This is a genomic window from Chryseobacterium sp. CBTAP 102, from assembly GCF_003201365.1.
Classification (GTDB): domain Bacteria; phylum Bacteroidota; class Bacteroidia; order Flavobacteriales; family Weeksellaceae; genus Chryseobacterium; species Chryseobacterium candidae.
Window position 1 is genome coordinate 1 of sequence record NZ_QICX01000002.1, and the last position, 57,671, is coordinate 57,671.

General features: G+C 36.8%; 53 protein-coding genes and 1 riboswitch. Of the genes, 15 read left to right on the forward strand and 38 right to left on the reverse strand.

The window, feature by feature from the left end; translation table 11 throughout:
* Nucleotides 1-1,256 precede the first annotated feature (1,256 nt).
* The 3 genes from cysS to folE all read right to left on the reverse strand — a co-directional run bounded on the left by cysS (nucleotide 1,257) and on the right by folE (nucleotide 3,952).
* The gene (gene cysS, locus C8D70_RS03290) at nucleotides 1,257-2,723 is read right to left on the reverse strand and encodes a cysteine--tRNA ligase (protein WP_076596941.1); all 1,467 of its coding nucleotides are present in this window, start codon (nucleotides 2,721-2,723) and stop codon (nucleotides 1,257-1,259) included.
* A 125-nt stretch (nucleotides 2,724-2,848) separates the two neighbouring features.
* The gene (locus C8D70_RS03295) at nucleotides 2,849-3,280 is read right to left on the reverse strand and encodes a DinB family protein (RefSeq protein WP_110366387.1); all 432 of its coding nucleotides are present in this window, start codon (nucleotides 3,278-3,280) and stop codon (nucleotides 2,849-2,851) included.
* Between the two features lie 3 nt (nucleotides 3,281-3,283).
* Entirely contained in the window at nucleotides 3,284-3,952 is a 669-nt protein-coding gene (gene folE, locus C8D70_RS03300) for a GTP cyclohydrolase I FolE (RefSeq protein ID WP_047376638.1), read from the reverse strand.
* Nucleotides 3,953-4,053: 101 nt separating this feature from the next.
* On the opposite strand from folE, the gene C8D70_RS03305 reads away from it, so the two are divergent.
* Together C8D70_RS03305 and C8D70_RS03310 are read left to right on the forward strand one after the other, a co-directional pair.
* Complete coding sequence (locus C8D70_RS03305) at nucleotides 4,054-5,205, forward strand: hypothetical protein (protein WP_110366388.1); 1,152 nt, start codon at nucleotides 4,054-4,056, stop codon at nucleotides 5,203-5,205.
* Between the two features lie 89 nt (nucleotides 5,206-5,294).
* Complete coding sequence (locus C8D70_RS03310) at nucleotides 5,295-6,002, forward strand: hypothetical protein (protein ID WP_076596944.1); 708 nt, start codon at nucleotides 5,295-5,297, stop codon at nucleotides 6,000-6,002.
* Between the two features lie 52 nt (nucleotides 6,003-6,054).
* On the opposite strand, the gene metF is transcribed toward C8D70_RS03310, so the two are convergent.
* The 7 genes from metF to C8D70_RS21300 form a co-directional block, all read right to left on the reverse strand.
* Nucleotides 6,055-7,014 carry a methylenetetrahydrofolate reductase [NAD(P)H] gene (gene metF / locus C8D70_RS03315; protein ID WP_110366389.1) on the reverse strand — a complete coding sequence of 320 codons (960 nt, stop codon included), beginning with the start codon at nucleotides 7,012-7,014 and terminating at the stop codon, nucleotides 6,055-6,057.
* 7 nt (nucleotides 7,015-7,021) lie between these two features.
* Nucleotides 7,022-9,682, reverse strand: coding sequence for a methionine synthase (metH, locus tag C8D70_RS03320; RefSeq protein WP_110366390.1), 2,661 nt, complete (start codon nucleotides 9,680-9,682; stop codon nucleotides 7,022-7,024).
* A 97-nt stretch (nucleotides 9,683-9,779) separates the two neighbouring features.
* A complete protein-coding gene (locus C8D70_RS03330) occupies nucleotides 9,780-10,802 on the reverse strand; it encodes a homocysteine S-methyltransferase family protein (protein ID WP_110366391.1) in 1,023 nt (340 codons plus the stop codon).
* Nucleotides 10,777-11,163, reverse strand: a complete 387-nt coding sequence (locus C8D70_RS03335) for a four helix bundle protein (protein ID WP_110366392.1) — start codon at nucleotides 11,161-11,163, stop codon at nucleotides 10,777-10,779. Before C8D70_RS03335 ends, C8D70_RS03330 begins: the two co-directional genes overlap by 26 nt.
* 28 nt (nucleotides 11,164-11,191) lie before the next feature.
* A complete protein-coding gene (locus C8D70_RS03340) occupies nucleotides 11,192-12,352 on the reverse strand; it encodes an O-succinylhomoserine sulfhydrylase (protein WP_076596949.1) in 1,161 nt (386 codons plus the stop codon).
* Nucleotides 12,353-12,476: 124 nt separating this feature from the next.
* Nucleotides 12,477-14,015 carry an ACT domain-containing protein gene (locus C8D70_RS21295; RefSeq protein WP_110366393.1) on the reverse strand — a complete coding sequence of 513 codons (1,539 nt, stop codon included), beginning with the start codon at nucleotides 14,013-14,015 and terminating at the stop codon, nucleotides 12,477-12,479.
* Complete coding sequence (locus tag C8D70_RS21300) at nucleotides 14,015-14,959, reverse strand: alpha/beta fold hydrolase (RefSeq protein WP_110366394.1); 945 nt, start codon at nucleotides 14,957-14,959, stop codon at nucleotides 14,015-14,017. Before C8D70_RS21300 ends, C8D70_RS21295 begins: the two co-directional genes overlap by 1 nt.
* Nucleotides 14,960-15,019: 60 nt before the next feature.
* A riboswitch (SAM riboswitch) is annotated at nucleotides 15,020-15,126 on the reverse strand.
* 188 nt (nucleotides 15,127-15,314) lie between these two features.
* Here C8D70_RS21300 and C8D70_RS03355 point away from each other — a divergent pair.
* A complete protein-coding gene (locus tag C8D70_RS03355; protein WP_110366395.1) occupies nucleotides 15,315-17,930 on the forward strand; it encodes an MGH1-like glycoside hydrolase domain-containing protein in 2,616 nt (871 codons plus the stop codon).
* Nucleotides 17,931-18,117: 187 nt separating this feature from the next.
* On the opposite strand, the gene C8D70_RS03360 is transcribed toward C8D70_RS03355, so the two are convergent.
* The 7 genes from C8D70_RS03360 to C8D70_RS03390 form a co-directional block, all read right to left on the reverse strand.
* Nucleotides 18,118-18,537, reverse strand: a complete 420-nt coding sequence (locus tag C8D70_RS03360) for an OsmC family protein (RefSeq protein ID WP_110366396.1) — start codon at nucleotides 18,535-18,537, stop codon at nucleotides 18,118-18,120.
* A 27-nt stretch (nucleotides 18,538-18,564) separates the two neighbouring features.
* On the reverse strand, nucleotides 18,565-19,887 hold the full coding sequence (locus C8D70_RS03365; RefSeq protein WP_110366397.1) for a DUF58 domain-containing protein: 1,323 nt from the start codon (nucleotides 19,885-19,887) through the stop codon (nucleotides 18,565-18,567).
* Nucleotides 19,888-19,954: 67 nt separating this feature from the next.
* Entirely contained in the window at nucleotides 19,955-20,986 is a 1,032-nt protein-coding gene (locus tag C8D70_RS03370) for an AAA family ATPase (RefSeq protein WP_181416089.1), read from the reverse strand.
* A gap of 112 nt (nucleotides 20,987-21,098) precedes the next feature.
* Nucleotides 21,099-22,256 (reverse strand): hypothetical protein, encoded by a 1,158-nt coding sequence (locus C8D70_RS03375; protein WP_110366398.1) that lies wholly within the window; start codon nucleotides 22,254-22,256, stop codon nucleotides 21,099-21,101.
* Between the two features lie 11 nt (nucleotides 22,257-22,267).
* On the reverse strand, nucleotides 22,268-23,059 hold the full coding sequence (locus C8D70_RS03380) for a DUF4129 domain-containing protein (protein ID WP_110366399.1): 792 nt from the start codon (nucleotides 23,057-23,059) through the stop codon (nucleotides 22,268-22,270).
* A complete protein-coding gene (locus tag C8D70_RS03385; protein ID WP_110366400.1) occupies nucleotides 23,052-24,014 on the reverse strand; it encodes a DUF4013 domain-containing protein in 963 nt (320 codons plus the stop codon). The genes C8D70_RS03380 and C8D70_RS03385 overlap by 8 nt, the downstream gene beginning before the upstream one ends.
* Complete coding sequence (locus tag C8D70_RS03390; RefSeq protein ID WP_110366401.1) at nucleotides 23,998-24,981, reverse strand: stage II sporulation protein M; 984 nt, start codon at nucleotides 24,979-24,981, stop codon at nucleotides 23,998-24,000. The genes C8D70_RS03385 and C8D70_RS03390 overlap by 17 nt, the downstream gene beginning before the upstream one ends.
* 28 nt (nucleotides 24,982-25,009) lie before the next feature.
* Between C8D70_RS03390 and C8D70_RS03395 the strand changes: the two genes are divergently transcribed.
* On the forward strand, nucleotides 25,010-25,759 hold the full coding sequence (locus C8D70_RS03395) for an RDD family protein (RefSeq protein WP_076596960.1): 750 nt from the start codon (nucleotides 25,010-25,012) through the stop codon (nucleotides 25,757-25,759).
* A gap of 159 nt (nucleotides 25,760-25,918) precedes the next feature.
* Nucleotides 25,919-26,209: a GNAT family N-acetyltransferase gene (locus C8D70_RS03400; protein WP_062673684.1), complete on the forward strand. Its 291-nt coding sequence runs from the start codon at nucleotides 25,919-25,921 to the stop codon at nucleotides 26,207-26,209.
* Here C8D70_RS03400 and C8D70_RS03405 read toward each other — a convergent pair.
* The 5 genes from C8D70_RS03405 to smpB all read right to left on the reverse strand — a co-directional run bounded on the left by C8D70_RS03405 (nucleotide 26,198) and on the right by smpB (nucleotide 30,923).
* Nucleotides 26,198-27,169 carry a glycosyltransferase family protein gene (locus tag C8D70_RS03405; protein WP_110366402.1) on the reverse strand — a complete coding sequence of 324 codons (972 nt, stop codon included), beginning with the start codon at nucleotides 27,167-27,169 and terminating at the stop codon, nucleotides 26,198-26,200. The two genes, C8D70_RS03400 and C8D70_RS03405, sit on opposite strands and share 12 nt — an antisense overlap.
* A complete protein-coding gene (locus tag C8D70_RS03410) occupies nucleotides 27,170-27,994 on the reverse strand; it encodes a UDP-2,3-diacylglucosamine diphosphatase (protein ID WP_110366403.1) in 825 nt (274 codons plus the stop codon).
* 57 nt (nucleotides 27,995-28,051) lie between these two features.
* Nucleotides 28,052-28,792 carry a YebC/PmpR family DNA-binding transcriptional regulator gene (locus C8D70_RS03415; protein ID WP_110366404.1) on the reverse strand — a complete coding sequence of 247 codons (741 nt, stop codon included), beginning with the start codon at nucleotides 28,790-28,792 and terminating at the stop codon, nucleotides 28,052-28,054.
* 95 nt (nucleotides 28,793-28,887) lie between these two features.
* Nucleotides 28,888-30,387: an OmpA family protein gene (locus C8D70_RS03420; RefSeq protein WP_110366405.1), complete on the reverse strand. Its 1,500-nt coding sequence runs from the start codon at nucleotides 30,385-30,387 to the stop codon at nucleotides 28,888-28,890.
* A 77-nt stretch (nucleotides 30,388-30,464) separates the two neighbouring features.
* Nucleotides 30,465-30,923: an SsrA-binding protein SmpB gene (gene smpB / locus C8D70_RS03425; RefSeq protein ID WP_076597029.1), complete on the reverse strand. Its 459-nt coding sequence runs from the start codon at nucleotides 30,921-30,923 to the stop codon at nucleotides 30,465-30,467.
* 121 nt (nucleotides 30,924-31,044) lie between these two features.
* On the opposite strand from smpB, the gene C8D70_RS03430 reads away from it, so the two are divergent.
* Nucleotides 31,045-32,667 carry an ABC-F family ATP-binding cassette domain-containing protein gene (locus C8D70_RS03430; RefSeq protein ID WP_076596965.1) on the forward strand — a complete coding sequence of 541 codons (1,623 nt, stop codon included), beginning with the start codon at nucleotides 31,045-31,047 and terminating at the stop codon, nucleotides 32,665-32,667.
* Between the two features lie 117 nt (nucleotides 32,668-32,784).
* Here the strand turns inward: C8D70_RS03430 and C8D70_RS21160 are convergent, their stop codons facing one another.
* Both C8D70_RS21160 and C8D70_RS03435 read right to left on the reverse strand, forming a co-directional pair.
* Nucleotides 32,785-32,901, reverse strand: a complete 117-nt coding sequence (locus C8D70_RS21160; RefSeq protein WP_317043158.1) for a M48 family metalloprotease — start codon at nucleotides 32,899-32,901, stop codon at nucleotides 32,785-32,787.
* On the reverse strand, nucleotides 32,902-33,159 hold the full coding sequence (locus tag C8D70_RS03435; RefSeq protein ID WP_228407969.1) for a hypothetical protein: 258 nt from the start codon (nucleotides 33,157-33,159) through the stop codon (nucleotides 32,902-32,904).
* A gap of 114 nt (nucleotides 33,160-33,273) precedes the next feature.
* On the opposite strand from C8D70_RS03435, the gene recJ reads away from it, so the two are divergent.
* The 6 genes from recJ (at nucleotide 33,274) to C8D70_RS03465 (ending at nucleotide 42,108) form a co-directional block, all read left to right on the forward strand.
* Nucleotides 33,274-34,986, forward strand: a complete 1,713-nt coding sequence (gene recJ / locus C8D70_RS03440; RefSeq protein ID WP_076596967.1) for a single-stranded-DNA-specific exonuclease RecJ — start codon at nucleotides 33,274-33,276, stop codon at nucleotides 34,984-34,986.
* A 120-nt stretch (nucleotides 34,987-35,106) separates the two neighbouring features.
* A complete protein-coding gene (gene nadD / locus C8D70_RS03445) occupies nucleotides 35,107-35,691 on the forward strand; it encodes a nicotinate (nicotinamide) nucleotide adenylyltransferase (RefSeq protein ID WP_076596968.1) in 585 nt (194 codons plus the stop codon).
* Between the two features lie 84 nt (nucleotides 35,692-35,775).
* The gene (locus C8D70_RS03450; RefSeq protein WP_110366406.1) at nucleotides 35,776-36,114 is read left to right on the forward strand and encodes a DUF3817 domain-containing protein; all 339 of its coding nucleotides are present in this window, start codon (nucleotides 35,776-35,778) and stop codon (nucleotides 36,112-36,114) included.
* Nucleotides 36,115-36,602: 488 nt separating this feature from the next.
* On the forward strand, nucleotides 36,603-38,864 hold the full coding sequence (locus C8D70_RS03455) for an outer membrane beta-barrel family protein (protein WP_110366407.1): 2,262 nt from the start codon (nucleotides 36,603-36,605) through the stop codon (nucleotides 38,862-38,864).
* A 44-nt stretch (nucleotides 38,865-38,908) separates the two neighbouring features.
* The gene (locus C8D70_RS03460) at nucleotides 38,909-41,167 is read left to right on the forward strand and encodes a TonB-dependent receptor domain-containing protein (RefSeq protein ID WP_110366408.1); all 2,259 of its coding nucleotides are present in this window, start codon (nucleotides 38,909-38,911) and stop codon (nucleotides 41,165-41,167) included.
* Nucleotides 41,168-41,247: 80 nt separating this feature from the next.
* Complete coding sequence (locus C8D70_RS03465) at nucleotides 41,248-42,108, forward strand: alpha/beta hydrolase (RefSeq protein ID WP_110366409.1); 861 nt, start codon at nucleotides 41,248-41,250, stop codon at nucleotides 42,106-42,108.
* A gap of 50 nt (nucleotides 42,109-42,158) precedes the next feature.
* Here the strand turns inward: C8D70_RS03465 and C8D70_RS03470 are convergent, their stop codons facing one another.
* From C8D70_RS03470 to C8D70_RS03520, 11 genes are all read right to left on the reverse strand, one after another.
* Nucleotides 42,159-43,913 carry a discoidin domain-containing protein gene (locus tag C8D70_RS03470; protein ID WP_110366410.1) on the reverse strand — a complete coding sequence of 585 codons (1,755 nt, stop codon included), beginning with the start codon at nucleotides 43,911-43,913 and terminating at the stop codon, nucleotides 42,159-42,161.
* A 27-nt stretch (nucleotides 43,914-43,940) separates the two neighbouring features.
* Nucleotides 43,941-44,966: a hypothetical protein gene (locus C8D70_RS03475; protein WP_110366411.1), complete on the reverse strand. Its 1,026-nt coding sequence runs from the start codon at nucleotides 44,964-44,966 to the stop codon at nucleotides 43,941-43,943.
* 4 nt (nucleotides 44,967-44,970) lie between these two features.
* Entirely contained in the window at nucleotides 44,971-46,500 is a 1,530-nt protein-coding gene (locus tag C8D70_RS03480) for an NAD(P)-binding protein (RefSeq protein ID WP_228407970.1), read from the reverse strand.
* 37 nt (nucleotides 46,501-46,537) lie between these two features.
* Nucleotides 46,538-48,052, reverse strand: a complete 1,515-nt coding sequence (locus C8D70_RS03485; RefSeq protein WP_110366413.1) for a polyamine aminopropyltransferase — start codon at nucleotides 48,050-48,052, stop codon at nucleotides 46,538-46,540.
* Entirely contained in the window at nucleotides 48,045-48,260 is a 216-nt protein-coding gene (locus tag C8D70_RS03490) for a DUF350 domain-containing protein (protein WP_076596977.1), read from the reverse strand. The genes C8D70_RS03485 and C8D70_RS03490 overlap by 8 nt, the downstream gene beginning before the upstream one ends.
* A 13-nt stretch (nucleotides 48,261-48,273) precedes the next feature.
* Nucleotides 48,274-48,468, reverse strand: coding sequence for a hypothetical protein (locus C8D70_RS03495; RefSeq protein ID WP_076596978.1), 195 nt, complete (start codon nucleotides 48,466-48,468; stop codon nucleotides 48,274-48,276).
* The gene (locus C8D70_RS03500) at nucleotides 48,465-49,925 is read right to left on the reverse strand and encodes a DUF4178 domain-containing protein (protein ID WP_110366414.1); all 1,461 of its coding nucleotides are present in this window, start codon (nucleotides 49,923-49,925) and stop codon (nucleotides 48,465-48,467) included. The genes C8D70_RS03495 and C8D70_RS03500 overlap by 4 nt, the downstream gene beginning before the upstream one ends.
* Before the next feature lie 2 nt (nucleotides 49,926-49,927).
* Nucleotides 49,928-50,287, reverse strand: coding sequence for an S-adenosylmethionine decarboxylase family protein (locus C8D70_RS03505; protein ID WP_110366415.1), 360 nt, complete (start codon nucleotides 50,285-50,287; stop codon nucleotides 49,928-49,930).
* A gap of 20 nt (nucleotides 50,288-50,307) precedes the next feature.
* A complete protein-coding gene (ctlX, locus tag C8D70_RS03510; protein ID WP_076596981.1) occupies nucleotides 50,308-51,231 on the reverse strand; it encodes a citrulline utilization hydrolase CtlX in 924 nt (307 codons plus the stop codon).
* Between the two features lie 183 nt (nucleotides 51,232-51,414).
* Nucleotides 51,415-51,693, reverse strand: a complete 279-nt coding sequence (locus C8D70_RS03515; RefSeq protein ID WP_317047789.1) for a four helix bundle protein — start codon at nucleotides 51,691-51,693, stop codon at nucleotides 51,415-51,417.
* A 108-nt stretch (nucleotides 51,694-51,801) separates the two neighbouring features.
* The gene (locus C8D70_RS03520) at nucleotides 51,802-52,716 is read right to left on the reverse strand and encodes a dimethylarginine dimethylaminohydrolase family protein (protein WP_076596983.1); all 915 of its coding nucleotides are present in this window, start codon (nucleotides 52,714-52,716) and stop codon (nucleotides 51,802-51,804) included.
* 290 nt (nucleotides 52,717-53,006) lie between these two features.
* Between C8D70_RS03520 and C8D70_RS20710 the strand changes: the two genes are divergently transcribed.
* Nucleotides 53,007-53,171, forward strand: a complete 165-nt coding sequence (locus C8D70_RS20710; protein ID WP_168801913.1) for a hypothetical protein — start codon at nucleotides 53,007-53,009, stop codon at nucleotides 53,169-53,171.
* Between the two features lie 88 nt (nucleotides 53,172-53,259).
* Here the strand turns inward: C8D70_RS20710 and C8D70_RS03525 are convergent, their stop codons facing one another.
* The gene (locus C8D70_RS03525; RefSeq protein ID WP_110366416.1) at nucleotides 53,260-53,646 is read right to left on the reverse strand and encodes a winged helix-turn-helix transcriptional regulator; all 387 of its coding nucleotides are present in this window, start codon (nucleotides 53,644-53,646) and stop codon (nucleotides 53,260-53,262) included.
* 121 nt (nucleotides 53,647-53,767) lie between these two features.
* On the opposite strand from C8D70_RS03525, the gene C8D70_RS03530 reads away from it, so the two are divergent.
* Nucleotides 53,768-54,562 carry an SDR family oxidoreductase gene (locus tag C8D70_RS03530; RefSeq protein WP_110366417.1) on the forward strand — a complete coding sequence of 265 codons (795 nt, stop codon included), beginning with the start codon at nucleotides 53,768-53,770 and terminating at the stop codon, nucleotides 54,560-54,562.
* Nucleotides 54,563-54,580: 18 nt separating this feature from the next.
* Nucleotides 54,581-54,904 (forward strand): nuclear transport factor 2 family protein, encoded by a 324-nt coding sequence (locus tag C8D70_RS03535; RefSeq protein ID WP_110366418.1) that lies wholly within the window; start codon nucleotides 54,581-54,583, stop codon nucleotides 54,902-54,904.
* Nucleotides 54,905-54,964: 60 nt separating this feature from the next.
* On the opposite strand, the gene C8D70_RS03540 is transcribed toward C8D70_RS03535, so the two are convergent.
* Both C8D70_RS03540 and eno read right to left on the reverse strand, forming a co-directional pair.
* The gene (locus C8D70_RS03540; RefSeq protein ID WP_110366419.1) at nucleotides 54,965-56,251 is read right to left on the reverse strand and encodes a citrate synthase; all 1,287 of its coding nucleotides are present in this window, start codon (nucleotides 56,249-56,251) and stop codon (nucleotides 54,965-54,967) included.
* A gap of 84 nt (nucleotides 56,252-56,335) precedes the next feature.
* Nucleotides 56,336-57,628 (reverse strand): phosphopyruvate hydratase, encoded by a 1,293-nt coding sequence (eno, locus tag C8D70_RS03545; RefSeq protein ID WP_076596988.1) that lies wholly within the window; start codon nucleotides 57,626-57,628, stop codon nucleotides 56,336-56,338.
* Nucleotides 57,629-57,671 lie beyond the last annotated feature (43 nt).

Consider the following 57,671-nt stretch of genomic DNA (forward strand, 5'->3'; position numbering starts at 1 on the left):
GTCGCTCCGTATTTGCGAGTGCAAAAGTAAAACTTTATTTTTTAATGACCAAATGTTTCTGAAGAAAATTTTAAAGTTTTTTAAGTAACCTTAACTCTTCTCAAACCCTCAATCTCTATACTCCTGCGCTCCCTATAATTGGGACTGCAAAGATACTAACTATTTTTAAACTGACAACTTTTTTCTCAAAAAATTGTAAAGTTTTTTTTCGCCCGTCTCTTTTGGAAGTAATATCGTTTCTGCCCACCTAAAGGCTCTTCTGCGCTACTGATTATCTCTCGTTTTCAGTGGGGCAAAGATAATAACTTATTACAAAGCAAAACAAGTTTAGTTAACATAAATTTTACCGTTTATTAATATTTAAACCTAAACATCTGGATAGCAGGGTGAAAAATTTTAAACATTTGTTTGGAAGATCAGGTGGGTGGGTTGGAGGGTGGGAGCGTTGGAGAGGGTGAGAGGGGATGATTCCGGATGCAAGATGCGGGGTTTTGGGGCCGAATGATCAAAATATGGTCTGTAGAATTATGAGAATAGCTTTTTTAAATTAATAACCTATATATAGGTTTTGGCTAAACCTGAATTAAGGGGTTCTTTTTTGCTAAACGGGATTCCTTCGACGAAGCTCAGGATTTTAGCCCACTCCTATTGAATAGGTATAAGGAACCACAGATGACACAGATGGACACAGATAAGATGTTTGCTTTTATATTATATATAGAGTAATAGGATTTAGCTCCTATACCCATAATTAATTAAAATGCTTAGCCTCAGCTCTGCAGGACACGGCTAATACTAACTGCTAAAAAAGTCTTAGATATTATCCTGACCACTTACTTCCTTTAAGGGCTCTCGTAAAGATGTTGGGATTCATGCAAAAATGACACAATGGGAATAGGGATTCTTACTCATTACTCCGAAACCCACAACATTCATCATCCATCATTTATAACTCCTCCCCTAGCCCTGATAGAAATGGTTACCCCGCAGCTTGCGTGCGAGAGTCGGTGGGTTTGGGCGTGGGAAAGCCATGGCGCGAGGAGTAGAAATGGATAGCAGGATGAAGCTCCCAAAAAAAAGTTGGAGAGTAAGAGAGTGAAAGGGTTGAAGATAAAAGAGGGTAAGACGCCTGGTGATGGAAGAATAAAAAAAGAAATAGGAAATAGTGAGAGTGTTTCTGGGAGTAAAAAAACATTCCGTAAGAGTCCTGTATATAAGGGACTCCTACGGAATGGGATAAAACAAAGTTATATTTTTTAGTTCAGAACGTATGATGTTCCGTCTCTTCCGTCTTTTAATTCGATACCTTCTGCAAGCAATTTGTCTCTGATCTGATCTGAAAGCTCAAAGTTTTTGGATTTTCTTGCCTGATTTCTCAGTTCGATCAAAACTTTTAGGGTCTGATCAAGCTTTTCATTGTTATTCTCTTCCACGGTTTGTAATCCCAGAACGTCAAAGATAAATGCATTGAGTGTAGTTTTCAAATCTTCAAGATCTGCAGTTGAGATTGTTTCTTTACCATCATTTAAAGCAAAGATGTATTTCACTGCTTCAAACAGGTGGGCAATCAGTATTGGTGAATTGAAATCGTCTGTTAAAGCTTCATAGGCTTTATTTTTCCACTCTTTCAGGCTGAAACCGGATTGTTTTGAATCATCTGGAGTAATAGAATTCAATACTTTCACTGCTTCCATTAATCTGATGAATCCTTTTTCACTGGCCATCATGGCATCGTTTGAAATATCCAGAACGCTTCTGTAGTGCGCCTGCAGGAAGCAGAAACGTACAATTGAAGGGTGGAAAGGTTTTTCAAAGAAGTCATTATCTCCGGTAACCAACTGCATTGGAAGGATATAGTTCCCTGTAGATTTGCTCATACGCTGAGAATTCATCGTCAGCATATTGGCGTGCATCCAGTAATTTACCGGTGCGGCATCGTTGCAAGCTTTCCCTTGTGCAATTTCACATTCGTGGTGAGGGAATTTAAGGTCCATTCCTCCTCCATGGATATCGAATGTTTCACCCAAATATTTTGTACTCATTGCAGTACATTCCAGATGCCATCCCGGGAAACCTTCTCCCCAAGGGGAATTCCATCTCATGATGTGAGCAGGGGATGCTTTTTTCCATAATGCAAAATCCTGTGGGTTTTTCTTTTCACCCTGTCCGTCAAGGTCTCTGGTATTGGCGAAAAGCTCTTCTATATTACGTTTTGAAAGTTCACCATAGTTCAGTCCTCTTTTGTTGTATTCTAATACATCAAAGTATACTGAGCCGTTGCTTTCGTAAGCAAAGCCTCTTTCAATCAGTTTTTGCGTTAATTCTATCTGCTCTACAATATGTCCTGTTGCTGTAGGTTCGATGTTGGGTGGCAGCAGATTGAACATATCCAGTACTTTGTGGAAGTCTACAGTGTACTTCTGTACAATTTCCATAGGTTCCAGCTTTTCAAGTCTGGTCTGCTTTACGAATCTGTCGTTATCTACATTTCCATCATCGGTAAGGTGTCCAGCATCGGTAATATTTCTTACATATCTTACTTTATACCCCAAATGAGTCAGGGTACGGTAGATAAAATCGAAGGAAAGGAAGGTTCTTACATTTCCTAAATGCACATTGCTGTACACGGTAGGTCCGCAGACATACATCCCGATATTTCCTTCTAAGATGGGTTTAAATATTTCTTTTTCCGCTGTAAGGGAGTTATATATTTTTAATTGCATTTATTTTTAAGTTAAAAGATTTAATAGTTTTAAAGATTCAAAAAGTAGTTAAAAAATAATTCTGTCACAACAAATAATTGTTGCAATGAAGATTTTATCGGAAACTTTTTTAAATTTTATCATAATTAAATCGCTTTTAAATGATGCTGTAAATGGTCTACATAATCATTAATAATAAATTCCAACGTATACACCCTGGGTTCTGTTTTGGTAGTATCACAGGTTCTCTGTAATGCTTCATCCGGAATATTTTCCACGATGTGAACAATCTGATAGTTCAAAGACTTCCACAGGTCAATAAGATCTGAAACAGGAACATTCTGATAGTTCTGAGCTTTTACCCAAAAATTCTGGTCGTATACAATATTTTCGTTCTCTTTATATTGTGTCACAACAAATCTACGGATATTTGTAAAAGCGCTGTCACAAAGATGACCAATAATTTCTTTTTTGGACCATTTTTGCTGAGAATCTTTATATGACCACTCTTCTTCCGAGATGTTTTGAAATCTCTGAAGCTCGGCATCGATAATATTTCTAAGAATCCGGTAGTTCATGATTTAATAATCAAGCTTTGCGTGGCTTCCTACGTAATGTAAGAATTCCTGTCTTGTAATAGGGTTGGTTCTGAAAATACCACTTAGTTCCGCAGTAATTGTAGAACTTGCTGTATCTTTTATTCCTCTACAGTTGACGCAAAGGTGTTTGGCATCAATGATACAGGCTACATCTTTTGTTCCCAAAGCTTCTTTCAAGGCATCAACAATCTGCATGGTCAATCTTTCCTGAACCTGTGGTCTTTTTGCATAATAATCCACAATTCTGTTAATTTTTGAAAGACCTATTACTTCTCCATTGGAAATATAAGCAACATGCGCTCTTCCTATGATAGGTAAAAAGTGGTGTTCGCAGAAAGAGTATACCGTGATATCTTTTTCCACCAACATCTGGCGGTACTTGTATTTATTTGAGAAAGTGGAAATTCCTGGCTTATTTTCCGGAAGAAGTCCTCCGAAAATCTCATTCACATACATCTTGGCAACACGTCTTGGAGAGTCTTTCAGAGAATCATCTGTCATATCCATGCCCAGCGTTTCCATGATCTCGCCGAAAAGCTCAGTAATTTTTTCAATTTTTTCCTGTGGCGATTTATCAAAAGCATCTTTTCTTATAGGCGTATGTTCTTTTCCCGTGAAAATATCATCGTCGTTATCAGTAAAATCAACCATTTTTATTTAATTTGCAGCAAAAATACGGATAATATCTTTTTCTCTATTTCAAATGAGATGAAAAACATTATCCTTTATAGCCATTTCTGATTAAAAAGTCTATGATTATTGTCGAACAAGTACAAAACCAACTCCAAAAAAGGGAATTTCTGGAATTCCCTGCCCGCCTCTATCAACACGACAAAAATTATATACGTCCTTTGAATAAAAATATTGAAGAGATTTTTGACCCTGAAAAAAACAAATTCTTTAAAAACGGAGAATGTGAGAGATTTTTGTTTAAAAAAAATAACAAAACAGTTGGGAAAGTTGCTGTTTTTGTGAATGGATGTTATGAGCAAAAGCAGCCTACGGGAGGAATTGGTTTTTTTGACTGTATTAATGATCAGGAAACAGCCAATTTTATTTTTGACTATTGTAAAAACCGGCTTCAGGAAAAAGGAATGGAGGCAATGGACGGCCCTATCAATTTTGGGGAACGGGATAAATTCTGGGGACTTTTAACTGAAGGTTTTATAGAGCCTTTGTTTGGAATGAATTACAACTTCCCTTATTACAAGGATCTTTTTGAAAATTATGGATTTCAGATTTATTTTGAGCAGCTTTGTTTTACCAGACCTGTTTTTGCAGAAGTTTCAAGGATCTTTACCATTGCGCATGAAAAGAACAGAAGAAATCCTGCCATTTCTGCTCAGCCTATAAAAAAGAATAATCTGCCGAAATTTGCAAAGGACTTTACAGAAGTTTATAATAAAGCGTGGGCTTCCCATGGGGAAGGGAAGCATTTGGAAGAGGCAAAAGTTCTGAAAATGTTCAAGACGATGAAACCTATCATCAATGAACATATTTCATGGTTTGTTTATGAAAATGAGAAACCGATTGCAATGTGGATCAATATCCCTGACGTTAACCAATGGTCTAAATATCTGAATGGAAAGTTAGGAATTTTTGAAAAGCTCAAATTTTTGTTTCTAAAGCGTTTTAAAAAGAATGAAAAAATGGTGGGTCTCGTTTTCGGTGTGGTCCCTGAATGGCAGAAGAAAGGGATTGACGGGTATATGATCTGGGAAGGAACACAGCATTTAAGAAAGCATACGGATTTTACGATTACGGAGCTGCAGTGGATTGGCGACTTTAATCCAAAAATGATTAAAATTGCAGAGGCTCTTGATACTACTGTTACCCGAAAACTGGCTACTTACCGGTATTTGTTTGACAGGAATAAGGAATTTGAGAGACATGAAATATTATAATTAAATACTTTAATGAAATTTAATTATTTTAAGAATAATAGTCGTATTTTTGAAAATAACTTTTGAAAACTTTAAACAAAACTAACAAAATGAGAAAAGTAATTATAAGCACCTTACTGGTTGCTTCATGCATTGTATATGCACAAGACTTTACACCTAACAACTACTCGTCCAACTACTCAAGTACAATATCTGTAAATAGCCTTGGAGGGGATCACGCAGTATTCGGAGTACGATCAGAAAACTTTGGGAGAGCATTAAAGTATGATGAAATAGCAGGTTCTCCTTATTACAATGCAGAATTCCATCTTGCTAAAGTAGCTGAAAACTTTGAAAAGGTATCTGTAAGATACAATAGCTATAAGGATGAAGTAGAATTTCAGAAAGAAGGCAAACCATTAGTACTGCCTAAAGAAGAGCAGTTTTCGAGAATTGAAATTTTATCGCCCAAAAGCACGATGGTATTATTAAAAACTAATGACGACCTGAGTGGATATTTTTTCGAATTAGTTAATGGTAAAATCCCGCTTTATAAAAAAGTAAAGGTTAAATTTCAAGATGCTATTCCTGCAGCCAATTCATATGCAACTGATAAAGCAGCTTTTTTTAAAACATTAGATCCTGTTTATTATATCAAAACAGAGTCAGGGTATATTAAAAAACCAAAAAAAGTAAAAGATATCGCAGAGGCCTTTCCAGCAAAAAAGGATGCAATTGAAAATTTTGTAAAATCTAATGATATTAAAATCAATAAAGAAGAAGACCTCATCAAACTGGTTAAGTTCTTAAATCAATAAAAAAATAAACCCCTGTGAAATTCACAGGGGTTCCTTCATTTTGGTACTTTTATTAGAATAGCTCACCGGCTACTTTTTTAATATTATCACTTTTCCCCATTGAATAGAAGTGCAGAACAGGAACTCCAAAATCCAGCAATTCTTTGCATTGAGCAATGGCCCACTCTACTCCGATCTGCTTTACAGCTTCATTATTCTTCGCATTTTCTACCTCATTGATCAGTTCTTCGGGAAGATCTATTTTGAATACCTGAGGTAAGATTTTCAGGTGTTTCTTGGTCGCAATAGGTTTGATTCCCGGAATAATCGGAACTGTAATCCCTATTTCTCTTGCTTTCTGAACGAATTCAATATACTTTTTATTGTCAAAAAACATTTGGGTTACGATATAATCTGCTCCGGCATCTACTTTTTGTTTGAGCCACTTCAGGTCGTAATTCATGGAAGGGGCTTCCATATGCTTTTCGGGATATCCGGCAACCCCGATGCAGAATTTGTTCAATTCATCACATACCTGTTCTTCGTTATGAAGGTATTTCCCTCTTCCGAGATCATTAATCTGCTCCACAAGATCCATCGCACTGGCATGACCTCCCTGAGTCGGTTCGAAATACTGATGTCCTTTCATGGCATCTCCCCTTAAAGCCATTACATTGTCTATCCCAAGGTACATACAATCTACCAGCAGATATTCTGTTTCTTCTTTTGTAAAACCTCCGCAAAGAAGATGTGGAACTGTGTCCACATTATATTTATGCTGGATTGCAGCACAAATTCCCAGTGTTCCGGGGCGCATTCTTGTAATACGGCGTTCCATCAGGCCATTTCCTTTATCTATATAAATATATTCTTCCCTTGAAGTGGTAACATCAATGAAAGGTGGTTTAAATTCCATCAAAGGATCTATATTGGTATAGAGATCTTCAATCCCGATTCCCTTCTGTGGCGGAACAACTTCTAAGGAGAATAAAGTTTTTCCATTTGCATTTTTAATGTGTTCTGTTATCTTCATGTCAATATTAATCTGCTAAATTGGGTGATAACCATTTTTTCGCTTCCTGAATGCTACAATCTCTTCTTTCTGCATAATCTTCAAGCTGGTCTTCTGTAATTTTTCCTAATCCGAAATATTTGGCATGCGGGCTTCCGAAATAATATCCGGAAACGGATGCTGTTGGGAACATGGCAAGGCTTTCTGTAAGGAAAACGCCTGTATTTTCTTCTACTTTTAATAGATCCCAGATGGTTTTCTTTTCCAAATGATCAGGGCAAGCCGGATAACCTGGGGCGGGACGGATTCCTTTATATTTTTCGGCAATAAGCTCTTCGTTGCTTAAGTTTTCCTGATTGGCGTATCCCCAATATTCTGTTCGTACTTTTTTATGCAAAAATTCTGCATAGGCTTCTGCAAAACGGTCTGCCAGAGCTTTCACCATGATGGCATTGTAATCATCATTGGCTTTTTCATATTCTTCTGCCAATTCATCAGTTCCGAAACCTGTGGTCACACAAAATGCTCCTACATAATCGGTTTTACCTGAACTTTGAGGAGCGATGAAATCACTTAGCGCCAGATAATCTTTGCCTTTTGATCTCTGAGCCTGCTGTCTTAAGGTTAAAAACTTGGCCAGTTCATTATTATTTTCATCAAAAATCAGGATATCATCAGATACATTGGAATTGGCTTTAAAGATTCCGAAGATGGCTTTTGCTGTTAAAAGTTTCTCATCAAGAATTCTCTTCAGAATTACCTGAGCATCTTTGAACAGTTCTTTTGCCTGAACTCCTACAACCTCATCTTCTAAGATATTCGGGTATTTCCCATGAAGATCCCAGCTTCTGAAGAACGGAGACCAGTCGATAAAAGGAAGAAGTTCTCTCAGATCCTGATTTTCTATTACCTTTATTCCAAGATTATTTGGTGTGAAAATTTCTTCATTTTCCCAGTCAATTTTAAAATTATTTTTTCTTGCTTCTTCAATGGAAACATAATCTTTATCTACCTGCCTGTTCAGGAACTTTTCTCTGAAATCGGAATAGTCATTCTTTAAATCTGAAACATATTCTTTATTCCTGTCGCCCAACAATGAACTTACTACGTTTACAGCTCGGGAAGCATCATTTACGTGAACGACAGCGTTTTTATATTTTAAATCGATTTTCACTGCGGTATGTGCTTTTGAAGTTGTTGCACCACCTATCAGCAAAGGAAAATCTAAATTTTGTCTTTCTAATTCTGAAGCGATGTATACCATTTCATCCAAGCTTGGTGTAATCAGTCCGCTTAATCCAATAACATCTACTTTTTCTGCAATAGCGGTCTGGATAATCTTTTCAGCGGGAACCATCACACCGAGGTCTACGATTTCATAGTTGTTGCAACCCAAAACAACACTCACAATATTTTTACCGATATCATGAACGTCTCCTTTTACTGTTGCCATTAATATTTTTCCATTGGCAGGTTTCGAGCCGTCTTTTTCTGCTTCAATGTAAGGTTGTAAATAGGCCACTGCTTTTTTCATTACTCTCGCAGATTTCACTACCTGAGGTAAGAACATTTTCCCGCTTCCGAATAAATCTCCTACGACTCCCATTCCGGTCATCAGATTAATTTCGATCACATGAAGCGGTTTTGCAGCCAATTGTCTTGCTTCTTCTACATCTTCTTCGATAAAACGATCAATCCCTTTTACCAAAGCGTGGGTAATTCTTTCCTGTAATGGATTGTTTCGCCATTCCAGATCTTCTGTTTTTTCTTTTTTAACGGATTTGTGTTTTTCTGAATAATCGAGAAGTCTTTCTGTAGCATCTTCTCGTTTATCCAGAATGACATCTTCTACCAGCTCCAGCAATTCTTTATTGATTTCATCATACACTTCCAGCATCGCAGGATTTACAATACCAATGTTCATTCCTGCCTGAATGGCGTGATAAAGGAATACCGAGTGCATGGCTTCTCTTACGGTATCATTTCCACGGAAAGAGAAGGAGACGTTGCTCACTCCTCCACTTACGGATGCATAAGGAAGATTTTGTCTTACCCAGCGTGTCGCTTCAATAAAGTCGATGGCATTTCTTCTGTGCTCATCCATTCCTGTTGCTACCGGAAAGATATTTAAGTCGAAAATGATATCTTCTGCCGGAAAACCAATCTGGTTCACCAAAATATCATAGGAACGTTTTGAAATTTCAATTCTTCGTTCAAAACTGTCAGCCTGCCCTACCTCATCAAATGCCATAACAATGACTGCTGCTCCATATCTTTTAATAGCTTTGGCATGTTTTATAAATTCTTCCTCGCCTTCTTTTAAGCTGATAGAATTCACGACACATTTTCCCTGAGCTACCTGAAGACCAGCTTCCAGGATTTCCCATTTGGAAGAGTCTACCATGATTGGGATTCTTGCGATATCCGGTTCGGAGGCAATTAAGTTCAGGAATTTGATCATGGAAGCTTTTCCATCAATCAAACCATCATCAAAATTGACATCCAGAATCTGGGCACCTCCTTCTACCTGATGGCGGGCAATATCTAATGCTTCAGAGAATTTCTCCTCTTTAATGAGTCTTAAAAATTTTTTGGAACCGGCAACATTGGTCCTTTCACCAACGTTGATAAAATTACTTTCCGGGGTTATGATAAGAGGCTCAAGGCCTGATAATCTTAAATACTTCATTTTATTCTTCTAAAATATAGTAGGCGTTATTGGCATTCTGCCTCAATAAATCCCTGTGCTTGCTTAAAAGCTGCAGTCACTGAAAATTTCCCGTATGCTAAATAATATTCTTTAGCAAATTCCCAGCTTTCCTTGGTGAATACTGATCTACCAGGTCAGCAATCGCTTTGATGTGCTCCGGAGTTGTTCCGCAGCATCCTCCGATAATGTTGATCAGTCCTTTTTCCACATATTCTTTGATCTGCCTTGCCATATCTTCGGGAGTTTCATCATATTTTCCGAAGGCATTCGGTAAACCGGCATTCGGGTATGCTGAGACATAGAATTCTGAATTATGAGCCAGTGTTTCAAGATAAGGAGTCAGCTGATCTGCTCCCAACGCGCAGTTGAAACCTACACTTAATAAATTCAGGTGGGAAACCGAAATCAGGAAAGCTTCTGCCGTCTGCCCACTTAATGTTCTTCCGGATGCATCCGTAATCGTTCCTGAAACCATGATTGGAATTTTTATTCCTCTTTCGTCCTGTAATTCATCAATCGCAAATAAGGCAGCTTTTGCATTCAGGGTATCAAAGATGGTTTCTACCAGAAGGATATCTGAACCTCCGTCCAGCAAAGCTTCACACTGCTGTTTGTATGCCACTCTCAGTTCTTCAAAAGTGATGGCTCTGTATCCTGGATCATTAACGTCAGGGCTTAAACTAGCTGTTCTGTTTGTTGGTCCTATAGATCCGGCTACGAATCTCGGTTTGTCCGGATTTTTCGCGGTATACTCATCACAGGCTTTTCTGGCAATTTTTGCTGACTCATAGTTCAGTTCATATACCAGTTCTTCCATATGATAATCTGCCATTGCAATGGTAGTTCCTGAAAAGGTATTGGTTTCAATGATGTCTGCTCCTGCTTCCAGGTATTTTTTGTGAACTTCTTCAATCGCCTGAGGCTGCGTCAGAGAAAGCAGGTCATTATTTCCTTTTACAGGATGTTCCCAGTCTTTAAAACGCTCCCCGCGATAGTCTTCTTCTTCAAATTTGTATCTCTGAAGCATGGTTCCCATGGCACCGTCAAGAATCAAAATTCTTTCGGATAGCGCTTTATATAATCGTTCTGAATTTTTCATTTTCTATCAATTTGTAATAGTTTATAAATCCGCTGACCAGTTTTTTGCATAAGAGGATTTGTTTATTGATGATTTCAAAATCTTCTTTAGAAATATAATGCCGGTCTGAAGCAAAATGGAATTGAGTTTCCAGTTTACAGAGAGATTTTCCAGCAATATGCAGAAACTGTAAAGTATCTTCAGAAGCCTCTCTTCTACTTCCTTCCGTTATATTCAACGAAACTGAAGTTGCCATTCTTCTTATTGGAACCGTTAAAGCCAATAGCTCTTTTCTAGGAAAATTTGCAGTAAGGGCATAAGTTAAATGCACCAACTTTCTTCCTTCTCTCCAAATTGCTAATTCTGTGTAATCTCTATTCATTGAGTTCTTATAAACTGTTAACAATTAACTAATCTAAAGCCTGCTTCAAATCTGCAATGACATCCTCCACATTTTCCAGCCCTACTGAGCAACGAACCAACCCTGCAGTAATCCCTACTTCATTTCTTTCTTCGTCAGAAAGCTTGGAGTGCGTAGTGGATGCCGGATGCGTAACGATCGTTCTTGTATCACCTAAGTTGGCAGACAGCGAACACATTTGTATCTTATCTAAAAAGTTTCTTCCGCCTTCTATTCCTCCTTTTATTTCAAATGCTACAATGTTTCCTCCCAGCTTCATCTGCTTTTTGGCTACTTCATAATTTGGATGGGATTTCAGGAATGGATATTTTACTAATTCCACATTAGGATGGCTTTCTAAAAATTCGGCCACCTTCAAAGCATTTTCACAGTGTTTTTCTACACGGATTGCCAATGTTTCTAAACTTTTGGATAATACCCACGCATTAAAAGGAGATAATGCAGGTCCTGTATTTCTTGCGAAAAGATAAATTTCTCTGATCAGGTCTTCTTTTCCTACAGCTATTCCTCCTAAAACTCTTCCCTGCCCGTCAATCAGTTTCGTAGCTGAGTGTACCACAATATCTGCACCGTATTTGATTGGTTGCTGAAGATAAGGTGTTGCAAAACAGTTATCTACAATAAAAATAAGATTATGCTTTTTAGCGATCTGTCCGAAAAACTCAAGATCCAGAATTTCAATAGCCGGATTGGTAGGTGTTTCAAGATATAAGATCTTTGTATTGGGCTTAATGTATTGTTCAACATTTTCCGCATCTCCAGCTTTGAAATAAGAGGTTTCAATATTCCATTTCGGGAAATACTTGGTAAACAAAGTATGCGTAGACCCGAATACAGACTGACAGCTTACAATATGATCTCCGGCATTCAGCAATGCGGCAAATGTAGAATAGATGGCAGCCATCCCCGTTGCAAAGGCATATCCTGCTTCTGCGCCTTCCATTTTAGCAATTTTATCTGTAAACTCTGTTACGTTGGGATTAGAGAAACGGCTGTATAGGTTTTTAGGTTTTTCTTCAGCAAAGCTGGCTCTCATATCTTCCGCATCCTGAAATATAAAACTGGAAGTAAGATATAATGGTGTAGAATGCTCATCAAACTGAGATCTTTCCGTCTGGGTTCTTATTGCTGATGTTTCAAAATTTTCCATATAGTTTTAATTAATTTACCAATATAGCAGTCTGACAATGTACCAATTAAAATCTTCGCTTTGCTCAGAATAACGACACCAATTATTGGTAAACTGATACATTATTAGATTGTTACATTAAATATTATTTTGTTTCACTTACTCTTAAAATATCCCCGAATACACCTCTTGCCGTTACCTGTGCTCCGGCTCCGGCTCCCATGATAACAATTGGATTTTCTCCGTAACTTTCTGTATAAATTTCAAAGATTGAATCTGAACCTTTTAACTGACCTAAAGCGGAAGTTGCAGGAACTGAAATCAGTTTCACATCCAACTCGCCTTTATCTGTCTGCAGATCACCGTGCAGATCACCTACATATCTCAATACGTGTCCAGGTTCCTGATTTTCTTTTATCTTCTGGTATTCATCATCCAGTTCTTCCAGTCTTGAAAGGAATTCTGATTTTGAAACCTCCAATAAGCTTTCCGGAACCAGATTTTGGATATTGATATCTCCGAATTCATTGATTAAGTCTAATTCTCTCGCAAGAATCAATAGTTTTCTGGCTACATCATTTCCTGATAAGTCTTCTCTTGGATCCGGTTCTGTGTATCCTTTTTCAAGAGCTTCGTTGATGATGGTTGAAAATTTATCATCTCTTAAAGAAAAATTATTAAAAACATAGCTCAATGTTCCTGAGAATACGCCTTTAATTCTTGTAATATTCTCTCCTGAAAGGTGTAATAATTTGATGGTGTCAATTAACGGAAGACCTGCACCAACATTGGTTTCATACAGATAACGTCTGTTGTTTTTGCTCAACGTATATCTTAGTTTTCTGTATTCCTCAATGGGAAGCGTATTAAAAATTTTGTTGGAAGAAACGAGATCAAATCCGTTTTCTGCCAAAGCATGATAGTTTTTAACAAAATCTTTGCTGGCTGTGTTATCTACAACGATCAGGTTTTCCAGTTGATTTTCGTTCGAGAAATTAATCAGTTCTTCTACGTTCGATGGATGTTCTGCGGTTAAAACCTCATCTTTCCAATTGGCATCAAATCCTTTTTTGTTGAAGGCAATTTTCTTAGAGTTGGCTACTGCGACTACTTTAAGATCAATTTTTTTACGTTTTTTAATTTCTTCTGCTGATTCAAGCACTTGTTCTATCAGGGTTTTTCCTACGTTTCCGTGACCAATGATAGCCAGATGAACTGTCTTTGGCTTTTTGAAAATTTCAGATTCTATGATATTTTTTGTTTTTTCATCCTGTGAAGAAGTCACTACGATATTGACTCTGTTTTCTCCTGCCACCTGATTTAAAAGCAATGGGAAAACATTGTTTCTTGCCAGTTCTGCAAAGACCTTATTAAAATCTTCTGCTACAAAACCAATCACAGAAACATTATTGATACTATAGATCTGGGAAACTTTTCCTGATTTTCTTTCTTCTTCAAATTCATCAATAAGACAGGCTACTGCTTTTTCTGCATCATTGGCGTGAACCAGAATAGAAATTCCGTTTTCTACGGCCTGCTGAGAAATTACACCTACACTGATGCGCGCTAAAGTAAGCGCTTTAAAAATACGTCCGTCAATCCCGATTTCTCCCAGGAAATCTTCTCCTTCAAATTTGACGATTGATCTGTTCTTCAAAAATTTTATTTCGTTAGCATTTTTCATTACTTCTGTAAAATGTTTTTAATGATATTATTTAATTGTTTATATTCCATTAGGAAGGCATCATGCCCGTGTATAGATTGGATCTCGTGATAAGAAACATCCTTATTTTTCTCTATTAAGTTTTCAAAACACATCCGGATTTCAGAAGCCGGGAAGAATAAGTCTGTATCTACGGAGATCATGTGCATTCGTGCCTGTATGTTCTCCAGTGCTTCTTCAGCAACGTTTATATTCATTAAGAGATGATTCATCAGCTTGTATGCTTTTAAACTAAACCTTTCGTTCAGTGCATTACCATGATAAACCAACCAGTCTTCTGATTCCAGGCGTTGTTTTTCCTGATTATATTGGTTTTGAAATCTGTCATTGAGTGACTGTGGAGTTCTGTAACACAGCATGGCATGAATTCTCGCTTTCTGTAATGGTTCTTCTTTATCATTCAATAAAAATTTCTGAACCAGACACTGCGCATGAAGCCAGTCGTGTGTTCTGTAATCACAGGCTATGGGAATAAATATTTCTGCGAGATCCGGCTGCTTGGCAAGCATTTCCCAGGCAATCCCTCCTCCCAGAGAGCCTCCGATAATGGCATATAAATTTTTGATATGTAAAGCTTCAAGTCCTTTCAGAAATATTGCGGCGATATCTGAAGGGGTGAAGTCTTCATAGTCTTCAATTAAAAAATCGTCATATCCGTTTCCGGGTATATTGAAACACAGAACAGTGTATTGATCAGTATCAACAATCTGGTTTTCTCCTACCAGCTGTTTCCACCAGCCTTTATCTCCGGATACATTTGAGTTTCCGGTAAGGGCGTGGTTGATTAAAATGACAGGGGCTGTAAACAGATCTTTCCCAAAAAGCTGATAGCTTAACGGGATATGGTATTCCTTTTGGGAATTTGTTTGATACGAAAGATTAATATAGTTTAGTTCTGTTTTCAATTCTATTAAATTTTAATACAATTGAAAATGCCACAGGAAATGGCTGAAAAGAACTTCAGTAAGTTATCTGTCCAAAATACTTTGGTAGAACGTAGCACCTTCTTTGCTTGCACAAAGGGTTGCTAAGGTTTCATAGGGTCTAATCCCTCAACCTTTCTTGATAACATTTTCAATATTTGAATGAACGAATGATGCAAAGGTAGTTCTTTTCTTTTAATTTCAAAAAAAAATTATTTTAATATTTAAAAAAGCCCTTAAACACAAGCATTTCAAGACTATATTAATAATTATTCAGATGAAAAAAATTGGAATTACTTGTCAAAAAAACTAACTTCGTGTGGAAAAATGATGAGATATGACCGCCGAAAAAGATAGATTACAAGATATCAAATGGAAAAACTGGGGACCTTATGTAAGTAACCGGCAGTGGGGAAATGTACGCGAAGATTATAGCCCGAACGGGAATGCCTGGAACTTTACCAATCATAATAATGCCGAAAGCTATGCCTACCGCTGGGGTGAAGAAGGCATTGCCGGTATTTCTGACGTAAAGCAGCTTTTGTGTTTTGCTCTTTCGTTCTGGAACAAGAAGGACAAAATGGTAAAAGAACGGTTCTTCGGATTGAGCAATCCTCAGGGGAACCATGGGGAAGACATCAAAGAAATCTTTTATTATCTGGATAATACGCCTACTCACAGCTATATGAAAATGGTGTATAAATATCCAATTAATGAATTTCCTTACGATGAGCTTGTTGCAGAAAACGGAAGACGCAGCAAAAAGCAACCGGAATATGAGATTTTCGATACCGGAATTTTCGATAATGATGAATATTTTGATATTTTCATTGAATACTGTAAAGCCGATCACAATGATATTCTTGCCAGAATAACAGTATGCAACCGAAGTCAGCATGAAGCTCCTATTCTGGTAGCTCCGACTGTATGGTTCAGAAACAACTGGAAATGGGGATACAATACGTATAAGGGAGAAATCAATGCATCTCCCGACGGAAGTATTAACATTGGACATGACAGCATTTCGATCAAGAAATTCTATTCCAGGAATTTAAACGCAGAAAGTGTATTTTGTGATAATGAAACCAATACGTCTAAACTTTACGGAGCTCCTGCTCCTGAAAATATGTATTTCAAAGACGGAATCAATAATTTCATTACTGATAAAACGAATACAGTAAATCCCGAAAAGCGGGGAACAAAAGCCTCTTTTCTGATTGATGAGCTTATCGGAGCCGGAGAATCAAAAGTTTTTGAATTCAGATTATGCCCTGAAGAGACCGATGAGCCTTTTGAAAACTTTGATGCCATTTTCAATACGCGGCAGGCTGAAGCTGAGGAATTTTATAAAGAAATTCAGAATGACACCGTAAACGAAGATGAAAGAAATGTACAGCGACAGGCTTTTGCCGGACTTCTCTGGAATAAACAGTTCTATCATTATAATATAGGAAAATGGCTGAAAGGTGATCCCAACTTTGAAGCACCAAGAAATTTCAACGAATATGTAAGAAATACAGAATGGAATCATCTCCATAATAAGGATATTATTTCTATGCCTGATAAATGGGAATATCCATGGTATGCAACATGGGATCTGGCATTTCACTGTGTTCCTTTTTCCATCATTGATGCTGAATTTGCCAAGGGACAGCTTTTGCTGCTTACAAAAGAATGGTACATGCATCCCAACGGACAGCTTCCTGCCTATGAATGGAATATGAGTGATGTGAACCCTCCTGTACATGCATGGTCATGCTTCCGGGTTTTTAAAATTGATGAAAAAAATAACGGAAAGCCGGATTTATTATTTTTAGAAAAAGTCTTCCAGAAATTGCTGCTTAATTTCACATGGTGGGTGAACCGGAAGGATAAAAAAGGGAAAAATATTTTTGGTGGCGGTTTCCTTGGTCTCGATAATATCGGAGCTTTTGACCGGAATATGGAACTAAAGGATGGCCAGCATCTGGAACAGGCAGACGGAACAAGCTGGATGGCGATGTATGCACTGAATATGATGCGTATTGCGATGGAACTTGCCCAATATTACAAGGTGTACGAAGATATGGCGATCAAATTTTTTGAACATTATCTTTATATCGCTGAAGCGATGGAAAATCTGGGTGAAGGCACAAAAGGTCTCTGGAATGAAGAAGACGGATTTTTCTATGATGTACTACAGCTCGGAAACGGAGACAGTGTTTCTTTAAAACTAAGAAGTATTGTAGGTTTAATCCCTATGTTTGCCGTTGAAATTGTAGATCATCATTTATTGGAAAAGATGCCGAATTTCAGGACCAGAATGGAATGGATCTTAAAAAATAAGCCGGAACTCACCAAGCTGGTTTCCCACTGGGACGAAGAAGGACAGGGAAGAAAACACCTGATGAGTATACTCCGCAAAAACAGACTGACAAAGGTATTGACCAGAATGCTTGATGAAAATGAGTTCCTGAGTTCTTACGGAATCCGTGCCATGTCTAAGGTATACGAAGAAAATCCGTTTGTATTCTCAGTACATGGAAAGGAAAACATGGTCTACTACACGCCGGCAGAAAGTGACAGCCGCATGTTTGGCGGAAACAGCAACTGGCGCGGACCCATTTGGTTTCCTATCAACTTTCTGATTGTAGAAAGTCTGCAACGTTTTCATTATTATTATGGAAACAGCCTGAAAGTAGAACTTCCAACAGGCAGCGGCGACAAGAGAAACCTTGATGAAGTGGCTCAAAATATCAGCAAAAGACTTTGTTCTATATTTTTAAAGGATGAACATGGGCAAAGGGCTTTCAATGGAGGGAATCCGAAATTCAATTATGATGAACATTTCAGAGATTATATTACCTTCTTTGAGTATTTCCATGGAGATAACGGCCGTGGCGTAGGGGCTTCCCACCAAACAGGATGGACCGCCACTGTAGCGAAACTGATAAAACCAAGACTCACCTTTTAATAAGCAATGAGTAATTGGTAATGAGTAATAAAAAAGAGGCTGTCTCAAAAGTGTCATTCTGAACGAAATGAAATGTAGCGAAGAATCTCATATGTTTGGTTATCAATGATATTCTTCCTTCGTCAGAATGACAAAAGCCAGATTGTTTGACTTTTGAGACAGCCTCTTTGCTCTTTTATGTAAGAGATTAAATTTTTTCTCCGTTCAGATACACTTCGTATCCGATTTCTACATTCGGTTCCAACGTTTTGGATACGGAACAGTATTTTTCAAAAGAAAGTTCCGCAGCCTTTTGTGCTTTTTTAGGATCAATTTCTCCTTCCAGAAGAAATTTAACGGTAATTGATTTAAAAGGTTTTGCATCCTCTACCTGTACTCTTTCTCCTTCTACCTCTGCCTGAAAACTTTTGATCTCCTGACGCTGCTTCTTTAAAATAGAAACTACATCAATTCCGCTGCATCCTGCCACAGCCATGAGTACACTTTCCATCGGGGAAACTCCTTTGGCTCCCGGCTGGGAAGTATTATCCAAAAGAATGGAGTTTCCCTGAGCGTTGGTACATTCAAATAAAAAGTCGTCGTTTATTCTGTTAAGTGTAATTTTCATTATTTATTGCTTATTGCTTCTACAAAGTTATAAAATTCCTCTCGCTTTTATCTCCAGATATTTATTGATAACATCGATATTCAAATTTTCAGGAAGGGTATATACTGTATAGATTCCATATTTGCGGAGTTCCTGGATGATCAGTTTCTTTTCAAACTCAAATTTTTCAGCAATGATTTCGTCGTAGATTTCCTGCGTACTTTCAGGATTTTTGTTGATCAGCGTCTGCAGTTCTGAATTTTTGAAGAATATCACTACCAGCAAGTGATTTTTAGCAATTCCGCGAAGATACTTCAGCTGCCGGTTCAGCCCGTCCAGGGTTTCAAAATTGGTAAAAAGCAGAATCAAGCTTCTTTGATTGATGGAATATTTTACGTCCTGATACAAACGGTTAAAATCACTTTCGAAGAAATCTGTTTTGATATTATAAAGAGCTTCAGAGATTTTCTTCAACTGTCCGGATTTATTATCAGCAGCAATTTTATTCTCCGCTTTTTTAGAAAATGTCATCATTCCGGCCCGGTCTCCTTTTCTTAAAATAATATGTGATAATGCCATCGTTGCATTGATGGAATAATCCAGTAAGCTTAATCCGTTGAAAGGCATTTTCATGGTTCGTCCTTTATCAATCAGCATAAAAATACGTTGTGATTTTTCATCCTGAAACTGGTTAACCATTAGACGATTCGTTTTGGAAGTGGCTTTCCAGTTGATCGTTCTGATATCATCTCCTGGTACATATTCTTTGATCTGTTCAAATTCCATGGTATGTCCCAGTTTTCTCACTCTCTTGATTCCGCCTAACAAAAATTCACTCTGAATGGCCATCAGCTCGTATTTTCTGAGATGAATAAAAGATGGATAAGAAGGAAGCATGGCATCTTTCTGGAAAATAAATCTTTTGGAGACGAATCCCAATGGTGAAGATGCATACACATTCAAACCTCCGAAATGATATTCTCCTCTTTCCTTGGGTTCTAATGAATATTGAAAAAATGTATTGGCTCCGGACGCAATCTGCTTCTCAATCAAGAAATCTCTTTTCTGAAACTGGAACGGAATTTCATCAATAATTTTAGTGGTTATGGTAAAGCTGTAATTGTTTTTAATATCAATTTTCACAAAGTTCTCATCTCCGTTAGAAAGCTTTTCCGGCAGAATTCTTTGAACCTGTAAGGCATTTTTTTGATTAATAATCAACAGAAAATCTACCATTGCGGCCAGAAAACATAGCAGAAGTACGATATGGGCAGCCCACATCAGTACCGGAAAGAAAAATGCAAGGACATACAGAATCCCCACTCCGATGAGTGCAAAAAAGAAACGTGTATTAATGTATAAGTTTTTCATGGGTTGGGTTGCAGGTTGCAGATGAAAGGGTTTAGAAATTATAATCCAAACTCTTCTCTCTACTAACCTATCTCGGTATTTCTATTCCTTCTAAAATCTGGCGGATAATTTCATCTGCGGTAAGACCTTCCATCTCTCTTTCCGGAGATACGATTACTCTGTGCCTTAAAACAGCGTAGCTTGCTTCTTTAATATCTTCAGGAGTTACAAAATCTCTTCCTCGTAATGCCGCAAATGCCTTTGATGCCGTAAGAAGTGCTAATGAAGCTCTTGGGGAAGCCCCTAAATATAAGAATTGGTTTTCTCTTGTATTGATGATAATTTTCGCAATATATTCCATCAATTGGGCTTCCACAATGATTTCTTTTACCAGATGCTGATAGTTTTTCAATTGTTCAGCTGTAATAACGCGGTTGATTCCTTCTGTTTTATCTTCTTTTTTACTTTCGTGCTGATTTTTAATGATCGCGATTTCCTGTTCAAGATTAGGATATCCTACATTGATTTTGAATAGAAAACGGTCCAGCTGCGCTTCCGGAAGTCTATACGTTCCTTCATGTTCGATCGGATTTTGAGTAGCGATCACCAGGAAAGGCTCTTCCAGAGTATAACGTGTTCCATCCATTGTGATCTGTCTTTCTTCCATAACTTCAAATAATGCAGACTGTGTTTTTGCCGGCGATCTGTTGATTTCATCAATCAGGATGAAATTGGAGAAGACAGGTCCTTTTTTAAATTCAAATTCTGAGTTTTTCACATTGAATACGGATGTTCCCAAAATATCAGAAGGCATAAGATCCGGTGTAAACTGGATTCTGCTGAAACCCACGTCTATGGTTTTGGCTAATAATTTTGCAGTGATTGTTTTCGCTACTCCCGGAACTCCTTCAATAAGAACGTGGCCGTTGGAAAGTAATGCGGCCAAAAGATGTTCAATCATCTTCTCCTGTCCTACGATCACTTTTCCGATCTCAGATTTTACTTTCTCCAGACTTGCACGAAGTTCTATCATATCGATTCTCGACTGAAACTGCTCTTCCTGTTTATTAAGATTGATAGCGCTTTGGTTTTCTATATTGGGGTTATCAAAGTTTTCCATAATAATTTTAATTTGTCTGTTTAACAATGCTTATCTACAATTAAATTTATACTAACGAGCTTAGATTTTAGCATTGAAAACTTTTATATGGTTAGGTTATTCTATTGTTATATTATTTAAGTATTTCATCAAGGAGCTTATTGATCCTTGTAAGATCTTCTTTCATTACGCTGGCGTAAGGATCCTGAGCTTTTTTGATAAGTGCCATAGCTTCATTGATCATTTCCATGGTTTTCCCGGTTTTCAAATGTAATTTTTTTGCAAATTCTTCATCTAAATGCTGGGTATCTATTAACAGATCCATTCTCACTTTGTTCAGAAAGTACTGAGCTTTCTTGGCCATCATATCATGAAAATCGCCTTCCTGAAGATACAGATTTCCAATGCTTTTCACAAAATCAAGGGAAGTATTTCTCAATGGTTCCGTTACAGGGACTATTCTTTGTTTTCTTTTTGCATTAAAGAAGATAAAAAGAATCAAGCCTCCTAAAAATATCCACCAAGCATATTTTAAAGCCGGATTTGACAATATAAATCTCATAAAAAACCGTGATTCAGAGCTTTTGTTTGAGACAAACCATAGGGTTTCCCTATCCTGAAGATATGAAAACACGTCCTGAGCGTATTTTACATTTCCGGGTTTCAGAAGATAATAATTCGTCAGAAAAAGTGGTTCCGCATGCGCATAGATGTATCCCCTACCAAACTTCACCTTAATAAAGTTCGCCTGATCTGTATTCTTTCTTTCTACCGTTTTTCCCAGTACTTCCACTCTGGGTTTAATGAATGAAAACCCTCTACCCGATGGGAATTTATCCAGCTTAATGAAATCATTCTGAAATTTTTTATCGGTAAGTTTCAATACATTTTCTTCTTCAAAAGAGATTTCAGAATCATAATATCCAATGCTGTCTGAAATTTCTTTAGGCATACGCGTCACCATCAGAAATGCGTCTGAGCCTTCAGATACCTGAGTCAGAATTTTATTCCAGGACTCTCTGTCAATATTATTTTCAATAACTACAATATTGTGAGGGGACTTTTTATGCTGGCTGTAGTATTCGTAGGGGATCTGCTCAATTTTTTTCAGATTATTTTTAAAAAGATCTTTAGCTTCATTATTAAAAACAAACAATCCAAAGGGAGACTTTTCATTGATATCAAAATTCTTCCGCCAGTCTGTTGTTTCTTTTTTGTTAACTTCAAGCAATGCCAGAACAATCATCACAATGACGAAAATTACAGCATATGTTTTGAAAGTTTTATTCATGGTTATTATTGTTATGGTTTAAATGCCTGATACTGATTTTTAAATTTCTGGTAGCTTTCTTCTTCAATATTGAACTCTCCGTACCAGACATAATCAAAAATATAAGACAGATTAGAGAAGTCATTTTTCAGATGAGGAGCTTTTAGCTCTGCGGCATAGTCCTTATTTGTTTTTTCAGGATTCCAATTAATCAGTTTCTTGTCACTCAGCTTTTTTAAGATAAACAGGAATTGGTAACGAACTGCAGAACGGTAATCTCCTGCAAGTTCAAATTTTGCGATACTTTCAGGAAAATTAATTTCGTGGATATTTTCATGAAGCTCCTGCACATTAAGCTCCAGTTTTTTATTCTTTTTACCAAAAATAAAATTTCCGTCTTTGCCCATGATATATCTGATGATGAAATAAAGCAGAAACCCAACAAGAATAATGGCAAAGAGACGAATAAGAACAGTCGTAAGTTCCGCCGACTTATTGAGTGCTGTATCTCCAAAGATTCCCTGTATAATCTGATTAATCTTCCGCATCAGTTTTTGAAAGAAAGATTCTCTCGGTTTTGAAACGGAGTAATCAAATTCATTTCCTTTATATCTGGACGGAATGTTTTCTTTGAATGTTTTGGGGTACACCTCATTCTCCGATACCGGATATTTCATCAGTACAGAATCTGCACGAAGCATATTCCTGTAATGTCCGGTTGTATATAATGAATCTGCCAGATCATCAGAAACCGGAGCATCATCCTGAGCCTGAACCAGCCCAAGAGAGAAAAAAAACAGTATGAAAAAAAGAATTTTATTCATTGATTCCAATCGTATCTATTTCTGCCAATTCTACTTTCTGGTGAAGATCTGTTCTGCTGTCATAATACATTAATCCCGCATTCACATACATCAGATTAGATAGAAAAAATGAAAGCAACATGGAAACTCCGTAGAATACAAAAAAAATGATTCCGGCAGTTCCGGTAAAAGGATTCTGTTCAAAATTTCCGTCCGGTGTAGAGGTAAGAAGCGATCCGTAAAAAAACATCATCGGGATAAATGTGAATATAGATGTTGCCATGTAAATGATAATAAACATTACAAAGGCAGATCCCCAATATTTCCAGAACGGAGATTTTTCACTTCCATGCGGGTAAGAAAACTGAGAACGCAAAGAATAACTCAGACTTCCCCAGAAGCCTCTGTCCGAATTAAAATAATCATACATCAGAAAGGTAGTAAAATTAAATATTGTTGGATAAAGCAACAGGATGAGAAACAACCCGATAATAATAAAAATCAGGATATAAGAAAAACCTACCACGAATAAAATTGCCGGAGTAACAATAAAGATCATTCCCAGACACAGCTTTACAATTCTACCGGCATTGTTTTTAAAGTCGCCAAGAATTTCATCTGTCTTTATTTTTTCTGCTCCCTGTGCAATTCTTTTTAAGTAAAAAACTGGATACAGATAATTGACAATCATCAGAATCATAAAAAGCAGGAAAGTCAGTAATCCTACTGTAATCAGCATTCCGGAATTTTCTGCAAAATACTGTTCAAAATAATAGGTTTCTCCTCCAAGATTGGATCCGAATATCTGTGAAAAGAGCTCTTTATACCCGAAAATCACCACAGTTACCATTAAAATCAAAAGCAAACCATTGATCAGGATATAATTTTTAAAATAATTCTTCCCGTATAATTTGAAAAAATTGAAACTGTCACTGATGAAAGTTCCAAAATCTCTTTTTTTATAAAATTGCATCATGAATGTGTTTATTAGTTTTTTTATAGACAACTGACGGATATACAAAATAGTAGAATCCGACAATTACCAGTGAGCCTAAAATAATGATCAAATTTAAAAACAAAGGCATCTTCAAAGCATGCCTTGTAACGTAACCTTCTATAATCCCTGCACAAATGGTGAAAGGAACCGTACTCAAAAATATTTTAAATGAATCTTTAAATCCTTTTTTAAAAGAATTAAATCTCGAAAACGTTCTCGGAAATAAGATAGAAGCTCCCAGGATCAATCCGCACATGGCTTCCACCACCATGGCAAAAATTTCAAAGACTCCATGAAGCCATATTCCTCTTGCACTCTCTTTCAATGCACCATAATCATAGAAAAAATATTGAAAAGCCCCCAGCATCACACTGTTGGAAAGCAAAGCGAATAATGTTCCCACTCCTCCGGCAATGCCGTAAATGTACAACTTCGCTCCTACCTGAATATTATTAAAAATAATCCCGATCGTACTTCCCCAGGTACTTCCGCTCTGATAAACCCCTACAGCGTTATTGTTTTTAATGTTTTCAACAGTTTCATTAACATATCCTTCACCCAGGATAATATTCACAAAGCTTTTATCATAAACAGCAGAAAGTACTCCTATTGAGGTAAATAAAATGAAAAAGAGAAACGCATACATCAGATATCTCCGGTACTGATACATCAGCAGCGGAACTTCCGTTTTGAAAAAATATACCAGCCTGTTCTCCTCCACCCTTTTTGTTTTATAGATCTTCTGAAAAATCTGGGCAGATAAATGATTCAGATAAACGGTAGTATTGCTTTTGGGATAATAAGTCTGGGCAAAAGAAAGATCGTTGATCAGGTTTATATACAGTGAAGACAGGTCATCAGGATTTTTTTTTATTTTCCCTTGAATAACCTGTTCGATTCCCAACCATTTTTCTTTATTTTGTTTAATGAAATAAACTTCTCTCATAATTGTTAAGGCTAAAATAATAAAAAATATGTCTCAAATTGCGATAAATACCTCACAAAATGTAAATATTAATTTTAATATTGCTGGTGTAGGAGAAAGGATGCTTGCCTTTATTATTGATCTTCTGATCAGGATTGCCTACGTGGTAATTATCCTGTATCTGTTCTTCAATATTTTTGATTTGGGATATCTTTTAGAGGGTCTTGACAGCTGGTCAATACAGGCTGTATATCTTGTCCTTACCTTTCCTGTTTATATTTATCCCCTTGTAATGGAAAGCTTGATGGAAGGTCAGACTCCTGGTAAAAAGCTCATGAAAATCAAAGTAGTGAAGATTGACGGTTACCAGGCAAGCTTCGCTGATTATATGATCCGGTGGGTCTTCAGAATTGTAGATGTTTCATTTGCCGGAGTAGTAGGACTTATTTCTATGATTGTTTCTAAAAATAATCAGCGTTTGGGTGACATAGCTTCCGGAACAGCTGTTATTTCTCTAAAGAACAACATCAATATTTCTCATACAATCCTGGAGAATATCCATGAAAATTATATTCCTTCTTTCCCTCAGGTGATTGCTTTGAGTGATAACGACATGAGAATCATCAAAGATAATTATACCAAAGCTCTAAAAGTAGACGACCGCCAGATCATCAGTAAACTGTCTGAAAAAATCAAAAGCATTCTGAAACTGGAAATAGATCCCACTAAAATGACGGAAAGACAGTTCATCAATGTTATTATCAAAGATTACAACTATTATACAGGAAAAGACAATTAGTAGAGTTGATCGTCAATTTTGCTTCGCAAGTGAACGGTTAATTTAAAAATGTTGAAAAATTAACAGCAAAGCCTATTCTCTATTGCTTATTGCTTATTGCTTATTGCTTACGCAAAGCTCGGTGCAATTTTTGTATATTTATCATTAAAGTCCTGAATCATGAAATTTGAAAACAATAAATCCGGAAACGGCGGAGTTCTTACTCTAAACAATGAAACAAAAGAAGTAGGGAGACTTACCTATACAATTTTCCCTGAAGATCATAAATTCATTATTTCTTTTGTATTGGTACACCCTGAATTCGAAGGGAGAGGAATGGGAAAATTTTTAGTGGAAGAAGCCATCAAATTTGCCAGAGAAAACAATTGGAAAGTATATCCGCACTGTTCCTATGCAAGATCTGTGATGATGAGAATGAGTGATGTGGACGATATATTTTTAAAGAATTAAAACTTCGTTGAGCAGGATATCTTCAATATCATCCGGATAATCTACTTTTAGATGATGATCGGAAGCTACCCACTCCATAATTTCCTGAAGACTTAAAACCTTGGAATTGGGTATTCCCATTTTGTCAAGAGCACATGCATTGCATTCCTGTTCATATTGATTGTGGATAGGAATTACGAAAAGTTTTTTATCCATAAACAATGCTTCTGCCGGACTTTCAAAACCTGCGTTGCACAAAACCCCTTCACAGCCTTCAAAGTATTTCAAATACTGAGTTTCATCAATAGGAAATACTTCCACGTTTTTCACCCTTACCTGTACTTTGCTGTATTTTGAAAATACTTTCCACTCCACAGGAATTTTTCTTAAAACCTTAATAATATTCTCATCTGCAAAACTGGGAAGATAAACAAGATAATATCCCTGTTTATAAGGATTCAGATTTCTGATCTTTCTTCTGATTACAGGTTTTTTGATCTGTGGATGATAATTTTCAAAATGGAATCCTATTTTTCTTTCGCTGGGAACATAATATTTAAGAATCATTTCCCCCAGAAAATCTTTTTCCTTTGGTTTGGGGGTTTCAGGAAAACTCATGGAAGCCTGGTGGCTGAGTTCTATCATTGGCAGCTTTTTCAGCTTGGAAGCCCAACCTGTCAGAGGTTCATAATCATTAATAATTAAATCATACTGTGACAGTTCCAGCTCCCTGATTGTTTTAGCTGCTTCAAAGAATTTATTTTCGGTAAATGTTTTTCGGTAAGATAAGCCTCCTGTCTTATTATAGAGAAGAGAAATACCTTTGTATTGAAAATTAATATCAAAATCAGCCTTCAATTGCGATTGATGACCACTGATCAGGGTATCCACAGATGCATGTTTTTTGAGAAGAGGAATGATTTCCTGTGCTCGGGCGACATGCCCGTTTCCAGTACCCTGGAATGCATACAAAATCTTCATTTAGGAAAAGTTGGTTACAATCTTTAAAAGAGCTGAATTATCCATCTCCTGGATTTCTTCTGCTTCATCATCTTTCAGTAAATGTTTATGCTCATCGTAATAAAAAATACTCCATTGTTTATCATGATACTCCAAAGCAGAAAGATTTTCTATCCAGTCACCGGAATTCAAATAAGTACAGGATCCTTTTTTATTAACTACCTCACGAATCTGAGGCTGGTGGATATGCCCGCACACCACATAATCATATTGGTTGTCAATAGCCAGCTCAGAAGCCGTCAATTCAAAATCTCCGATATATTTTACCGCTTTTTTCACATTGTTTTTTATCTTCTTTGAAAATGAGTATTTCTCTTTACCCATTTTTTCTAAGAACCAATTTACAACATTATTGATAATAATCAGAAGGTCATAACCTTTTCCGCCGAGTTTGGCGATCCATTTTGAGTGCTGGACGGATGCATCGAAAACATCCCCGTGAAAAATCCAGGTTTTTTTCTGATCGATATTCAGACAGATTTTATTACAGACTTTAAGTTTTCCCAGTTCAAAATCTGTGAACTTACGGAACATTTCGTCATGATTGCCTGTAATATAATAGACATCTGTGTTCTTGGTAGCTAATGAAAGAATCTTTCTGATTACTTTCAAATGAGGTTTAGGGAAGTAAGACTTTTTAAATTGCCAGATATCAATAATATCACCGTTTAAAACTAAAGTTTTAGGCTGGATAGAATTGAGGTATCTCAACAGTTCTTTAGCCTTACATCCATAAGTTCCCAAATGAACATCCGATATAACAACTAATTCAACGTTTCTTTTCATAGTTTTGTACAAAGAAACTAATTGAAAATTAACTGTATATGAATGCTATATTATTTTTTATAAAGAGTTCATCAGCTCTTCAGTAATTTCCATATTGTGATAAACGTTCTGCACATCATCATCCTCTTCGAAACGCTCAAGCATTTTCATATTCGCTTTGAACTGTTCTGCGTTTACTTCTTTTGTATTATTTGGAATTCTTTGAAGTTCTGCACTTTTTGCTTCAATTCCCAGCGAATCCAATTTGTGAGATAAAGAACCAAAATCTTCAAAAGCTGTGGTAATCATTACTTCTTCTTCATCTTTTTCTACATCTTCTGCTCCTCCGTCAATCATTTCCATTTCGAAATCATCCCAATCCATTTTGATCTGAGCCAAATCTATTGTAAAAATTCCTTTTCTGTCGAAAATAAATGCTAATTCACCATTTTTACCAAGGTTACCGTCAAACTTGTTGAAAATAGCCCTTACGTTGGCTACAGTTCTTGTTGTATTGTTTGTAGTACATTCTACAAAAAATGCAACACCACCTTGTCCATAACCTTCATAAGTGATTTCTTCATAGTTTTCTGCATCTGCACCACTCGCTTTCTTAATGGCTCTTTCAACATTATCCTTAGGCATATTAGCCCCTTTTGCGTTCTGGATACATCTTCTCAACGCGGGATTGGATTCCGGATCTGTTCCACCTGCTTTTACAGCCAGTGCAATATCTTTTCCTATTTTAGAGAATGTCTTGGCCATTTTATCCCATCTGGCCATTTTAGAAGCTTTTCTATATTCAAATGCTCTTCCCATTTTAATTTTTAAATTTCCAACAAAATTACTCAAAAGTCAACAAAAAAAAAATACCTCCAATCAAATTGGAGGTATTCATTATTTAGAAAAATTAATTATTTTTTCTTTTTAGCCGGAGCTTTCTTAGCACCTTTCTTAACCGCTTTTTTAGCTGGTTTAGCTACAGTTAAGTCATTTTTCTTGTAAGTATCCCACTCAGCACCTGAGATAGCTCTTACGATAACTTTTCTGTCTTTTTGTCTTTCAGCATCAGATGCAGTTGCAGGAACAGTAGCTTCCTGAGAACCAATACCGATAGATTTCAATGTTGCAGGGTTTACTCCTCTAGCTTCTAAAGCACTTACTACAGCAGCAGCTCTTTCTCTTGAAAGTTTCAAGTTGTAAGCAGCAGCACCTTTAGCATCTGTCATACCTACTACAACAAAGTTTTCAGCCGGAGCATCTTTGATGATCTTAGCAGCACTGTCTAATTTTTCGTTAGACTGAGGTCTGATTGTAGCTTTGTTGAAATCAAATAAGATATCTTTCAATGCTTCAGTAGCAACGATAGCTGTAGGATCTTTTGGTTTAGGACATCCGTTGTATTCTGGAAGACCTGGAACAGTAGGACAAGCATCATCTTTATCTAAGATACCGTCATTATCTGTATCTGGCCAAGGACAACCGTTGTTTTCTTTTGGACCTGCTACAGTAGGACAAGCATCATCTTTATCGATTACACCGTCACCGTCAGTATCTGGCCAAGGGCATCCGTTGTTTTCAACCGGACCAGCCACTTCTGGACATTGATCGTCTTTATCTGGAACTCCGTCACCGTCAGTATCAGGACATCCTTGGAATTCTGGTAAACCTGGAGTATCTGGACAAAGGTCATCTTTATCTAGGATACCATCCTTATCTCTGTCTCTGTTTCCGAATCTGAATAAGATAGAAGCAGAAGCCTGCCAGAAGTTAGCCACTGTAGAGTGGTCACCTGGAGTTGATACATAATCACCCTGAACACCAAGACCGAAGTTTTTAGTTACCCAGAAGTTAGCACCAGCACCTGTAGCCACAGTAAAGTGGTTAGCTTTACCGTTTTCGTTACCATCCTTACCGTTAACAACGTTTTCAATCGGGTTACCGTTAGCATCAACAGATGTTCTAGGGAAAGTAAGAGCTGTATAGTCATGTCTTAAGTAGTTAGCACCAACTCTTAAATATGGATCAAACCAAGATTCTTCGTTCCATAAAAGACCTGCAGCGTGAGCCTGGAAACCAAGACCTGTCATTAGGAAAAATTCTTTCCCCATGTTGAATCTTTTGTTTTCAACATTTCCAACAGAAGTTTGCCAGTCAATTACTAAACCTTTACCAATATTTCTAGCAACAGTTAGCTTAGATAGTGGAGGTGTAATAGAAAAGTTGTTCACATTGAACATACTTTTTGTCAAATTGTTAGCAGAGAACGTATTACTGAAGTTACTTCTTGCTGCTACGTGGTTTTCAGCATGAGCACCAACTCCGATTAACCACGGATTGTTGGTAGTCTGTGCGAAAACAGTAGAGGCAACAGTAAGCGCCAATGCTGAAATTCCTAATTTTAGATTTTTCATAGAATTAAATGATTAAATAATTGATAATGCAAAATAAATATAATTTTTCTTTATACACAAAGTTTTTCAAATGATTTTTAACTTTTCTTTAATATTCTGTCGAGGTTTCGTTTATTTTCTCTATCTTTTATCGCCTCTCTTTTATCGAAAAGTTTTTTCCCTCTACCAAGCGCTATCAGCACCTTTGCTTTACCTCGGTCAGTGATATATAATTTTAAAGGTACTATGGTATTCCCGGCATCCTTTAACTTTTTTTCAAGTTTTTGTAATTCTTTTTTGTGCAAGAGCAATTTCCGTTCCCTTTTTGTTTTATGATTGTAAAAAGTTCCTAATTTATATTCATCAATCATCATGTTGATGATGTACAATTCCCCATCAATAAACTGACAGAAGGATTCTGTGATAGATGCTTTGGAAGAACGCAAAGATTTTATTTCTGTACCCGTCAAAACCATTCCGGCTTCATACTCTTCAAGAATTTCATATTCAAAACGGGCTCTTTTATTTAATATGCTAACTGTTTTCTCAATCTTCATCATTTTAAAATTTCGTTAATGGAATATATAAAAAATACCATACATTTAAAAACTTGACTACTATATTATTACAAAATACCCAAATTCTTTTCGTATTTTTGCGCCAAATTTACAAAACTATATGTTAACAGTATCTAACTTATCTTTACAATTCGGGAAAAGAGTTCTTTTTGACGAGGTAAATATTATGTTTACCAAAGGAAACTGCTACGGAATCATCGGAGCAAACGGTGCGGGAAAGTCTACATTCCTGAAAATACTAACAGGAAAGCAGGATCCTACAACAGGAAATGTATCTCTGGAACCGGGGAAAAGAATGTCAGTTTTGGAACAGGATCACTTTGCTTACGATCAGTTTACTGTTCTTGAAGCTGTTTTAAGAGGTAATAAGAAATTATTTGAGATAAAAGAGGAAATGGATGCGTTATACGCAAAAGAAGATTTCTCTGACGAAGACGGTATTAAAGCCGGGGAACTAGGTGTAATTTATGACGAAATGGGTGGATGGACTGCAGAATCTGATGCTCAGACCATGCTTTCTAACGTAGGAATCACAGATGATATGCACTGGCAGTTAATGAGTGAACTTGAGAACAAAGACAAAGTAAAAGTTCTTTTGGCTCAGGCACTTTTCGGAAATCCTGATGTATTGATTCTGGATGAGCCTACCAACGACCTTGATATTGACACCATCTCATGGCTTGAAGACTTCCTTGCTGATTATGAAAACACTGTAATCGTTGTATCTCACGACCGTCACTTCCTTGACACGGTTTGTACACACATCGGTGACCTGGATTATTCTAAGCTTAACCTATATACAGGGAACTACTCTTTCTGGTACCAGGCTTCTCAATTGGCAACAAGACAAAGAGCTCAGGCCAATAAGAAAGCAGAAGAGAAGAAAAAAGAACTTCAGGACTTCATTGCAAGATTCAGCTCTAACGTTGCTAAGGCAAAACAGGCAACTGCAAGAAAGAAAATGATCGACAAATTAAATATTGACGATATTAAGCCTTCTTCCAGAAGATATCCTGCTATTATTTTCGAGATGGAGAGAGAAGCTGGAGATCAGATTTTAGATGTAAAAGGTCTTGAAAAAACTAAAGATGGAGAATTATTATTCTCTAATATTGATTTAAATCTTAAAAAAGGAGATAAAGTAGCTGTACTTTCCAAAAACTCTTTAGCCATTACAGAATTCTTCGAAATTCTTGCCGGAAATGTTGAAGCGGACAAAGGTACGGTTGCATGGGGAGTAACGACCAACCAGTCTCACATGCCATTGGATAACACCAATTTCTTCCAGGAAGACATGAGTTTGGTTGACTGGTTGAGACAGTTTACAAAGAACGACGAAGAACGTCACGAAGAATTCGTAAGAGGATTCTTGGGAAGAATGCTATTCTCAGGGGATGAAGCGCTGAAATCCTGTAAAGTACTTTCAGGAGGTGAAAAAATGAGATGTATGTTCAGTAGAATGATGCTTCAAAAAGCAAATGTTCTTTTATTAGATGAACCTACCAACCACTTAGACCTTGAGAGTATCACTACTTTGAACAACTCTTTATCTAACTTCAAAGGAAATCTTTTACTGGCATCCCATGACCACGAAATGCTTTCAACAGTCTGTAACAGAATTATTGAACTGACTCCTACCGGAATCATCGATAGAGAAATGACTTATGACGAATACCTTGCTGATAAAAAGGTAAAAGAATTAAGAGAGAAAATGTATTCTTAATCTGAACAACATTAAAATTTATATAAAAATACCTCAAAACAATGTTTTGAGGTATTTTCGTGTAAACAAATAAATAAAATAATTATTTCGTCAATTTTGCAGTAGGCAGAGTAACTGTTACCGGATCTTTATGTGCCAGATTTCATGACTGATTACAGCAAGCAATTCATTATTAATGACCATATTCATTAATGCAGATAACGTATTGATATCTTTATTTCTTAACTTTATAATTCAAATTTGGGTCATCCTGAAATTGGTATTTTTCAACAGTTTGTTCAGTCTTACATCGTATCGATCTTTAGTTCCTGCTACAGAATTATTTTTACCCATCCAGTCTAATGATTCTTTGGATAATTTAATTGCCATCTTCGTTGGTAAATGTAAATTTTCTACATCATTTGAAACCATTACTGCTGCTTTTCCAAGGTTAATTTTCTTTGTATTGATCGAATATGCAGCCTCCAGTAAAGAAGGCATAGAGTAATTCATTTCATAGTCATTTAAAATTTGAAACACGAAGGCAGCCCTATTTTAACAGTGATAATGTCAAAACTTCGTTTCAGTTCTTCATAGAATGCTATTTTTTTTCCTTATTTTTGTGAAATGAGTCAAAAATGGATTTACAAGCCTGAACCCGATGAGGAAGTTGTGGACAGACTAAGTTCGTCACTTGGTTTTGGTACTTTTGAATCTAAAATCCTCGTTCTAAGGGGAATTGACAATTATCAAAAGGCCAGAGAATTCTTCAAACCAAACCTCAACGATATCCACAACCCGTTTTTAATGGCAGATATGCAAAAAGCTGTAGAGCGTATAGCCACCGCCATTGAAAATGGTGAAAAAATATTGGTATATGGTGACTATGACGTGGACGGAACCACAGCGGTTGCCCTGATGTATCTTTACCTCAGCAAGATTGTTGAGAAAAAATATCTGGACTATTATATCCCGGACAGGAATTCTGAAGGGTATGGAATTTCTACTGAAGGAATTGATTTTGCCAAAGAAAATGGCTTTTCATTAATTATCGCTCTGGACTGTGGAATCAAGGCACTTGATATGATCAACTATGCCAGTAATCTTGGGATAGATTTTATTATCTGTGATCACCACCTTCCCGGTGATGAAATTCCTAACGCTGCGGCTGTGCTTGATCCTAAAAGAAGTGACTGCCGGTATCCTTTCAAAGAACTTTCAGGATGTGGTGTTGGTTTTAAGCTCTGCCAGGGACTTAATACCATTTATAAATTACCGGAAGCAGAATTATTTGAACTGACAGATCTTCTGGCAATCTCCATTGCTGCCGATATTGTTTCCATGACAGGAGAAAACAGGGTTCTGGCTAAAATGGGATTAAAAACCCTCAGAAAAACCAGAAATCTTGGTTTAAGATTATTGATTCCTGAGGATAAGCTTTCTCATTTTGAAATTTCCAATATCGTTTTTGAAATCGCTCCAAAAATTAATGCTGCCGGAAGAATTTCCCATGGTAAAGCAGCGGTGGAGCTTATGGTGTCTGACAACCTGAAGCATGCGAATCAGATTGTGAATGATATTATGAACCTCAACGATGAAAGGCGTGAGCTGGATATGAATTCCACCCTTTCCGCCCTGAATCAGATTATAGAATCCCAACAGGAAACCAAGCATACTACTATTGTTTATCATCCCGAATGGAATAAAGGAGTAATCGGGATTGTTGCCTCAAGACTTATTGAAACGTATTATAAACCTACACTGGTATTTACCGATGGTAATAATGGTGAGATGGTAGCTTCTGCAAGATCCGTTTCTGATTTTGATGTACATGAAGCTCTTGATCTGTGTTCTGAATATTTCCTTAAATTCGGAGGTCATCACGCTGCAGCGGGACTTTCAATGGAAAAGGATAAGTTTGAGGCTTTCAAAGAGAAATTTGAAAAAATAGTTTCTGAAAAAATCAAGGATCACCAGAAAGAGCCATCTATTACGATTGATACAGAGATTAAAGTGGATGAAATCAACAGAGAGTTTATCAATTTCCACAGAAAACTGGCTCCATTTGGACCTCATAATATGAAGCCTATTTTCACATTAACGAATCAGAAATTGTCGGGATATGTAAAAACGATGGGAAAAGATAATAATCATCTGAAGTTTTATATCAAACAGGAATCTACGGGACGAAATATTGAATGTGTAGGGTTTAAATTGGGGCAGTTTGTTGATGATTTTAAGAATAAAAATTTCGACCTGGCTTTTACCCTGGAAGAAAACCACTGGAAAGGCAATGTCACTCACTATCTTAATATCAAGGACGTAAAATTTAGAGAATAAGTAAGGTTGCGGGATTTAGGTTGCAGATAATAAAAGCCTGAACAATATAAAATTCTGATCAAAAGATTGATATTCTAAACTACTGCTACCTGCCCTCCGCTATCTATTAGCTAACAAAAAATGAAAAAAATCGGTTTATTTTTCGGATCATTTAATCCAATTCATATCGGACATCTTATTCTGGCTAATTATATCCTGGAAAACTCTGATATGGATGAGCTTTGGTTTGTTGTGAGCCCGCAAAACCCGTTTAAAGACAAAAAATCTTTACTGAATGACCATAACAGACTTGATATGGTACAGCTGGCAGTAAAGAATTATCCCAATATGAGGGCTTCCAATGTAGAGTTTTCTCTTCCGAAACCAAGCTATACTATTGATACACTCACTTATCTTCACGAGAAATATCCTGATTATTCTTTCAGCCTGATCATGGGAGAAGATAATCTGAAGAGTCTTCATAAATGGAAAAATTCTGATATCCTGATCAAAAATCATCATATTATTGTTTATCCTAGAGTATTTGAAGGTGAGAAAAAAGATTCGGATTATTTACAGCACGAAAATATATCCCTGATCAAGGCTCCGGTAATAGAACTTTCGGCCACTGAAATCCGGAACATGGTTAAGAATGGTAAAAATGTAAGACCTATGTTGCCGCCAGAAGTTTTTGAATATTTGGATGGTAGTAGTTTTTATAAGTAATTTTGCAGTTCAGAAATAAGAGGCAAAACTTAAAAAAGCCAGAGAAAGACTCTTACTTTTAACTCTCACATCATACTTTAAGAAATGGATTTCATCGAAAAATTTTTCTCAAAATATTCTCAGGAAAAAATCATCAAATGGTTTAAACAGATTTGTCTTTCTGAAGCCATTTCCTGTCTTTTACTGTATGGTATTGCGATGATCTGGATCCGATATGATGAAAATTTATATTCTATTATCTTCATCAGCGTTATTGGCAGTTTGCACGGATTATTTTTTACGCTTTACCTTTTACTCTGCCTTCCTGCCAGAAAAATTTATAATTGGGATGATGAAGATTTTGTCTTTGCCTTATTGTCTGCATTCTTCCCCTTTGCAACGGTTTGGGTAGATAAAAAGCTCGCCAGATTCGACAGAGAATAAACAATATAAAGCAAGAGGCTGTCTCAAAAGTGTCATTCTGAACGAAATGAAATGTAGTGAAGAATCTCATATATTTGGTTATCAAGGAGATTATTCCTTCGTCAGAATGACAAAAGCCAGATTGTTTGACTTTTGAGACAGCCTCTTTTTTATTTTTACGGTTATTACAATCCCGTTTCGCATGTGTTTTTGTGTGAAGCATAATTCCTGAACTAAGGGAATACGTTCTATTACAGTTTATATTTTTAAAAAAAATCTTCATTATTTTTTTAACAAATGTAACATTTAACATCTTTCATTTGTCTTATTACACAGAAAGGTCAAGCAATCAATATTTCAACGTAAATTTTTATTAACTGATAATCAAATGATTACAATGATTCAAAAATATTTTTAAGTACTTTGTATTGCATAATACTAAATTTATTATATATCTTTGTAATGTTAAATAACAAACCATACAAGCTATTAATTAAAAAAGAATAATCATGAAGACTCAAATTCTTATTGCAGCACTATTTTTCGGTGGACTTATCACTGCCCAGCAGAAAAAAGACAGTTTGAAAGTAAATGCTATAGATGCAGTGACTCTCAAGAAGCAGGTTTTCAAAAAACAAGGTGACCGTTTGGTGTATGATGTAGCTTCTTCATCAATTGCTAAAGGAACAAACACTTTTAATCTTTTGAAACAAACACCGATGATTTCCAGTATTGACGGAAAAACGCTGAAGATTTTGGGAAAAAATGATGCAATCATCTACATCAACAATAAGAAAACCAACATGGATTCTGAAGCGTTGATTGAAATGCTGAAGTCTACTCCATCTGAGGACATCCAGAAAATTGAAGTGATTACAGTTCCGGGAAGTGAATTCCAGGTTGAATCCAAAGAAGGTGTCATCAATATTGTAATGAAAAAAAGCAAGAATAACGGTTACAACGGAACGTTGAAAATGCAGAATGAGCAGGCGTATTACAATAACCCTAATGCAGGAGCTTCTTTTAATTTCAGACAAGGTAAATGGTCTGGTAATTCCAATTTCAGAATGGGAAGCTGGACGGACAGACAAAGATATACACTTTCCAATGGAGATTCTACTTTCAAAAATGAATCATTTGGATTTAATGATGATCCTAATAAAAATTTTGGAGGAGGTTTCAATGTTGATTACGAGATCAATAAAAAACACAGTCTTGGATTCTCCTACAACATGAGATACAATAAAAGTTTCAATTCTGTACTGGATATTACCAACTGGCAAAACGGAGCATTAAATAACAGAACAGTCAATAACGAGGATGCACAGACCAGAAATCATTCTTTTAATTTGAATTATGAGATGAAAACGGATTCACTTGGAAGTAAGCTTACGTCAAACGTTTCTTACCTGTGGTTCAACAGGGATAAAGTAAGTTTCAATGAAAGTTTTCCTCTAACAAATGATACGATTAACAAATATTCTGCATTGCATCAGGCTGTTCCACAGATCATCAACAACTATGCTGCCAATATCGATTATCTGAAAAAGACGGCTAAAGGCGCAACGTGGTTAATGGGAATCAGTTACAATCACACCAATACAGATAACGATACCAAACAGGATAAATTGACAAAAGGAGAATTTATCATTGATCCCAACCAAACCAATCACTTCATTTATAAAGAAAATATATTGGGAATTTATCTGAACTATGAAAGAAAACTGACTGAGAAGATATCCGGAAAAATTGGTGCCCGCTACGAAATGACCAGAAGTACAGGTGATATTGTGGATAAAACAGGATTCGAAAGAAATTACAACAACCTTCTGCCTTACCTGAATTTAAATTACGCCATCAGTTCAGACCATAATTTGAGCTATACTTTTTCCAGCAGAATCAGAAGACCTAGATTCTGGGAGCTGAATCCTTCGAGAACCTACTTCACTCCTACCAATTATACGCAGAACAATCCATTTATACTGGCCTCCAAATATTATAATCAGGAGTTAAATTATATGTACAAGAATGCATTCTATGCCAATCTTAGTTTTAATATGGTGGAAGATGCAGCAGCCTCAGACCTGATTCCATTACAGGGAACTGTAACAGCTCCAAAAAAGGATGCTAAGGGGAAAATCATCAAGGATATCAAAGGAAATCCAATTATGGAAACTACAAGATTCTTAAGATATATCAGAACTAATTACGGTAAGAACAGGGAGATTGCTCTTACTCTTGGAATGAACAAATCCTGGTTCAAAGATATATGGACAACCAACTATTCTGTCAATTTAGGATATGTTACCTACAAAGGCGGAGTATTTGAAGATCCTACTTCTATGCCGGTTCCGGGAGAAACTGAAGTTGTAGATCCTTATATCATTGATGTTAAAAACTATAATATGTCTGCAACCTTCAATAATGTCATCAGACTGTCTTCTAAAAAAGACTGGTTTCTGGGAGTGAATTACTTCTTTGCCAGCCAGACTGCCATGGAAGGAGGGATGATTGGGGCAAGACAAAGCTTTGATCTCAGCCTGAAAAAAATTGCAGGAGACTGGACGATTGTAGCGGAAGTAAGCGACCTGTTTAATCAAAGTTTTTACCGCATTAAAGGAGTACAGCCTAATGGAAAATTTAACAATATTACCAACTTCAATTATCCAAGGTTAGTCAGCATCGGGGTTACTTACAATTTCGGAAATCAGAAACTTAAAAAAGCAAGGGAAATGAAATCAGCTAATGATGCTGTAAAATCAAGAACCTAATCTATAAAAACTTATATCACTATCCACTCTTAAATAAAACAAACATGAAACGTATAATTTTGTCAATGGCCATCATATTCGGTACTTGCGCACTCGCTCAGGAGAAAAAATCCGACACGGCAAAAACAAAAAATATAGAAGGAGTTACCATTACAAAACAGGTTTTCAAAAAACAAAGCGACCGTTTTGTATATGATGTGGCAGCTTCTCCCATAGCGAAAGGAAATACTACTTTTGATCTGCTAAAGCAGACGCCGTTATTATCTTCCACAGATGATAAAACATTGAAAATTGCTGGAAAAAATAATGCGCTGATCTATATCAACGGAAGAAAAAGCAATATGGATTCCGAATCTCTGGCTCAGTTCCTGAAAAATACTCCGGCTGAAAATATCCAGAAAATTGAAGTCATTACCGTTCCAGGAAGCGAATATCAGGTGGAATCATCTGATGGAATCATCAATATCGTTTTAAAGAAAAAAATGAGTGATGGTCTCAACGGAAACATGAGAATGTCTAATACTACCAATAAATATAACGGAAGCCAGGCGAGTTTCTCAGCCAACTACAGAAAAAACAAACTGGGAATAAGCGCCAGCCTTAGTGGTGGTGAAAATATAGAGGCACAAACGTATACGTTAAGAAATGGTACTGCCAAAACTTCTAATGAATCTGTAGGAGATGTTGATGATCCGAATAAAAACATCGGTGGTTATCTGAATATTGATTACCAGCTGAACGACAAAAGTAATGTGGCTTTATCATGGAATACATGGGCCAATAAAAGTTATAATTCAACGGTAGATTTATTTAATACCATAAAAAAAACAAATACGGAATATACGTGGTCTAAAAACCGGGAAGATTCAAGATCTTATAACAATTCTGTGAATTTAAATTATGAATTAAAAACAGATTCATTGGGAAGTAAACTGAATGTAAATGCAGCCTACCTCAACTACAGAAGATTCCAGTCCACAGATAACCAGACTTTTGCTTCGGATATCAACAGAGAAGTAGGAAAAATAAAAACACAGGTATTCCAGGATCTTCCTCAGATTATTAATAATTTCTCCGGAATGGTGGATTATAATCAAAAGTTTGAAAATGATCTGACTGTATCTATAGGCGGAAATTATAATAAGACTAAGACAGATAATGATTCTAAAAACATAACTTATTCTTTTAATCCTGTAAAAGCACCGGATTCAAGACCCAACCATTTTATCTATGATGAAAACATCTACGGAATGTATCTTACCCTTGAGAAAAAGATTTCCGACAAACTTTCCGGAAAAATAGGTGCCCGATATGAGATCACCAACAGTCTTGGAACTTCTGATAACGCTCCCACAGAAGCTCTTAGAAGAATTGAAAGAAATTATAAAAACCTTCTTCCCTATCTAAGCCTGAATTATACAATTAATGATAAAAACAATATCTCCTATTCCTTCTCTAGCAGAATGAGAAGACCTAGTTTCTGGGAACTTAATCCGGTAAGGAACATTCTTACAGATGATAATTATACTCAGAATGACCCGTTTGTAAAGGCATCTTCTACCTATAATCAGGAGCTTACTTATATGTTCAAAAATTCATATTTCCTGATTTTAAACCACTCTTACATTCAGGATGTGATTACGCAGGTACCCCTTCAGGGATATCCGGTATCACCGGCTGGAAAGGAAGGCGAAAACCCGGCTTTAAGATATATCAGAACCAATTTTGGGAATAAACAGGAAATGTCCGCAATGGTAGGTATTCAAAAGTCATTTTTCAAGCAATACTGGACAACCAATTTCAATATCGGTGTACAGCATAATATTAACAATGGAAGCCTTGATACTGATCCTACTACCGGAGACCGATTTAAAGATGAAAAAGGTACTCATGGAAAATTTATTACGTACACCAATAAAACCAATTCTACCAGTCTTCTGATCCAAACCAACAACACCGTTCGTCTTGATAAAAAGAAAACATGGTTCTTCGGAGTTAATTACTTCTTTGTAGACAAGCAGCAGATTGAGCTTGGTTCTTTGAAAAACTTAATGAGTTTAGACCTTAGTCTTAAGAAAATGTGGAACGACTGGACTTTTGCAGTGAATGTAAATGATGTACTGAATACCAACATTGTTAAAATTGAAGATTTCCAGGAGAACGGAAATTACAATTACATCCATCAAAACCGCTACAACAGAAGTTTAACGGTAAGCCTTACCTACAATTTCGGAAACCAGAAAGTGAAAAAGGTAAGAGACATTGAAGGGGCGTCAGATGCCATCAAAAGCAGAACAAGATAGAGAATTTATCTTTCTTCATATTTAATTATTCTTACAGTATCCGCTGATTCTTTTCAGCGGATTTTTTATATTTAATCATTATGAAAAAAAATATAAAAATTATTTTGATCTCCCTCAGCCTCCTTTTTCTATGGACAGGCTGTAAAGAAAAAAAGATAGAATTGGGAAAAGATATCAGCTTTGATAAAGAGGAAAATATTCATTATGGAAATAATACTGAACAGGTTATGGATCTTTATATTCCACAAATCAAAACAACCAAAGAAAAAGATGTCTTTATCATGATTCATGGTGGAGGCTGGCGCAGTGGAAATAAATCACAGCTCACCTTCTTCACCCTTTCTCTAATGCAGAAGTTTCCTGATCATATTTTTGTTAATATGAACTACAGACTGGTTTCAGAAACAAATTATGGACTGCCTAATCAAATGAATGATATTAAAGAGGTTTCTGCTTTCTTAGAAAAAAAACTCAGGTACAATCCTAAGTTCATATTATTAGGAAACAGCGCCGGAGGGCATTTATCCATGCTATATGCTTATAAGTTTGACACAGATAAAAGGATAAAAGCAGTTGTTAATATTGTTGGCCCTGCTGATCTTTCCGATCCAGGTTTCAAAAATTATCAGGAATATTCTTTTGTAGAAAAAAGACTTGTAGATCCCCGTGTACAGAAAACGGGAACATCCCTAATAGATTTTGCAAGTCCTGTAAAATGGATCAGAGAAAGCTCCCCTCCTACTCTATCTTATTATGGAAATTCGGATCGTGTGATTCCTTCTACTCAAGAAAAAATCTTAGATTCAACTTTAAATAAAAACCATATTCTCCATGAGTCTTATCAATTTAATGGCGGGCATCTGGACTGGGATAAACACCCAAATGCTCAATTTCTTATTGATAAAATAGAAACATTTCTCAAAAAAGCAGATAAAAAATAACACGTTCTGATTTTTCAAAACGTGTTATTTTTTTATTTTAAAATTGAATTTTATTCTGACTTTGCAACGGCAGTCCTTTCAGAAACACCGTTGGCATTGAAGGCTTCAATCTGGAAATAGTAGGCATCTGTTCTGTCTGCTCCTGTAAAGAAATATTCATTCTTTCCGTAGACCATAATGCTTCCATACAATTTATCGGGAGTCTTTCCGAAATAGATTACATAGCCATCCGCTTCAGGGTTCTGCTGCCATTTCATCCAGATGCTTCTCCTTTCGCCGTATTTTTTCGGGTCCGCTCTTAAAGGCACAAAACCTTCCACTTTAGCAGGTTTTTTCCCGGCTCCTTTTCCAAACACTCTGAAACCGCTTAATGCGAATTTTCCTGTTGGCATTTTCAGGTTTTCCATTTTCAGGAAACGGGCTTTTGCAGGCTGTTCAAGCTCTACATAATCATGAGGAACGTCCTTTGTATTTTTGCTTTTATCCACAATTACATTCCATTTCTTGCCATCATTGGAACCGTAGATCTTGTACTGATGCATTTTCCCCAAGGTTTTCCCCATGAACTCAGCATCCTGATCCGCATAATTGATCTGAATGGCATTGATGGTGGAAACTTCCCCTAAATCCGTTTGAAACCATTCTCCGGAATTTCCGGTTTTAGCACTCCAATACGTTTTGATATCTTCATCTACTGCATAGTTGGGTTGATAACCTCCCAAAGTAGATGAAACCTGAACAGGTTTATTATAATTCAGCAGCATCCATCCTGCAAAAAGACCTTTTGTAAAATCTTTTCCCTGTGCATACTGTGGAAGATAAGTAGGATAATCTCCATAAGCTGTATTACAATACATCACGTCATCTTTATCAAACCCAGCCGGCCAGATTCCCAACCTTCTTTCAAAATTATTTTTGGTAGAAATAAAAATTGTGGAAACATGCCACCAGTTTTTATAATTGTCTTCAAATGTCGCTCCGTGGCCTGCTCCTCTGGCAAAACCGCCCGGTTTATAAGAGAACGGATTATGCTGCTGATATTCGAAGCCTTCCAAAGGGCTTTTGCTTACATATACCCCGTCAGAATATCCGCTGAACTCTGTTGCCGGAGCACCATACTGCATATAATATTTCCCGTTATGCTTTGTCATCCACGCTCCTTCTACAAAAGGCTGAAGAAAAACGTTGTCATTGTATTCCCCGAAACGTTCCCATCCATGGTCTTCCGGTTTTAATTTGATAATAGGTTTAACGAAACCTTCAGACTGAAGATTTTTCACTTTCACTTCTGTGCCCAGCAATGGCCATTCATTACTTGATCCCCAGTACAGATACAGTTTATTTTTATCTTCATCGTAGTGAAATGCCGGATCCCACGCTCCTACTTTTAAAGTATCCACTGCAATTTTCCAGTCGTCTTTGGTTGGGTTTGTACTTTTCCAGATCGGAAAATCCTGCTCCCATGTAGAACCATAGACATACAGCGTATCTCTCATGGCCCATACCGCCGGAGCATTCAGATCATGAATATATTTATTATCTCTTAAAAATTTTCTTTTCACAAATTTCCAGTCCAGCATATCATCACTGTACCAGTATCCTTCCTGATTGGTAGAAAAAAGAAACAGTTTATTCTTAAAATTAACAATTACCGGATCTGCCGTAGCACGGTGTTTCCCTTGTTTTGAAAAGACTTCGAAAGGCGTATAGCCATAATCTATGTTGATAGGATTGCAGAAAGTCTTCTGCTGGGCACCCACAATCATTCCGAGAAAAATTGCCAATGCCAGAAAATATTGTCTCATTTTTAGATTTTAAAGATTGAGACAAATTTAGGTAACTTTTTTGGGTTTTCTCCAAATAAAGCCATCCAGCAGATAATGAGTGAGCTGCGGAACAACCAACAGCGGAACCAGAAATTGAAACCATTTTTCTGAAACAATTATATTCAGGGAAAAGTGTTCGTTCCATACCAGAGTTTCCCATAAAAATTCTTCCAAGAAAGCAAAGCTTAAAAGAACGCCTATGAACAAAAGAATTCCTGAAAAAGATTTAAAAATCTGCATCCAATTCATCTGATGATTTTCTTTTTGTTGTATTTCTCTTATATAAATCAATGCGATGTAAGGAATTCCATGAGAAACTACATTCAGAAAAGTAAAAAGAAGATCGTTGTTAAAGTAGATAATTCCAAAATACCATGAAAGGAAAGTTCCGGTGATCAATGCTGTTTTCGGAATATTAATATTTTTTGTTTTAAAAGCTTCGACAACAGTTTTAATAATCCAGATGCTCAGGATTGTAAAATATAGTGCGGTAATCAGAGGAAGATAATCCGGAAGATTTTGAAGCCAGTCAAACTCATTGTTGACGAACCAGGTAAAGGCACGGGGCGTTTTAAACCAATACAGCATGGGATAAATAGTAGCAGTGTAAACAGCAACCTCATCTATTTTTTTGCTCCAGTTATTGGGTTCAAAGCGGGCGTAGATCCTCATAAATCCATATTGCTGGCGTATAAAATGAAAAACAGCAATCAAAGCCAAAACCGACCAGAACGTCAGACTTCCAAACTGGAACAGGATCACTCCCAATATCCAGCTTAGAACAGGAATTCCCAGATACAGCAGCTTATTTCTCTGTACCTCTCCTTTTACAAAGTAAGTTTTGAACAGAGTGGAATATACGTGGGCAACATCTACAAAAACAATCAGGAACAGCCATGTATAAAAGGAATAATGATTTTCCAGCCCCTGAATCTGTTTCTGAAAAAGAAAAATAATCAGCAGCACCAGAAAAGGTGGTGATAAAATAAACCACCAGTCTGTTTTTGCATTATGTATCCACGGCTGTTTCATTGTGTTATTGTATCATTTGTCCTGCAGTCCGGATTCCCTGATAAAAGGCTTCTTCAAAAATAGATATTCCGGAAAGATCAGAATGGGCAAAGAAAATTTTTCCTTCCAAAGGTTCTTTCGCTGTTCGGGTTTCTTCTCCAAAAATCTGATTGGGAACAGGAGCAATCATGGCATGTCCTATTTTATGAAACTGCATTTCCAGAATGAAATCTTCTATCAACGGGTGCGCTTTCTTCAGATCATCCAAAACTAAAGTCTTAAGTTCAGATTCTTTCATGGCATAAAGTTTTTTCCTCGCTTTTTTGGAGTCTGCCGTTGAAAAACTTTTGTAGTGGGTAATTACTTTTTCGCCTATAATTTGATTCAGATTCTGGTGCTGGTCAAAGATATAACCTAGCCCGGAAGAACCATAGATTACATTATCCCAGGCCAGTTCTTCATCTCCACCGAATTCATTTTTCAGCGTAATGGTTGTTAAAAGCCAAGGCACGTAGTGAAATGATGATGCTTTCTGAAGATTAAAAATTCTTTCATTCACAAATTGAGGGGTTGCAAAAAGTACTTTATCCGCTATGATTTTCTTTGTTTTCTTTTGGGTATTATCAAAACTCAGGACCTCAACCTTATCATTGATTTTCACATCAAAAACCAGATTTCCGGACCTATATTTTCCTTCTGTATATTTTGAAAGATGCTTTGCCAATCGGGCATTTCCTTCCGGCCATGTGAATACCTGATCTTTATATTTCGTGCTCCAGTTATTTTTTCTGCCTGCAAAATAATGAATACCTGCCCATGCTGAAACGTAATCAATTCCTAACCCGAAATCGTCTCTGCAGGAGTAATCCAGTAACCAAAGAAGTTCTTCGGAATGATAGTTATTTTCTTTGAGCCAGTCTTTGAAAATGATTTTCTCTAGTTTTAAAACCTCATCTTCCCGGCTCGAATCATGCACCGGAATGGCAAACCAGTATTTTCCCTCCGCATCTTTCTTTATCCGAAATTCATCCATTAGCTTAAAAAAGCGGGCAAACTCCTGCTGAATTTGTGCTGAAACTCCTCTTTGGGGAACAATATCGTTTTGCCAGGAGTTTTTATAGAAAAGTCTTTCCTGCTGTGGAAAAGTCATTTGATATTCATCAAGAACTGGCTCTCCATTATCTTCAGTTCCTAAACAGATTCCACATTCTTTTAGAAATTCGATGATTTCTGTATTTTCTTTATTGGGTAATGGCAGATAATGTGCTCCCAAAGGGAATTTTGAAAATGAATTCTGTCCATTGGATGAATTTCCTCCCAGATGGGTTTCCATTTCAAGGAGAAGATAATCCTGTTCATTATTCTGACTGAAGAATCTGCATGCAGAAAGTCCGGAAATTCCTCCGCCCACAACAAGATATCGGGTGTGGATAACTTCTGAAAACTGTGGAAAATCTTTGGCCCACAGTTTATGACCGAGAACATGATTAGTTCCGGTAATCTTCAGGAGCAATGATTTCACTTTCTTTCCACAATACTGCAAAAAGGGAAGCATAAGACTACCTAAAAATATAGTTGTAAGAAAATCCTTTCTACTGTACTTTCCCCCACTCTTCATCGAAATAACGGACTAATATCTGGTTATCCAGACGGTTAACTTCTACGTCTTTCACTTTCATATCTTTGTTGAAATAAGACATCTGTGAAAAGTTGTAATCATAGTATTTCAAACCAGGGAGTTTTCTATAGATCCTGTTGTTGATGGGTTCAAAGGAAGCCATAGAAAACCCCCATTCCCCAAAAGACGGAACATAGGTGTGATAAGCTGCTGTGAAAGGAAAAATCTGGTTGATTGTTTTTTCGATGCACCAGAAAGATTTCGGAGCAAAATACGGAGAGGTGGTCTGAACCACAATTTTCGTATCAAGCGTTGTCAGCTTCTCCAGTTCTTTATAAAACTGCAGGGAATATAATTTTCCTAAGCTGTAATTGGACGGATCCGGAAAGTCGATGATAATGACGTCAAATTTCTTTTTGTTGTCTTTTACCCAAATGTAAGCGTCTTTATTGATGATTTCCACTTTCGGATTGGAAAAAGAACTTTGGTTCAGCCTGCGCATGGTTTCATTGGTTTTGAAAAACTGGGTCATTTCACCATCCAAATCTACAAGGGTTACTTTTTTAACGTCTTTGTATTTCAAGACTTCTCTGGCGGCAAAGCCATCACCTCCTCCAAGGATCAGAACATTATCAATATTTTTTGCCATAGACATTGCGGGATGTACCAAAGCTTCATGATAACGGTATTCATCCGTGGATGAAAACTGTAAGTTGTTATTTAAATATAAACGGAACTCGTGGGTATTTCTCGTTAAAACAATTCTTTGATAGGGTGAACTTTTGGTGTACACTACATTTTCTCCGTACAGTTTTTCTTCAGAGTAAGATAAAATCGTATCTGAGAAAAAGAAAAGACCTAACAGAAATGTAAATGCTGCAATAGATTTTACTTTGAGTGATAAAGGTTTTGACAATTCCTTTGTAAGGTAATAGCATAGAAATATCGCGATAGAGATATTAATCAGTCCAAAAAACAAAGGTGTTTTTACAATGCCCAGCTTTGGAATTAAAACCAACGGAAAAAGAATCGATGCCAGTAAAGCCCCGATATAATCGAATGCAAAGACGTTTGAAACTAAATCTTTAAACTGAACCCTGTCTTTCAGAATGTTCATCAGAAGCGGAATTTCCACTCCTACGAGACAGCCTGTGAAAAAGACAAAGAGATAAAGAACACTTTCAAAATGGGCAAGCGTATTAAACAGAATAAACAGCACCACAGAGCTTATTCCGCCAACGATTCCTACGAGGATTTCGATCTCAATGAATTTATCAATAAGATTTCCTTTGATGAATTTCGCAAGATAGGAACCTACTCCCATTGAAAATAGATACACCCCGATAATGAAGGAAAACTGCTTTACAGAGTCTCCTAAAAGATAGCTCGCCAGGGCCCCGGCCACCAGCTCATAAATCAGTCCACATGTAGCAATGACGAATACTGAAAACAATAAAAGCAGCTCAAGAGGAATCCTCTTCTTATCCATGAATTGCCGCGCTTATAATCATAGAAATTCCGATGATAAATGCCCCGAATACAATAGCCAATGCTATGTTTTTGTTCTGAGAGATCTCATGCCATGTTTTTTCCGGTGTAAGTTTTTCGATGATGAAATAGCAAACGAGAAGAATTGCGATTCCTAAGAATGAGTAAAGAACCGAGTTTAATATGGGTAAGAAATTGATGTTGTCCATAGTTTTTATATTTTTATTTGTGATAGTATCTGTAGAATCCTGCTCTGGAATGGCTTCTGGTAGTTCCGTCCCGGTATGTTTCCGTCTTGGCACAATCGCATACCTGATTTCCCTGATAAGTAAGGTATACAAACCAGATCATGAAAAAGCCTCCGATCAGACAGAGCATCCAGTTTTGTCTTATGTAATGTAAAATAGTAGTCATCATGATGTGGCATAAGGGGTATTTGAACTGTTTTTCCATTTATTAACATTAAAGAAATGCCTTCCTATCCACATAGCTATAAAGAGAGCAACCATTATGAATAAAATAAATCCGAAGTTCCAGAATGAAACGGGAAGCCAGGTTGCCTTGATCTTCACATCGTTATTGGATGCAATAACATCTGTAGTGAGTTTTAGCCCTTCAGCATTGATCAGAGAGTCTATTTTGGAAGTTCCGAAGGATGCTTTCACCAGTTTACCCAATTCTGTTGTATCTTTTTCTAAAGTCTTTCCGTCTATGAAAGTGGTAGATTGTGCTTTATAGATGTCAGTAACATCCAAAACCCCGGATTTATCTCTGGAAATTAATACTTTTGAATCTGGCGACTGAAGACCGGAAAATGCGGGCAGTAATGATCCTTCTTTTTCTGCTGAAATAAGAAAATGATATTTTCCTGAGCTTACCCCGCAAAGGTTGAATTCTTCAGACTGATTTCCTTCTGACCAGCTTTCACCGTCTTCATAGCCGTGGTATTGTTCAATATCTTTGGAGGTATATACAATTTCGTTGGTATTCTCATTCACAAGGCTTAGCTGAACATTGGCCCATGAATTGTCTACTGCTGAAAAGGCATTGACTTTTAATGGTGCTGAGCCTCCGGAAAGAGTAAAACTTTTGCTTACAAGTTCTTTATCCTTTACATCAGCAAAGTTGACCGACTGTTCAAAAACAGTTTCGTTTGTTCTTGAGATATAAATATACAGTTGAAGCAGGCAAATCATTAATGCAGCCACACAAAAGATGTTCACAGCCTGTTTCATATCAAAATAATAAGGCTGAACGATCCCGACTCCTGTATAATAGGGCATGTGAGCTATTTTAAAAGCTCTTTTTACCTCATATTTTGAAATGTGAACTCCATAAAAATACTGGCTTTTCCTACCGGTCTTCTCCTGAGAGATCATACGGGTTCCATTGACATATTCTTTGTAGGTCGCAACGCTGAAATCAAGGTGTTCATCAAAAAAACCGGAAGCAGCATAAATACTGCATGGAGTGTTTTCGTACCAGCGATAAGTTCGCCCGGCATAGGTTGGTAATTTCAAATTTTTACCTTTAAAATCATCAGGATGCATTGGGATCAGGAATATCCAATGCCCATCGCTTTCACTCAGGAAAGCATCATTTCCTTTGCTGTCTTTTAAAGAATATTCCCGCCAGAAAATACTGTTTCCGTATTTTTTGACAGTAATCGCAACAACCGTATATTCTACGCCGTCAATTTTTCCTTTCTGTCCGACATCTAACACAACGTTTTCTGTCGGTATTTTCAAATGTTTAGTCTTTTTATTCCCGGCTACATCAATGAGATGGGAACAGGTCATACAAACGTATTCTTCAACAGGAAAGGTAAGATCTAATTTATTTTCGGCTTCGCATGCTGGGCAGACATAGTGCATTTTTATCTGTAAATTTTGTGTTTCTGAATGGTATTAGCTTTAAAATACTGAACCACTTCATCTGCAATCTGCTCTACTTTTGTAGTGTTATCCTGTGTATAATTACAGAGAAAAACATCAAAGGTAAGCTGTTTAAATTCCGGCCACGTGTGGATACAAAGGTGAGACTCTTTAAGGATCACGGCGGAAGTAAAGCTGTCATTTTCAAAAATATGATTGGTTACTCCTACAATTTCCACCTCTTTGGTTTTCAGAATTTCTTCTGTAAATGCCAGAAATCCTTTGCTGTCTAATAACAAATCTTCTGACTCAGTTTCCAAAGTCAGAAGAATATGTAAACCTTTACTTGATAATGGTTTCAATTAATTTTTTCGTAAATATATTATTTTTTTGGAAGAAAAACCTCTGCAAGCATACATCTTGCGCTTCCTCCACCATTTACTTCAATGGTATTCAGGTCTGAATAGATAATTTCGCAGTATTTTTCAATAGCCGCTACCTGTTCTGAAGACAAGGACTTGTAAGCAGTCTGGCTCATCACCAGGAATTTATTACCGTCTTTATTCTGCACCTGAAGCATATTTCCTGCAAACTGCTGCATCTGTTCTTCGGAAATTTCGATGATTTCTTTTCCTGAACCTTTAATTGTTTCCACTACTTTTTCTCTTTCCAGCTCATCATCAATACAATCAAGACAGATTACGACAAACTTGTCTGCCACACACATCATGACATTGGTGTGATAGATTGGAAGTCTTTCTGTTCCTACGGTCTGGAAAGAATGGAAAACAACGGGAGTAAATCCGTATTTTGTGCAGAATTCTCTGAACAGTTTTTCATCCAGTCTCAAGGAAACCGAGCCGTAAGCAATTTTGTTATCATGATCAAAAATCATACTTCCTGTTCCTTCCAGAAAGTGTCCCTGAGTTTCGGAGAAAGACCAGTCATCTACCTCAACTACATCAAATCCCTGTTCCCGGATACTTTCAATAATATCTTCTCTTCTTTCCACTCTTCTGTTGGAAGCGAACATGGGATATAAAACCACTTTTCCATCCTTGTGAAAACTCACCCAGTTATTCGGAAAAATAGAATCCGGAGTATGGGGATCTAAAGTATCTTTTATAGTAATTACATTAATTCCTTTTTCTCTCAGCTTTCCAACAAAGGTATTGAACTCCGCCAATGCTTTTGACTGGATATCAGAACCCGTCTGTTCTACCTGAAAGTAATTATTTTTCGCTGTTTCAGCGTTGTAACCGAATGCAATCGGCTCTATCATTAATACTGTATCTGTTGTTTGCATTTTTTTTAAGTTTGAGGGTGTTGGTGTATGAAAGTTTGAGAGTCTGAACAGCGGTTTACAAATTATTGTCTTCTTTATTAATCGAAGAAAATGAGCACCACTTTTCTGACTGACTCATCATATTAACTAACATTCCTATTATTTGGTTGTATTGTTTGTGCAAATTTTCATATTGCTCTTCATTCATAAATCGCAGGTAAAAGCAAACTGAAGCCATGTCTGGGTTTCTCTTGCCTCTCCCTCTGAATCCGTAAGTTTAGCAACGAAGGATTTTTCATATTTTCTTTTTCCCCATGCCTCACTGATATTGGCTGTTACAGATCTTGATGATCTTCTTATCTGATCTGTAAGAGAGTAAAGTTCTTCTTTCGGAAAAGATTTTGAGAGTTCATAAATCACCTGTGCTGTTTCAAATGATTGTTGATAAACTTTTAAGTCCTGATGAAATTTAATTGTCGACATACCCAAATATTTTTTTTTAAATTAAAAAAATATTTAAATCCACCAACACTATAACTTCCAGACCTTAAAAACACTTCCACTCTCAAATCCTAAAACACTTCTACCCAATTATTCTCTCACAAGCGGCATTGTAGAACATCTCAACAAGCCTCCCATTTTGGAGATTTCTCTGTAAGGAATTTCTTCAACAGTCATTCCCCACTCGTTTCTCAAATGGTTATTCATTCTGGTGAATGCTTTGTCTGAAACCACTACATCAGGGGAAATAGAGAAAATATTCGGGAACATTTCAAACATTTCTTCATCATTGATATGGAAGCAGTTTTCTTCGCCGAAAATATCGATGATTAAACGGTAATCACTTTCGTCTACGAATCCGTTTTTATAAATGATACATTTGTCTTCTCCTACAGGATTAAATGTACAATCCAGATGCAGAATACCTTCAAACGGTACTTTATCGTTTTTCTTCAGTTCCAGATCTATGATTCTTTTCTTTGGAAAATATTCTTTCAGGATTTCGATAGCATACTCGTTGGTTCTTGCCGTTTTATAGTTTCTGTAATCTTCACTGAAGCAGGTTCCTATGAAAAGAAAATCATTCCATACAATTACATCTCCTCCTTCAATGTGTGCGGTTTCCGGAAGGTTGATAATCTTTCTCCATGCTACTTTTTCAAAAACGCTTTTGTAGGCTTCCTGTTCGTCTGCTCTGTCTGCAATCACATTGGAAATGATCATCTTGTCATCAATCACAAAGGCTACATCTCTTGAAAAAACCTGATTGTAATCTTTGATGATACTAGGACGTAGAACTTCAACGCCATACTTTTTTAAAACCGCTTCAAAAGCGTTCATTTCATTGATAATATCCTCTTCTTTAGGATAAATGTTGTGTTCTATAGAGTAATATGACTTCGCGTCATAACTTTCCTCTAATGTGGGAACTGGTCCCAATGAATTAGGCTGGCCTAGAACTACTGACTTCAGCCTACCTGTTTCGTTTTTAATATTTAGTCTCATAAAGATTTATGCAATACTACAAATATAAGTAAAGGTCTCTATCTGGGAAACTTTTGGATTATTTTATGTATTAAATTTAATTTCTAAAATCAGCACTCTCCAATAAAATTTGCTTGTATATCCGGCCAAATGCAGTGAATAGTCCCAAAAACATCTACAACTTACTATTTTCCATCTACATAAGAATCAAAAAAAAGATAATTATATTATTTAATTTCCTATATTAGTGATATAATTTTCGCGAAATTATAAACAATAAAACGTAACTATTAACACCAAAAATCAAAGTCATGAACAAGAACAATCCGGTGCTGAAAAATGCACACAAATTAGGAAGAGATCAACAAAAATCTGTAATGGGAGGAGCTCCGATTTCAACTGGCAGAAGATGCTGCGAGTGGGACGATACAGGAAAATGTTATATCTGGACTTGCGACAGATGCCAATGTCCTTAATAAAAAACGGAAACCTGCTTGAAAAAGCAGGTTTTCTTCTACTATTTTATAGATTTTTTCAACTGATATTAAATCAAAAAAGCTAATATCAGATATAGTTTCTCTCACTATGTGACAAGTTTTCAAGCCTTCTCAATATCAATATCCGTAAGCGTTCTTCATGATCATCACCCCATTTCCCTAATGTGGCAATTACCGGAATCAATGTCTGTCCGAATTCCGTAAGCCTGTATTCTACTTTTGGTGGCACAACAGGATAAATTTTCTTAGTGACAAGATCATGTTCTTCCAGTTCTTTTAACTGAACATTCAATACTCTGCGGGAAGCATCAGGAATTTTCCGTTGTAATTCACTTGGCCTTTGAAATCCTTCATTAATAAACCATAGCAAACGGATCTTCCATTTGCCATAGAGCACTTCAGCAATCAGATCAAGACCGCAATTCAGATTGGGTGGGATTTTTCTTTCGTACATAAAACAAATGTAACACAATGAGATGAGATCACAATAGGGGATTAATTTATCCCTATGCGATTCGTAAGACCGTACTTGTAAGAGCCCGTCATACTCCTGAAATTTGTACAAAAAAGAAATCATGACAGAATCATTTCATTTCAACAACGAATTGTCAGGTAAAATTGCTTTGGTGACCGGAGGAACAAGAGGAACCGGAAAATCTATTGCCGAAAGATTACTCACTGCTGGTGCTACTGTAATTGTCACTGCAAGAAATCAGCCTGAAGAGATGAATAATCAACTTCATTTTATTTCAGGAGATCTCAGCCTGGCAAAAGGTACTGAAAAGCTGGTAAGAGAAGTGTTGTCTACTTTTGGCAAGCTTGATATTTTAATTAATACATTGGGTGGTTCAGAAACGCCAGGTGGTGGCTTCTCTGTTTTAAGTGATGAAGACTGGGAAAATACAATTCAGACCAATTTATTGGCACCCGTTCGTTTAGACAGAGGATTTCTGCCGCAAATGCTGGAACGAAAAACGGGAGTGATCATTCATATTGCCTCCATTCAGGGAAGGCTACCTTTATTTGATTCAACATTACCCTATGCTGCTGCCAAAGCCGGATTGATCAATTATAGTAAAGGTTTATCAAAAGAAGTTTCTCCAAAGGGAGTTCGTGTTCTTACCGTTTCTCCAGGCTGGATCATGACCTCATCTGCCATCCGAATGATGAAACGCATTGCTAAAAGTTCAGAAACTTCAATAGAAGAGCCTACTCAAAGTGTCATGGATGCGTTGGGTGGAATTCCCATTGGTAAACCTGCCCAGCCAGAAGATATTGCAGAGTTTGTTGGATTTTTAGTTTCTCCACGGGCACAATATCTAACCGGGACCGAATATGTAATAGATGGCGGCACTATTCCAACTGTTTAATCATTTAAAAATAACAATATGAACTTACCTAACATTTTACAGGAATTCTTGAAGGCGCAGGAACTTTTTGACAGTATTTCTTTCTCTAACTGTTTTTCTGAACAGGCATCCGTATTTGATGAAGGAAAAATATACACCGGAAAAGAGGAAATAAGACAATGGAATGAAAAATCCAATAATGAATACAAAACCTTGTTTGAGGTAAAAGATTTTTCGGTGAAGGATAATACAACCGTTTTAAGAATTAATATTTCCGGTTCTTTTGATGGAAGTCCGGCAATGCTGAATTTTCATTTCCGAACGAAGAACGATCTTATTATGGCTTTAGCTATTACTGAATAAGTTGTAAAAACAAAGAATCCCAAAGCTTGCTTTGGGATTCTTTTATATTGTAAGCAAATATTATCTGCTTGCGATGTCGATGTAGTTTCTTTCCTGAGCACCTTGGTAAACCTGTCTTGGTCTTCCGATCGGGTCTCCTTTCAGTCTCATTTCTTTCCACTGAGAAATCCATCCCGGAAGTCTTCCTAATGCAAACATTACGGTGAACATTTCTGTAGGAATTCCTAATGCTCTGTAGATGATCCCTGAGTAGAAGTCTACGTTTGGATATAGTTTTCTTTCTACGAAGTATTCGTCTTCCAGCGCTACTCTTTCCAACTGCATTGCAATGTCAAGAGCTTTATCCTGGATGCCTAATGCTTTAAGGATATCGTCAGCAGCTTTCTTGATGATTTTCGCTCTTGGGTCGAAGTTTTTGTAAACTCTGTGTCCGAATCCCATTAGACGGAAGTTATCATTCTTATCTTTAGCTTTAGCAACATATTTAGATACGTCACCACCATCTTTCTCAATCATTTCAAGCATTTCGATTACAGCCTGATTAGCACCACCGTGAAGTGGTCCCCAAAGTGCAGATACCCCAGCAGAGATAGAAGCGAAAAGACCTGTGTGAGCAGAACCTACCATTCTTACTGTAGAAGTAGAACAGTTTTGTTCGTGGTCTGCGTGAAGGATTAATAATTTATCTAAAGCATTTACCACTACCGGATCGATTTCGAAATCAGCGTTTGGTAATCTGAAGGCCATTTTGTAGAAGTTCTCTACATAGTTCAGGTTGTTATCACCGTGGTTTAATGGTAAACCTTGAGTTTTTCTGTAAGTCCATGCACAAAGGTGAGAGAACTTAGCGATCATAAGCTCAGCAGCATGATCCATTTCTTCTTTAGAGTTTACGTTAACGGCTTTCGGGTTGAAAGCTGTCAAAGCAGAAGTTAAAGAAGACAAAACTCCCATAGGATGAGCAGAACGAGGAAAAACATCAATGATTTTTTTCATTTCGTCTGCGATGAAGTTATATTTTTTAATATTGTTGTCGAATGAAGTAAACTGGTCCTGAGTAGGTAATTCTCCATGTAATAAAAGATACATTACTTCAGTGAAGTTAGATTTCTCAGCAATCTGCTCGATTGGATAACCTCTGTAGAATAATTCTCCTTTATCTCCGTCTAAGTAAGTGATGTCGCTAATAGTAGCCCCTGTATTTTTGTAACCTAAATCCAGAGTGATCAAACCTGTCTGGTCTCTTAATTTTGAAATATCAATCCCTCTGTCTCCGATAGTACTATCCACGATTGGATATTCATATGAATTACCGTCGTAATTCAATATTACTTTGTTGTCTGACATTATTTATTTATTTTTTTTAAATATACTACTTTCCATAAAATACGGCAAACAAAAATTATCGCTTGCCGTTATTTATAAATTCGATTATCTTTTAATTTTAAATGCTCCTAAACCCGGGAAAATTGCAGTTTCACCAAGTGCTTCTTCAATTCTTAACAGCTGGTTATATTTTGCCATTCTGTCTGATCTTGAAGCTGAACCTGTCTTGATCTGTCCACAGTTCATTGCTACTGCTAAATCAGCAATTGTAGAGTCTTCAGTTTCTCCTGATCTGTGAGACATCACTGAAGTAAACTTGTTATTCTGAGCCATCTGTACAGCAGCCATTGTTTCAGAAAGAGAACCAATCTGGTTTACTTTTACAAGGATTGAATTCGCAATGCCTTCGGTTACTCCTCTTGATAATCTGTCTACGTTGGTTACAAATAAATCATCACCTACCAGCTGTACTCTGTCACCGATTTTGTCTGTTAACATTTTCCATCCTTCCCAGTCATCTTCCTGCATTCCGTCTTCGATAGAGATAATTGGATATTTAGCAGCCAATTCTGCAAGGTAAGAAACCTGCTCTTCTCTTGATCTGTGAGCGCCTTTGTCTCCTTCGAATTTTCTGTAATCGTAGGTTCCGTCTTTATAGAATTCTGAAGCAGCACAGTCTAATGCCAGCATGATGTCATCACCTGGCTTATAACCTGCTTTTTCGATCGCCTGAAGTAAGGTATCCAAAGCATCTTCTGTTCCGTTGAAAGTAGGAGCAAAACCTCCTTCGTCTCCTACTGCTGTAGAAAGACCTCTTCCTTTAAGGATCGATTTTAGGTTGTGGAAAATTTCAGTTCCTTTTCTCAAAGCGTGAGAGAAAGAATCTGCTTTTACCGGCATAATCATGAATTCCTGGAATGCAATAGGAGCATCTGAGTGAGATCCTCCGTTAATTACATTCATCATTGGAACAGGAAGAGTGTTTGCGTTCACTCCGCCTACGTATTTATAAAGAGGCATTCCCAATTCAGCAGCTGCAGCTCTGGCTACCGCCAAAGAAACACCAAGAATAGCATTAGCACCAAGATTTCCTTTGTTAGGCGTTCCGTCAAGATCAATCATAATCTGATCGATATAGTTTTGTTCAAAAACCGGTTGCCCTACTAAATTCTCTGCAATTACTTCTTTTACATTTTCAACAGCTTTAAGGACTCCTTTTCCCTGATATTCCGAACCGCCGTCACGTAATTCTACCGCCTCGTGTTCACCTGTAGATGCTCCTGAAGGTACAGCTGCACGGCCCATTGCCCCGCTTTCTGTAAATACATCTACTTCAATGGTAGGATTTCCTCTGGAATCTAAAATCTGTCTTGCTTCTATGTAAGAAATTGCACTCATTTTTTATTTTTTTTAGTTTAGACAAATTTAATCAAAATTTAAC

Coding starts and splice junctions, on each gene's coding strand:
- C8D70_RS03335 (WP_110366392.1), bottom strand. CDS start 11,163: ATGAATAGAGATTACACAGAATTAGCAATTTGGAGAGAAGGAAGAAAG.
- C8D70_RS03470 (WP_110366410.1), bottom strand. CDS start 43,913: ATGAGACAATATTTTCTGGCATTGGCAATTTTTCTCGGAATGATTGTG.
- C8D70_RS03540 (WP_110366419.1), bottom strand. CDS start 56,251: ATGTCAGACAACAAAGTAATATTGAATTACGACGGTAATTCATATGAA.
- C8D70_RS03355 (WP_110366395.1), top strand. CDS start 15,315: ATGACCGCCGAAAAAGATAGATTACAAGATATCAAATGGAAAAACTGG.
- metH (WP_110366390.1), bottom strand. CDS start 9,682: ATGAAGTATTTAAGATTATCAGGCCTTGAGCCTCTTATCATAACCCCG.
- C8D70_RS03525 (WP_110366416.1), bottom strand. CDS start 53,646: ATGTACGAAAGAAAAATCCCACCCAATCTGAATTGCGGTCTTGATCTG.
- nadD (WP_076596968.1), top strand. CDS start 35,107: ATGAAAAAAATCGGTTTATTTTTCGGATCATTTAATCCAATTCATATC.
- C8D70_RS03490 (WP_076596977.1), bottom strand. CDS start 48,260: ATGGACAACATCAATTTCTTACCCATATTAAACTCGGTTCTTTACTCA.
- C8D70_RS21295 (WP_110366393.1), bottom strand. CDS start 14,015: ATGAAAAATGCTAACGAAATAAAATTTTTGAAGAACAGATCAATCGTC.
- C8D70_RS03340 (WP_076596949.1), bottom strand. CDS start 12,352: ATGGAAAATTTTGAAACATCAGCAATAAGAACCCAGACGGAAAGATCT.
- C8D70_RS03330 (WP_110366391.1), bottom strand. CDS start 10,802: ATGAAAAATTCAGAACGATTATATAAAGCGCTATCCGAAAGAATTTTG.
- C8D70_RS03390 (WP_110366401.1), bottom strand. CDS start 24,981: ATGAGAGAAGTTTATTTCATTAAACAAAATAAAGAAAAATGGTTGGGA.
- C8D70_RS20710 (WP_168801913.1), top strand. CDS start 53,007: ATGAACAAGAACAATCCGGTGCTGAAAAATGCACACAAATTAGGAAGA.
- C8D70_RS03485 (WP_110366413.1), bottom strand. CDS start 48,052: ATGGATAAGAAGAGGATTCCTCTTGAGCTGCTTTTATTGTTTTCAGTA.
- C8D70_RS03420 (WP_110366405.1), bottom strand. CDS start 30,387: ATGAAAAATCTAAAATTAGGAATTTCAGCATTGGCGCTTACTGTTGCC.
- C8D70_RS03370 (WP_181416089.1), bottom strand. CDS start 20,986: ATGGAAAACTTTGATAACCCCAATATAGAAAACCAAAGCGCTATCAAT.
- C8D70_RS03305 (WP_110366388.1), top strand. CDS start 4,054: ATGATTATTGTCGAACAAGTACAAAACCAACTCCAAAAAAGGGAATTT.
- C8D70_RS03410 (WP_110366403.1), bottom strand. CDS start 27,994: ATGAAAAGAAACGTTGAATTAGTTGTTATATCGGATGTTCATTTGGGA.
- C8D70_RS03495 (WP_076596978.1), bottom strand. CDS start 48,468: ATGATGACTACTATTTTACATTACATAAGACAAAACTGGATGCTCTGT.
- C8D70_RS03380 (WP_110366399.1), bottom strand. CDS start 23,059: ATGAATAAAATTCTTTTTTTCATACTGTTTTTTTTCTCTCTTGGGCTG.
- C8D70_RS03520 (WP_076596983.1), bottom strand. CDS start 52,716: ATGAGACTAAATATTAAAAACGAAACAGGTAGGCTGAAGTCAGTAGTT.
- cysS (WP_076596941.1), bottom strand. CDS start 2,723: ATGCAATTAAAAATATATAACTCCCTTACAGCGGAAAAAGAAATATTT.
- C8D70_RS03435 (WP_228407969.1), bottom strand. CDS start 33,159: ATGAATTACTCTATGCCTTCTTTACTGGAGGCTGCATATTCGATCAAT.
- C8D70_RS03450 (WP_110366406.1), top strand. CDS start 35,776: ATGGATTTCATCGAAAAATTTTTCTCAAAATATTCTCAGGAAAAAATC.
- smpB (WP_076597029.1), bottom strand. CDS start 30,923: ATGAAGATTGAGAAAACAGTTAGCATATTAAATAAAAGAGCCCGTTTT.
- C8D70_RS03460 (WP_110366408.1), top strand. CDS start 38,909: ATGAAACGTATAATTTTGTCAATGGCCATCATATTCGGTACTTGCGCA.
- C8D70_RS03430 (WP_076596965.1), top strand. CDS start 31,045: ATGTTAACAGTATCTAACTTATCTTTACAATTCGGGAAAAGAGTTCTT.
- C8D70_RS03535 (WP_110366418.1), top strand. CDS start 54,581: ATGAACTTACCTAACATTTTACAGGAATTCTTGAAGGCGCAGGAACTT.
- C8D70_RS03500 (WP_110366414.1), bottom strand. CDS start 49,925: ATGCACTATGTCTGCCCAGCATGCGAAGCCGAAAATAAATTAGATCTT.
- C8D70_RS03400 (WP_062673684.1), top strand. CDS start 25,919: ATGAAATTTGAAAACAATAAATCCGGAAACGGCGGAGTTCTTACTCTA.
- C8D70_RS03360 (WP_110366396.1), bottom strand. CDS start 18,537: ATGAAAATTACACTTAACAGAATAAACGACGACTTTTTATTTGAATGT.
- C8D70_RS03385 (WP_110366400.1), bottom strand. CDS start 24,014: ATGATGCAATTTTATAAAAAAAGAGATTTTGGAACTTTCATCAGTGAC.
- C8D70_RS03415 (WP_110366404.1), bottom strand. CDS start 28,792: ATGGGAAGAGCATTTGAATATAGAAAAGCTTCTAAAATGGCCAGATGG.
- C8D70_RS03455 (WP_110366407.1), top strand. CDS start 36,603: ATGAAGACTCAAATTCTTATTGCAGCACTATTTTTCGGTGGACTTATC.
- ctlX (WP_076596981.1), bottom strand. CDS start 51,231: ATGCAAACAACAGATACAGTATTAATGATAGAGCCGATTGCATTCGGT.
- C8D70_RS03365 (WP_110366397.1), bottom strand. CDS start 19,887: ATGAAAAACTTATACATTAATACACGTTTCTTTTTTGCACTCATCGGA.
- eno (WP_076596988.1), bottom strand. CDS start 57,628: ATGAGTGCAATTTCTTACATAGAAGCAAGACAGATTTTAGATTCCAGA.
- metF (WP_110366389.1), bottom strand. CDS start 7,014: ATGAAGATAACAGAACACATTAAAAATGCAAATGGAAAAACTTTATTC.
- C8D70_RS03310 (WP_076596944.1), top strand. CDS start 5,295: ATGAGAAAAGTAATTATAAGCACCTTACTGGTTGCTTCATGCATTGTA.
- C8D70_RS03465 (WP_110366409.1), top strand. CDS start 41,248: ATGAAAAAAAATATAAAAATTATTTTGATCTCCCTCAGCCTCCTTTTT.
- C8D70_RS03530 (WP_110366417.1), top strand. CDS start 53,768: ATGACAGAATCATTTCATTTCAACAACGAATTGTCAGGTAAAATTGCT.
- recJ (WP_076596967.1), top strand. CDS start 33,274: ATGAGTCAAAAATGGATTTACAAGCCTGAACCCGATGAGGAAGTTGTG.
- C8D70_RS03395 (WP_076596960.1), top strand. CDS start 25,010: ATGTCTCAAATTGCGATAAATACCTCACAAAATGTAAATATTAATTTT.
- C8D70_RS03480 (WP_228407970.1), bottom strand. CDS start 46,500: ATGCTTCCCTTTTTGCAGTATTGTGGAAAGAAAGTGAAATCATTGCTC.
- folE (WP_047376638.1), bottom strand. CDS start 3,952: ATGGTTGATTTTACTGATAACGACGATGATATTTTCACGGGAAAAGAA.
- C8D70_RS03475 (WP_110366411.1), bottom strand. CDS start 44,966: ATGAAACAGCCGTGGATACATAATGCAAAAACAGACTGGTGGTTTATT.
- C8D70_RS03375 (WP_110366398.1), bottom strand. CDS start 22,256: ATGAATAAAACTTTCAAAACATATGCTGTAATTTTCGTCATTGTGATG.
- C8D70_RS03515 (WP_317047789.1), bottom strand. CDS start 51,693: ATGTCGACAATTAAATTTCATCAGGACTTAAAAGTTTATCAACAATCA.
- C8D70_RS03295 (WP_110366387.1), bottom strand. CDS start 3,280: ATGAACTACCGGATTCTTAGAAATATTATCGATGCCGAGCTTCAGAGA.
- C8D70_RS03405 (WP_110366402.1), bottom strand. CDS start 27,169: ATGAAGATTTTGTATGCATTCCAGGGTACTGGAAACGGGCATGTCGCC.